General features: G+C 57.0%; 51 protein-coding genes and 1 tRNA gene (2 of these 52 only partly in view). 27 read left to right on the top strand and 25 right to left on the bottom strand.

What is annotated here, in order from left to right; translation table 11 throughout:
* The 5 genes from ACYVGU_RS01285 to ACYVGU_RS01305 all read right to left on the bottom strand — a co-directional run.
* Positions 1-149, bottom strand: the 5' portion of a protein-coding gene (locus ACYVGU_RS01285) for a hypothetical protein (protein WP_460612872.1). The gene continues 52 nt to the left of window position 1, outside the view; the window shows 149 of its 201 coding nt (coding positions 1-149); the start codon lies at positions 147-149; its stop codon lies off the left edge, out of view.
* Positions 150-183: 34 nt separating this feature from the next.
* On the bottom strand, positions 184-957 hold the full coding sequence (locus tag ACYVGU_RS01290; protein WP_460620577.1) for an endonuclease III domain-containing protein: 774 nt from the start codon (positions 955-957) through the stop codon (positions 184-186).
* Between the two features lie 55 nt (positions 958-1,012).
* A complete protein-coding gene (locus ACYVGU_RS01295) occupies positions 1,013-1,969 on the bottom strand; it encodes a hypothetical protein (RefSeq protein ID WP_460620578.1) in 957 nt (318 codons plus the stop codon).
* Positions 1,970-2,319: 350 nt separating this feature from the next.
* Positions 2,320-2,730 carry a response regulator gene (locus tag ACYVGU_RS01300; protein WP_460612869.1) on the bottom strand — a complete coding sequence of 137 codons (411 nt, stop codon included), beginning with the start codon at positions 2,728-2,730 and terminating at the stop codon, positions 2,320-2,322.
* 76 nt (positions 2,731-2,806) lie between these two features.
* Positions 2,807-4,291 carry a sensor histidine kinase gene (locus ACYVGU_RS01305; RefSeq protein ID WP_460620579.1) on the bottom strand — a complete coding sequence of 495 codons (1,485 nt, stop codon included), beginning with the start codon at positions 4,289-4,291 and terminating at the stop codon, positions 2,807-2,809.
* A 172-nt stretch (positions 4,292-4,463) separates the two neighbouring features.
* On the opposite strand from ACYVGU_RS01305, the gene ACYVGU_RS01310 reads away from it, so the two are divergent.
* The 4 genes from ACYVGU_RS01310 (at position 4,464) to ACYVGU_RS01325 (ending at position 7,782) form a co-directional block, all read left to right on the top strand.
* On the top strand, positions 4,464-5,270 hold the full coding sequence (locus tag ACYVGU_RS01310; RefSeq protein ID WP_460620581.1) for a TrmH family RNA methyltransferase: 807 nt from the start codon (positions 4,464-4,466) through the stop codon (positions 5,268-5,270).
* Between the two features lie 208 nt (positions 5,271-5,478).
* Positions 5,479-6,984, top strand: coding sequence for a hypothetical protein (locus ACYVGU_RS01315; protein ID WP_460620582.1), 1,506 nt, complete (start codon positions 5,479-5,481; stop codon positions 6,982-6,984).
* A gap of 170 nt (positions 6,985-7,154) precedes the next feature.
* Positions 7,155-7,445: an acylphosphatase gene (locus tag ACYVGU_RS01320; protein ID WP_460620583.1), complete on the top strand. Its 291-nt coding sequence runs from the start codon at positions 7,155-7,157 to the stop codon at positions 7,443-7,445.
* A gap of 4 nt (positions 7,446-7,449) precedes the next feature.
* Positions 7,450-7,782, top strand: coding sequence for a DMT family transporter (locus tag ACYVGU_RS01325; protein ID WP_460612864.1), 333 nt, complete (start codon positions 7,450-7,452; stop codon positions 7,780-7,782).
* Between the two features lie 11 nt (positions 7,783-7,793).
* Here ACYVGU_RS01325 and ACYVGU_RS01330 read toward each other — a convergent pair whose 3' ends face one another.
* Positions 7,794-8,537: a YqjF family protein gene (locus ACYVGU_RS01330; RefSeq protein ID WP_460620584.1), complete on the bottom strand. Its 744-nt coding sequence runs from the start codon at positions 8,535-8,537 to the stop codon at positions 7,794-7,796.
* Between the two features lie 92 nt (positions 8,538-8,629).
* Positions 8,630-10,438, bottom strand: a complete 1,809-nt coding sequence (typA, locus tag ACYVGU_RS01335) for a GTP-binding protein TypA/BipA (protein WP_460612862.1) — start codon at positions 10,436-10,438, stop codon at positions 8,630-8,632.
* 254 nt (positions 10,439-10,692) lie between these two features.
* Between typA and msrB the strand changes: the two genes are divergently transcribed.
* From msrB to ACYVGU_RS01350, 3 genes are all read left to right on the top strand, one after another.
* A complete protein-coding gene (gene msrB, locus ACYVGU_RS01340; protein ID WP_460620585.1) occupies positions 10,693-11,235 on the top strand; it encodes a peptide-methionine (R)-S-oxide reductase in 543 nt (180 codons plus the stop codon).
* 108 nt (positions 11,236-11,343) lie between these two features.
* Positions 11,344-12,138 (top strand): DUF3050 domain-containing protein, encoded by a 795-nt coding sequence (locus ACYVGU_RS01345; RefSeq protein WP_460620587.1) that lies wholly within the window; start codon positions 11,344-11,346, stop codon positions 12,136-12,138.
* A gap of 76 nt (positions 12,139-12,214) precedes the next feature.
* Positions 12,215-12,565 (top strand): hypothetical protein, encoded by a 351-nt coding sequence (locus ACYVGU_RS01350; protein WP_460620588.1) that lies wholly within the window; start codon positions 12,215-12,217, stop codon positions 12,563-12,565.
* Between the two features lie 90 nt (positions 12,566-12,655).
* On the opposite strand, the gene ACYVGU_RS01355 is transcribed toward ACYVGU_RS01350, so the two are convergent.
* Positions 12,656-13,276, bottom strand: coding sequence for a hypothetical protein (locus ACYVGU_RS01355; protein WP_460620589.1), 621 nt, complete (start codon positions 13,274-13,276; stop codon positions 12,656-12,658).
* A gap of 289 nt (positions 13,277-13,565) precedes the next feature.
* On the opposite strand from ACYVGU_RS01355, the gene metG reads away from it, so the two are divergent.
* A complete protein-coding gene (gene metG / locus ACYVGU_RS01360) occupies positions 13,566-15,611 on the top strand; it encodes a methionine--tRNA ligase (RefSeq protein WP_460620590.1) in 2,046 nt (681 codons plus the stop codon).
* Between the two features lie 131 nt (positions 15,612-15,742).
* Here metG and pth read toward each other — a convergent pair whose 3' ends face one another.
* The 4 genes from pth to ACYVGU_RS01380 all read right to left on the bottom strand — a co-directional run bounded on the left by pth (position 15,743) and on the right by ACYVGU_RS01380 (position 18,400).
* The gene (pth, locus tag ACYVGU_RS01365) at positions 15,743-16,306 is read right to left on the bottom strand and encodes an aminoacyl-tRNA hydrolase (protein ID WP_460612856.1); all 564 of its coding nucleotides are present in this window, start codon (positions 16,304-16,306) and stop codon (positions 15,743-15,745) included.
* A 195-nt stretch (positions 16,307-16,501) separates the two neighbouring features.
* Positions 16,502-17,074, bottom strand: a complete 573-nt coding sequence (locus ACYVGU_RS01370; protein ID WP_460612855.1) for a 50S ribosomal protein L25/general stress protein Ctc — start codon at positions 17,072-17,074, stop codon at positions 16,502-16,504.
* A gap of 232 nt (positions 17,075-17,306) precedes the next feature.
* Positions 17,307-18,236: a ribose-phosphate pyrophosphokinase gene (locus ACYVGU_RS01375; protein WP_460612854.1), complete on the bottom strand. Its 930-nt coding sequence runs from the start codon at positions 18,234-18,236 to the stop codon at positions 17,307-17,309.
* Between the two features lie 91 nt (positions 18,237-18,327).
* Positions 18,328-18,400: transfer RNA gene (locus ACYVGU_RS01380), tRNA-Gln, on the bottom strand.
* A 267-nt stretch (positions 18,401-18,667) separates the two neighbouring features.
* On the opposite strand from ACYVGU_RS01380, the gene atpD reads away from it, so the two are divergent.
* The 3 genes from atpD to ACYVGU_RS01395 all read left to right on the top strand — a co-directional run bounded on the left by atpD (position 18,668) and on the right by ACYVGU_RS01395 (position 21,747).
* On the top strand, positions 18,668-20,173 hold the full coding sequence (gene atpD, locus ACYVGU_RS01385) for a F0F1 ATP synthase subunit beta (RefSeq protein WP_460612853.1): 1,506 nt from the start codon (positions 18,668-18,670) through the stop codon (positions 20,171-20,173).
* Between the two features lie 92 nt (positions 20,174-20,265).
* Positions 20,266-20,505, top strand: coding sequence for a FoF1 ATP synthase subunit delta/epsilon (atpC, locus tag ACYVGU_RS01390; RefSeq protein ID WP_460612852.1), 240 nt, complete (start codon positions 20,266-20,268; stop codon positions 20,503-20,505).
* 120 nt (positions 20,506-20,625) lie between these two features.
* Positions 20,626-21,747 carry a trans-sulfuration enzyme family protein gene (locus ACYVGU_RS01395; protein ID WP_460620591.1) on the top strand — a complete coding sequence of 374 codons (1,122 nt, stop codon included), beginning with the start codon at positions 20,626-20,628 and terminating at the stop codon, positions 21,745-21,747.
* 190 nt (positions 21,748-21,937) lie between these two features.
* Here the strand turns inward: ACYVGU_RS01395 and ACYVGU_RS01400 are convergent, their stop codons facing one another.
* The 3 genes from ACYVGU_RS01400 to ACYVGU_RS01410 all read right to left on the bottom strand — a co-directional run bounded on the left by ACYVGU_RS01400 (position 21,938) and on the right by ACYVGU_RS01410 (position 24,513).
* Positions 21,938-23,080, bottom strand: coding sequence for a DegT/DnrJ/EryC1/StrS family aminotransferase (locus tag ACYVGU_RS01400; RefSeq protein WP_460620593.1), 1,143 nt, complete (start codon positions 23,078-23,080; stop codon positions 21,938-21,940).
* Positions 23,081-23,170: 90 nt separating this feature from the next.
* Positions 23,171-23,863: an acetyltransferase gene (locus ACYVGU_RS01405; RefSeq protein ID WP_460620594.1), complete on the bottom strand. Its 693-nt coding sequence runs from the start codon at positions 23,861-23,863 to the stop codon at positions 23,171-23,173.
* Positions 23,860-24,513, bottom strand: coding sequence for a sugar transferase (locus ACYVGU_RS01410; protein ID WP_460620596.1), 654 nt, complete (start codon positions 24,511-24,513; stop codon positions 23,860-23,862). Before ACYVGU_RS01410 ends, ACYVGU_RS01405 begins: the two co-directional genes overlap by 4 nt.
* A gap of 82 nt (positions 24,514-24,595) precedes the next feature.
* On the opposite strand from ACYVGU_RS01410, the gene ispE reads away from it, so the two are divergent.
* Positions 24,596-25,408 carry a 4-(cytidine 5'-diphospho)-2-C-methyl-D-erythritol kinase gene (gene ispE, locus ACYVGU_RS01415; RefSeq protein WP_460620597.1) on the top strand — a complete coding sequence of 271 codons (813 nt, stop codon included), beginning with the start codon at positions 24,596-24,598 and terminating at the stop codon, positions 25,406-25,408.
* Positions 25,409-25,458: 50 nt separating this feature from the next.
* On the opposite strand, the gene ACYVGU_RS01420 is transcribed toward ispE, so the two are convergent.
* The 3 genes from ACYVGU_RS01420 to tgt all read right to left on the bottom strand — a co-directional run bounded on the left by ACYVGU_RS01420 (position 25,459) and on the right by tgt (position 29,371).
* Positions 25,459-26,394: a DMT family transporter gene (locus ACYVGU_RS01420; protein ID WP_460612846.1), complete on the bottom strand. Its 936-nt coding sequence runs from the start codon at positions 26,392-26,394 to the stop codon at positions 25,459-25,461.
* Positions 26,395-26,452: 58 nt separating this feature from the next.
* Positions 26,453-27,529, bottom strand: a complete 1,077-nt coding sequence (locus tag ACYVGU_RS01425) for an LptF/LptG family permease (RefSeq protein ID WP_460620598.1) — start codon at positions 27,527-27,529, stop codon at positions 26,453-26,455.
* A 711-nt stretch (positions 27,530-28,240) separates the two neighbouring features.
* Positions 28,241-29,371: a tRNA guanosine(34) transglycosylase Tgt gene (gene tgt / locus ACYVGU_RS01430; protein WP_460612844.1), complete on the bottom strand. Its 1,131-nt coding sequence runs from the start codon at positions 29,369-29,371 to the stop codon at positions 28,241-28,243.
* 168 nt (positions 29,372-29,539) lie between these two features.
* Here tgt and ACYVGU_RS01435 point away from each other — a divergent pair, with 168 nt between their 5' ends.
* The 3 genes from ACYVGU_RS01435 to rsmG all read left to right on the top strand — a co-directional run bounded on the left by ACYVGU_RS01435 (position 29,540) and on the right by rsmG (position 31,989).
* A complete protein-coding gene (locus ACYVGU_RS01435) occupies positions 29,540-30,661 on the top strand; it encodes a glycosyltransferase family protein (protein WP_460620599.1) in 1,122 nt (373 codons plus the stop codon).
* The gene (locus ACYVGU_RS01440) at positions 30,652-31,269 is read left to right on the top strand and encodes an RNA polymerase sigma factor (RefSeq protein WP_460612842.1); all 618 of its coding nucleotides are present in this window, start codon (positions 30,652-30,654) and stop codon (positions 31,267-31,269) included. Before ACYVGU_RS01435 ends, ACYVGU_RS01440 begins: the two co-directional genes overlap by 10 nt.
* Positions 31,270-31,365: 96 nt before the next feature.
* Positions 31,366-31,989, top strand: coding sequence for a 16S rRNA (guanine(527)-N(7))-methyltransferase RsmG (gene rsmG, locus ACYVGU_RS01445; RefSeq protein WP_460620600.1), 624 nt, complete (start codon positions 31,366-31,368; stop codon positions 31,987-31,989).
* 90 nt (positions 31,990-32,079) lie between these two features.
* Here the strand turns inward: rsmG and ACYVGU_RS01450 are convergent, their stop codons facing one another.
* A complete protein-coding gene (locus ACYVGU_RS01450) occupies positions 32,080-33,069 on the bottom strand; it encodes a YheT family hydrolase (protein WP_460612840.1) in 990 nt (329 codons plus the stop codon).
* A 409-nt stretch (positions 33,070-33,478) separates the two neighbouring features.
* Here ACYVGU_RS01450 and ACYVGU_RS01455 point away from each other — a divergent pair, with 409 nt between their 5' ends.
* Both ACYVGU_RS01455 and rpsT read left to right on the top strand, forming a co-directional pair.
* Positions 33,479-34,135, top strand: a complete 657-nt coding sequence (locus ACYVGU_RS01455; protein WP_460612839.1) for a DUF4142 domain-containing protein — start codon at positions 33,479-33,481, stop codon at positions 34,133-34,135.
* A 348-nt stretch (positions 34,136-34,483) separates the two neighbouring features.
* On the top strand, positions 34,484-34,741 hold the full coding sequence (gene rpsT / locus ACYVGU_RS01460) for a 30S ribosomal protein S20 (protein ID WP_460612838.1): 258 nt from the start codon (positions 34,484-34,486) through the stop codon (positions 34,739-34,741).
* A gap of 264 nt (positions 34,742-35,005) precedes the next feature.
* On the opposite strand, the gene pyk is transcribed toward rpsT, so the two are convergent.
* Positions 35,006-36,445, bottom strand: a complete 1,440-nt coding sequence (gene pyk / locus ACYVGU_RS01465) for a pyruvate kinase (protein ID WP_460612837.1) — start codon at positions 36,443-36,445, stop codon at positions 35,006-35,008.
* A gap of 156 nt (positions 36,446-36,601) precedes the next feature.
* Positions 36,602-37,030, bottom strand: coding sequence for an IPExxxVDY family protein (locus tag ACYVGU_RS01470; RefSeq protein ID WP_460620601.1), 429 nt, complete (start codon positions 37,028-37,030; stop codon positions 36,602-36,604).
* A 162-nt stretch (positions 37,031-37,192) separates the two neighbouring features.
* On the opposite strand from ACYVGU_RS01470, the gene ACYVGU_RS01475 reads away from it, so the two are divergent.
* The 7 genes from ACYVGU_RS01475 (at position 37,193) to lgt (ending at position 43,891) form a co-directional block, all read left to right on the top strand.
* Positions 37,193-37,429: an acyl carrier protein gene (locus ACYVGU_RS01475; RefSeq protein WP_019948606.1), complete on the top strand. Its 237-nt coding sequence runs from the start codon at positions 37,193-37,195 to the stop codon at positions 37,427-37,429.
* A 104-nt stretch (positions 37,430-37,533) separates the two neighbouring features.
* Positions 37,534-38,787, top strand: coding sequence for a beta-ketoacyl-ACP synthase II (fabF, locus tag ACYVGU_RS01480; RefSeq protein ID WP_460620602.1), 1,254 nt, complete (start codon positions 37,534-37,536; stop codon positions 38,785-38,787).
* Positions 38,787-39,536: a ribonuclease III family protein gene (gene rnc / locus ACYVGU_RS01485; RefSeq protein WP_460612834.1), complete on the top strand. Its 750-nt coding sequence runs from the start codon at positions 38,787-38,789 to the stop codon at positions 39,534-39,536. The genes fabF and rnc overlap by 1 nt, the downstream gene beginning before the upstream one ends.
* 194 nt (positions 39,537-39,730) lie before the next feature.
* Positions 39,731-41,665 carry a glutamine-dependent NAD(+) synthetase gene (gene nadE / locus ACYVGU_RS01490; RefSeq protein ID WP_460620603.1) on the top strand — a complete coding sequence of 645 codons (1,935 nt, stop codon included), beginning with the start codon at positions 39,731-39,733 and terminating at the stop codon, positions 41,663-41,665.
* A gap of 201 nt (positions 41,666-41,866) precedes the next feature.
* Positions 41,867-42,487, top strand: coding sequence for an RNA polymerase sigma factor (locus ACYVGU_RS01495; RefSeq protein ID WP_460620604.1), 621 nt, complete (start codon positions 41,867-41,869; stop codon positions 42,485-42,487).
* Positions 42,488-42,491: 4 nt separating this feature from the next.
* Positions 42,492-42,776, top strand: a complete 285-nt coding sequence (locus ACYVGU_RS01500; protein WP_460620605.1) for a hypothetical protein — start codon at positions 42,492-42,494, stop codon at positions 42,774-42,776.
* 122 nt (positions 42,777-42,898) lie between these two features.
* Positions 42,899-43,891 (top strand): prolipoprotein diacylglyceryl transferase, encoded by a 993-nt coding sequence (gene lgt / locus ACYVGU_RS01505; protein WP_460620607.1) that lies wholly within the window; start codon positions 42,899-42,901, stop codon positions 43,889-43,891.
* 89 nt (positions 43,892-43,980) lie between these two features.
* Here lgt and fbaA read toward each other — a convergent pair whose 3' ends face one another.
* From fbaA to yidD, 3 genes are all read right to left on the bottom strand, one after another.
* Complete coding sequence (fbaA, locus tag ACYVGU_RS01510; RefSeq protein WP_460613135.1) at positions 43,981-45,069, bottom strand: class II fructose-bisphosphate aldolase; 1,089 nt, start codon at positions 45,067-45,069, stop codon at positions 43,981-43,983.
* 167 nt (positions 45,070-45,236) lie between these two features.
* Positions 45,237-46,145, bottom strand: coding sequence for a hypothetical protein (locus tag ACYVGU_RS01515; RefSeq protein WP_460620608.1), 909 nt, complete (start codon positions 46,143-46,145; stop codon positions 45,237-45,239).
* 129 nt (positions 46,146-46,274) lie between these two features.
* Positions 46,275-46,496: a membrane protein insertion efficiency factor YidD gene (gene yidD, locus ACYVGU_RS01520; RefSeq protein WP_460620609.1), complete on the bottom strand. Its 222-nt coding sequence runs from the start codon at positions 46,494-46,496 to the stop codon at positions 46,275-46,277.
* A gap of 135 nt (positions 46,497-46,631) precedes the next feature.
* Between yidD and ACYVGU_RS01525 the strand changes: the two genes are divergently transcribed.
* The 3 genes from ACYVGU_RS01525 to ACYVGU_RS01535 all read left to right on the top strand — a co-directional run bounded on the left by ACYVGU_RS01525 (position 46,632) and on the right by ACYVGU_RS01535 (position 52,254).
* A complete protein-coding gene (locus ACYVGU_RS01525; RefSeq protein ID WP_460620610.1) occupies positions 46,632-48,938 on the top strand; it encodes a S46 family peptidase in 2,307 nt (768 codons plus the stop codon).
* 308 nt (positions 48,939-49,246) lie between these two features.
* The gene (locus tag ACYVGU_RS01530) at positions 49,247-50,149 is read left to right on the top strand and encodes a PorV/PorQ family protein (protein ID WP_460620611.1); all 903 of its coding nucleotides are present in this window, start codon (positions 49,247-49,249) and stop codon (positions 50,147-50,149) included.
* Complete coding sequence (locus tag ACYVGU_RS01535) at positions 50,146-52,254, top strand: ComEA family DNA-binding protein (RefSeq protein ID WP_460620612.1); 2,109 nt, start codon at positions 50,146-50,148, stop codon at positions 52,252-52,254. Before ACYVGU_RS01530 ends, ACYVGU_RS01535 begins: the two co-directional genes overlap by 4 nt.
* Positions 52,255-52,351: 97 nt before the next feature.
* Here ACYVGU_RS01535 and ACYVGU_RS01540 read toward each other — a convergent pair whose 3' ends face one another.
* Positions 52,352-55,705 carry the 3' portion of a reprolysin-like metallopeptidase gene (locus tag ACYVGU_RS01540; RefSeq protein WP_460620613.1) on the bottom strand. Its footprint extends 234 nt past the window's final position, so only the last 3,354 of its 3,588 coding nucleotides appear in the window; its start codon lies beyond the right edge, outside the window; the stop codon is at positions 52,352-52,354.

A 55,705-nucleotide genomic window follows, 5' to 3' on the forward strand; every position in this document is an offset into this window, starting at 1 on the left:
GGAACAATTAGCGTCCAGGATAGCAAAAAACCCACAATGCCGCCTACTACCCAAATCAGAATGGCCTTTATGATCTGGCCTTTAACGAGCTGTCCGAGGCCTGGAATAAACACTGAAAGCAGAGCAGGTAATCCGTAGGTTGTTTTCATGAGAAAGAGAGATGAGACGGGAAGTTGCAGAAACTTATCGGTTCAGGCGAGCCTGGCCAAACGGGCAGCGTTCCAGCACCACGCACCGGCCGCAGGCGGGCGTATGAAAGTAGCAGCATTTCTGCCCATGAAACATCAGCGCCTCGTGGTGGTCGTATACCTGCTGCGCGTCCCAGCCCTCGGGTAACAGCGCTTCCAGTAAGGCATGAGAAGCCTCCGTCCCCACTTTCGGGCCAATGAGGCCCAGGCGCTGGGCCACGCGGTGATGGTGGCTATCGACGGGCATGGCCGGGCGCCGCAGGGTGCTAAAAAGCAGTACGGCCGCGCTGGTTTTGGGCCCTACCCCCGGCAGCTGCTCCAACCACGCCCGGGCCTCCGGAATGGGCAACGTGGCCAGAAACTCCAGGTCGCAGGGGCCGCCACAGCGCTGGCTTACCTCGCGCAGCACGTGTTGCAGGCGCGGGGCTTTCTGCTCGGGCCAAGTGCAGGGGCTGATGGCTTCTTCTACCTCGGCCGTGGGGGCTTCGCGCACGGCATCCCAGCTCGGAAACCGGGCCCGTAGTTGCTGGTAGGCGCGGTGGGAGTCTTGGTTGCGGGTCCGGTGCGACAACATGGAGCTAATAAGCTCGCTCAGCGGATCTTTGGTGCTGAAGAACGGAAACGGCGCGCCATACTCAGCGCACAACCGCTCATGAGCCCACAGGGCCAGGTCGCGGCGTTCAGCAAGGGTAGTATCAGGTGCAGGCAAGGATGAAGATTTCACTTGGTAGCCTACGCAACTGTTGGCCGTTGAGGTTAGCTGGGGCATAAAAAAGCCCTCCCACAAAGTGGAAAGGCTTCTTATTACCAAGAAAACGGTTGCGCTATTGTCCGCGGTTGTAGAGCAGAATAGCCTGTTTGATGTTGTTCTGCTGCTTGCCGCCAATAACCAGCGGCACAATGGCCAGCGGAATGGCCGCATACATCAGCGGCGAGAGGGAAAAGCTATTGCTGCCGTTAAAGCTGGAAAGTACGCCCGCCAGCATCAGACCGCCCGCCCCAATGTAGCTGAGCGTGGTGTAGGTTTGGTAGCGGCGGGCGCTGGCCAGCAACTGCTGCGAGCCCGCGTTATCAGTAGTTGCCAACTGCAGGTTCCGGATGCTCAGGTCTTCAATAGGGCCGTTGTCTTTGCTGAAGTACTCCTGACGCACGGTGCGGTAGCCCCCGAAGCCGCCCATACCACCGTAGGGGTGGCCGCCGTAGCGGCCCATGCCGTAGGGGCTCATGCCATAGGGGTTATTGGAGTACTGCTGGCTTGTGATGGAGTATAGGCTGATGCGGCCCACCCGGTCGCGGCGCAGGGTGGTTTCGCGCTTGGAGCGGCCTGGCAGGGTAGTGCGCACATAAAACCCGGTTTCATCCTCATAGTAGCGCACATCGTTCAGCTCGAAGCGCTGCTGCCCATCAACCAGCACAAACGTGCGGCCCAATAGCGGCTGCTTTAACTCTACATCATACCCTTTAATCACCTGGCCCGATTTCAGGCCCACAGCATAGCGGCTGGTATTGGCGGGCGGCAACTGAGTCTGGCGCTGTTGGGTGCGGGCCGAGTCGGGCACGGCCGGCGGAGAGGCCAGCGTACGGGGCTGCGGGGCACGGCGGGCAGTATCGGCCGGGGCGGCAGGCGTAGCGGCTGCGGGAGCAGAAGCTGGCGCTGGCGCCGGAACGGTAGCCGGCTGCGGAGCGCCGGGCAGCGTGTTTAGCTCACGCGGCGTTTGCTGCGCCAAGGCCGGAAAGGTCAGCGCGCAGAGTGCAAGTAGGGAGAGAGAACGGAGCGACATACGAGCAAATAAAGCAGAAAGCGGAGAATATCAGACGCCAAGCCCCCAGACAGTGCAAATTGTGGGCAGCAGGCCCCTCGAAACAGCAGATTTCCGCCGAAGGTGCCCGGGCTGCCCAGCAAACGAAAATCCTCATTTCCAGTGTATGTGCTACTTTCCGGCAGGTGCGGTTTTTTGCCTTGAGCACCCTAGGGCCTGAAAGGTTGCATCCTTCCAGGAGCCAGCTGGGCTAGTATGGGGCAGAGGTTTGCGGCTGCGAATGGGGTAGTACTTCTGCCTGCGTGCGGCAATATCGGCCTCAGAGCCGCGCTGCCCATGGTTGGGGCATAAGCAGGGCCTAGTGTTGCCTATTACCGCAGCAGCTTTTCCAGCAGACTGATGCTGTCAACCATGTCGGTGCTGGTTTCAAAATCCAGGGGCTTGATAATGTAGCCGCTCACGCCCAGGTTTTGGGCGCTGAGGCGGTCGACGTCCATGCCAGAGGTAGTGATAATGAAAACCGGGATGGTGCTTAGCTCCGGATGCGTGCGGATTTCTGCCAGAAACTCGTGCCCGTTCATTTTAGGCATGTTCAAATCAAGCAGAATTACCTCTGGCAGCGGCTGAATCTGTTCCACGCCGTTGGTGCCAAGTAGCATATCCAGGGCCTCTAAGCCGTTGAAGGCAGTGTACAGGTGATGCGGAACGCTGAATTTCTCGAAGGCTTTTTGGGCCGTCATGGTATCAAAGAAGTCGTCTTCAACAAGCAGAACTGAGCGCATGAGGGAAGGAGAATGGAGTGGTTGAAATAAGCGAGACGCTGCCGCGCAGGTATCGGCGGCGGGCTAGGCTGGAGGGTTACTTGGGCCAGGTGAATATAAAGGCGGCACCCTGCCCTTCGGCCGAATCAATATGAATCGTGCCCTTCTTCTCTTCTAGAATCTTTTTTACGATGCTGAGCCCGATGCCGGTGCTTTCGGCGGTATTCCGGTCGCGGAGGGTCTGAAACATCAGGAATACTTTCTGGTGAAACTGCGGGGCAATGCCCGGGCCGTCGTCCTGCACCCGAAACTCATAGCATTCATCTACATCGCGGCAGCTAACAGTAATAAGGCCATCGGGCCGGTTGTGGTATTTGGCGGCGTTGCTCATCAGGTTCGTGAGCACCTGCTGCAGGCTAAGGCGGTCGGTGACAAAAGTAGGCAGGGGAGTAGGGGTTTCGACGCGAAACGTAGGCGGCACCACCAGGTCGGCTACTTCCTGCACCAACTCCTGCACGTTTACTTCTTCCAGCACCTGCTCCGCGCGGCCGGCGCGGGCATACGCCAGCAGCCCGTTAATGAGGTCTTCGAGCCGATGCAGGCGCCCCTTCATCATGTCCAGGTATTGGCGCATCTGCTCGCTGAGTTCCTGCGGCAGCTCGTCCTCAATCCATTTCATAACGGTTACTACCCCGCGCAACGGCGCTTTCAGGTCGTGGGAGGCTACATAAGCAAACTGATCAAGCTCCCGGTTCCGGTTTTCCAGCGCCGTAAAGCTATTGTCCAGGGCCTGGGTCATGTGGTTGAGCGCCGTGGCCAAGTTGCCGAGGCTGTCCTGCTCCAGGTCGGATATTTTAACGGAATAATCGCCCTGCACTACCCGGTTTGCTAGCCCCTCAATCAGCCTAATCCGGTGTGCAACGCCTTCGTTGCTGCGGGTAAGCTGTAGCTGTAGCTCTTCATTGGCTTGCAGCTCTTTGGTAATCTTGCTGAAAAGCCAGAGCACAATGAAAGTGGCCAGCACCGCCGATACCACAATGGCAATGGGGGTGGTTTTTTCAAAAAACTCCTGCCGCTGCCGGCGGCCGCGCAACAGAAGCTCCTCATCCAGGCGCAGGCGCTCCAGTAACTGGCGCAGCTCCATCTGGCGCTTCCGGTCGCCGATTACCAGCTGCCGAACTGCCTTGATACCGGGTTTTTGTTTGGTCCAGCTATCGAGGTACGCTACTTCTTCCTGCATGGCCTGTTCTAGCGTATCGAGGCGCTGCTGCTGGTGTTGGTTATCAAAGGTAAGTCCGCGCAGCAGGTTAAAGTCGGCGTAGGCAACCGGTAGCACCTCGCGGAAGGTTTGTAAGGAAGCTGTGTCGTTGAGCAGCAGATAGCCGCGTACATGACTTTGGGCGTCGCGCATGTGGCCCCGCAAGCTGGCAGTGCCAGCCAATACCTGGTAGGTATGCTCTACCTGCTGGGTGTAGTAGGAAAGCTGCTGGATGCTGTACCACGATGTAAGGGACGTTGCCAGGAGTACTCCGAGGGCAATGACAAAGCCCAGGATAATTTTGGTGTTAAGCGTGAAACCCATGAAGCGCGGCAAAAAGTACAAGCGGCAAATGCGGGCCTAAGGTACAAGCTGCCGCCGGACTGTGCCCTACCAGACTACGCGGCCCGAGCAGGTTGGCTGCGTATCTTCGTGGCGCCAGATACCACTACGTGCTACCAAAGCGTTGCTTTGGAAATGCCCTTATTTCGCCTTCATGCCCGATTTCATTACCAGCCCGCAAAATCCGCGTATTAAAAATTTGCTTCGTTTGCAGCAGAAGTCATCGGAGCGGCGGGCGCAGGGCCTCACCATTATTGAGGGTTTTCGGGAGCTGACCATTGCGCATGGTGCTGGGGTAGTGATAACCGCCCTGTTTGTGTGCCCGGAGCTGGCTGGCCCGGAGCGCCAGCAGGAGCTGCACCGGTTGTTTGGCGCCAGTGGTCCCGAGTGGTTTGAGGTATCAAAAGCCGTATTTGACAAGGTTGCCTACCGCGAGGGGTCTGATGGCCTGCTTGCCCTAGCAAAGCCGCCCCTGCTTACGCTGGAGGCTCTGCCGCTGCCGGCCGCGCCGCTGCTGCTGGTGCTGGAAGCCGTGGAAAAGCCGGGCAACCTGGGCGCCATTCTGCGCACCGCTGATGCGGCCCAGGCCACGGCCGTTATCGTCTGCGACCCACGCACGGATCTGTTCAATCCCAACGCCATCCGAAGCAGTATTGGCTGCTCCTTCACGGTGCCTACCATTGCCACCACCCGCCCTGAGCTGCTGGCGTGGTGCCGGCGCCACGGCATCCGGACGTACGCGGCTGCCCTCACGGACCACGCCGTGCCCTACACCACCTGCGACTTCCGGGGTCCCACTGCCCTCGTAATGGGCACCGAGGCTGATGGCCTGACTCCGGAGCTTATGCAGGCCTGCGACCAGACCATTATCATCCCGATGCGCGGTGCCATCGACTCCTTAAACGTGAGCACGGCCACCGCCATTCTCACCTTTGAAGCTGTGCGCCAGCGCGGAGCTTAGCCAGATGTCCTATCTTGAGGCTGCAATAGTTGAGCTTTAATGGATTCTGGAAGGCAAATGCATCGTTTGAGGTGGTTGGAGCAAGTGGCCTGTATCAGCCAACAGCCACGGGCGTTGCTATGCAATAGAGGCTTGTCAGGGGCATGCAGTGTTCGGATGCCTGCGGTGGTTCCGGGCCAGATGGTGGGTAAGGTATAAGCATGTGGCAATGAATCGGCTTATCCTTTTTTTCTCCTCACACGCCCAGGCGTACCGGTTTGTCTTTTTTCTGGCCCTAGTGCTGCTGCTTGCTAGCACGTATCAGCGCGTTATCAACCTCGATGAATCCTGGATTGGCGAGCAGGCGTACTGGGCCGCCAAAGAGGGCGTGGTGCGTTCTGAGCTGTTTCGAGGTTTCATCCAGGCCGAGACCCGGCAGCTGGTGTATCATAAGCTATTTGTGTGGCAGGGTGCTGGTATGGTGCGGCTGTTGGGCTGGTCGGTGCTGAGTTTGCGCTTGCTGAGTGTGCTGTACCTCATGTTGTTTGGGGTGCTTAGCCACCGCTATCTGCAAACCCTAGGCCTGCGCAACCCCCGAACCGCCACCCTCCTGTTTTTCTCACTGCTGCTGATTAACGCGCTGGTGGTCGAGTTCAGCTTTATGTTTCGGCCCGAGCTGATGCTCATGAGCCTGGGGTTTGCCTCGTGGGTGTGCCTAGAGCAAGCGCGGCCGCCCGAACGACGGTTGCTGTACTGCATTGGTGCGGGCGCCCTAGCCGGGTTAGCGGCCCTTACCCACCTCAACGGGCTTATTTTTGTGGTGGCCGGCGGCGGAGTGCTGCTGTGGCGGCGCAACCTAGCGGCGCTGGTTGGGTTTGGACTGCCAGTGCTCGTTTGTGTGGGGCTGTACTTTCTGGAAGTAGTTGTTACCGACTCTTGGGCGGCCTTCTGCCAACAGCTACAGCCCGCCATGAAGCAGGAAGGCACTACCCTGTGGGGCTACGTAGAGCGCCTGCTACAGGAGCACAAGCGCTTGTTTCACTCCTCCAAAGAAGCCTCGCTTTCCGTTTTTGCGCTGCTGGCGGGCTACGTGCTTTTCCGGCTGCGGGCCACGTTTCCGGCGGGCTGGCTAACGGAAGTGGTGGGCTACACGGTGCTGCTGATAGCGGCGCTGGCTTGCATTGGCCAGAATCGCAACTCGTTTTACACGGTGCTCTACATTCCGTTCCTTGTGCTGCTTATTACACTGGCCTTCGACCGACTCTCGGTGGTGGAAGGAAATCGGCCGCTGAGTGCCGTAATGGGCGGTTTGTACGGGTTGTACGTGGTGCTGAACTGTGGAAATATCTTCTACCTGATTAATCTGCATCAGGATACCGTGCGGCAGAACCGGTTGTTGGCGCAACATCTGGCTCCCTATCAGGGCAAGCGGGTGGTGGCGCCTTTGTCTTTTGTGTTCAATGAAATTGGCCGCTTCCAGATTCAGGGCACGTTCTGCTATCATCTGCTGGCTACCAATGGCTTCGCCGGCACCAGTGCTCAATCGCCGCTGTGGTTTTTCAACCGCGCCGCTGAGTTCCAACGACAGCTGCTGCTGCTAGACGACGAGTCGTTGAAGGTGCTGCAGCTGCCGCGGCCAGCCGTGGCGGGGCAGCAGTTTGGGCAGTACCGTTTCAGCCACCAGTTTCAGCGCTTCTACATCTACGAAGTTTTGCCGCCGGCTCTTCCCCGCTGATTGCGGCGGTTTGCGCCATACGCGACCCTAGTAAATTGCCTGGGAAGCTGGCCTGTTAGGTGTGGTAGTGCCGTTAGGTACTAGGCCTTGCTCTTCGGTAAACCCAGCGGCGGGCGTCACGTTTCGATGTACTAGTGTATTTTGGCCAGACTCTTCCCTAGGCTCCCGCAATGAACCAAGCTACTGAACACCGCACCATTCGAGTTTACGGGCAGGTGCAAGGCGTTTTTTATCGTCAGAGCGCGTCGCAGCAAGCCTCCAGCCTCGGGCTGGCCGGCTACGTTCAAAACAATCCGGATGGCACTGTAACCTTGAAAGCCGAAGGACCTGCCGCCGCCCTTAATGCGCTGGAAACCTGGTGCCGGCAAGGTCCCCCCGCGGCGCGGGTAGAGAGGCTGGAAGTAACCACCGGCGAACTACAAGGCTACCGCGGCTTTGAGGTGCGTCGGCACACTGCATAAGCTCATGAAATACTGGATGTTTCTACTGCTGGCTATTCTGGCCGAAACGGCCGCTACCACGGCGTTGCGGGCCTCAGAGCAGTTTACCAAACTGCTACCCAGCGTGGTAGTGGTGGTCGGCTATGGGCTGTCATTCTATTTCCTGAGCCTGACGCTGAAAAGCATTCCGATGGGCATTGCATACGCCGTATGGTCGGGTATTGGTATTATCCTGATTACCCTGGCCGGCATCGTGCTCTACAAACAAACCCCCGACACACCCGCGCTTATCGGGATGTTGCTGATTCTGGCGGGTGTAGTCATTATCAATATTTTCTCGAAAACACCGGCATCCTAAGGTTACTGGCCCTACACACGCCGCAGTTCCCGCACCCACACATCCAGCGAGTCGGCGGCATGAAGCAGGGGTGGGCCTACGGGCGTGGGCAACCCGTGGCTTTCGATTAGGGTCGAGTGCCATTCGCTTACAGTCGCTTCGCGCAGGGGCCAGGGCTCGTGCAGCAGATGCCCACGCCATAAGCTGGAGCCATGGCTGCCGGGGCGAACCTCTGGGCCAGCGGTGTACAAGTGGTAGCGCTCCGTCAGAAAATAAGCCAAGGAGCCGCGCTTTGCCTGTGGCAGGGGGGCGCCTAAGGTCCAGGTAGCGGCAAAGGTGGCTGGCGCCGCGCCCCGGTAGGTGCGCTCAGCCGTTGCCCGCAGCGTATCACCAGCGCGGTCCAACGACATGCGTGTATGCAGGTAGGGGAGGTGGAAGAGGGTTCGGGCTGCCCACACCCCTAGGGGCTGTGTAGCATCCAAGGAAAGAAACCACACGCCCGGCACCCCATCTAGGCGGGCATAGGTGCGTACATTCAGTTCATGCAGGGCGCTCAGGCCCGGCACCGCCGGCAACCCCAAAGGCCGAATGTGGCTCATGGTAAACGGCACCACCCCCAGCCACGCTTGGCCCTCATACAAATCCAGCTCTAACCGCTCCGGCAGATACGGCCGCAGCAATTCGGGCGCCACTGCCCAGTGTGCAAACAGCAAGTTGCTCCAGCGCTGGCGCATAAGGGGCAGTCGGGGAAAGCGAGCAGAAACTGCATTGGGCATAGAAACAGTGAGTAGCGGGTGTTGGGTTTGGCAGTAAAACAAAAAGGGGGCAGCCATTGGCTGTCCCCTTTTTGTTTTTAGTTGGCTGGCAACTAGTCTACTTTCTTGGCGTAACGCAGACGCTCGTTTTCGTCGAGCAGGATCTTACGCATCCGCACTGATTTAGGCGTCACTTCCAGGTACTCATCCTTCTGGATGTATTCCATGGCTTCTTCCAGCGAGAACTGGCGCTTCGGCACAATCTTCACGTTGTCATCCGTACCCGAAGCACGCATGTTCGTGAGTTTCTTGCCTTTCTGGATGTTAATGGTCAAATCGTTGGGGCGGGTGTGCTCACCGATAACCTGACCAGCGTACACTTCCTCACCGGGCTCAACGAAGAACTCGCCGCGGTCCTGCATCTTATCAATGGTGTACGCAGTGCCAGCACCGGTATCCATCGAAATCAGCGAACCAGAAATACGGCCTGGAATCACGCCCTTGTACGGCTCGTACGAAGCAAAGCGGTGGTTCATGATGGCCTCACCAGCAGTGGCGGTCAGCACGTTGTTACGCAACCCAATCAGACCACGCGCCGGAATGTTGAACTCCAGGTGCTGCAGGTCGCCTTTCGGCTCCATGATGGTCAATTCGCCTTTGCGCATCGTTACCAGCTCGATAACCTTGCCGGCAGTTTCTTCCGGTACGTCAACTACTAGGTGCTCAATAGGCTCCAAGCGGTTGCCGTTTTCGTCTTCGCGGAACAGCACCTGCGGCTGGCCTACTTGCAACTCAAACCCTTCGCGACGCATGGTCTCGATGAGAACTGACAAGTGAAGAATACCGCGGCCGTACACCAGGAATGTGTCTTCCTTATCGGTTTCCTTTACGCGCAGGGCTAGGTTTTTCTCAGTCTCTTTGAACAAACGGTCACGCAAGTGACGCGAAGTCACGAACTTACCTTCCTTACCGAAGAACGGCGAGTTGTTGATGGTGAACAGCATGTTCATCGTCGGCTCGTCGATGCTGATGATAGCCAGACCTTCGGGGTTCTCGGCATCAGCCAGCGTATCACCGATTTCGAAACCTTCGATGCCGGTTACGGCGCAGATTTCGCCGGAGCTAACTTCCGAAACCTTGGTACGACCCAAGCCTTCGAACACCTGCAGTTCTTTGATTTTTACTTTCTTGATGGTGCCATCACGCTTCACTAGGCTCATGTTAGCGCCTTCTTTCAGCGTGCCGCGGTGTACGCGACCAATAGCGATACGGCCAACGAACGACGAGTAGTCGAGCGAAGTAACCTGCATCTGGGGCGTACCATCCAAGGTAGGAGCCGCCGGAATAGAAGCTACCACGGCGTCGAGCAGCGGAATGATGCTGTCGGTTTTAACTTTCCAGTCGGTGCTCATCCAACCCTGCTTCGACGAGCCATACAGCGTCACGAAGTCCAGCTGATCTTCAGTGGCACCTAGGTTGAACATGAGGTCGAACACCTGCTCGTGCACCTCGTCGGGGCGGCAGTTTTCTTTGTCTACCTTGTTCACCACCACGATGGGCTTCAGGCCCAGGTCAATGGCTTTGCCCAGTACGAAGCGGGTCTGGGGCATGGCACCTTCGAAGGCATCGACGAGCAGCAATACGCCGTCGGCCATCTTCAGTACACGCTCCACCTCGCCGCCGAAGTCGGCGTGACCAGGGGTGTCAATGATATTGATTTTTACGTCCTTATAACGTACTGATACGTTTTTAGAGACGATAGTAATGCCTCGCTCACGCTCCAGGTCATTGTTATCCAAGATGAGGTCGTCGAACTGCTGGTGTTCGTCGAACAGCTTGGAGGCGTGAATGATCTTGTCCACGAGCGTGGTCTTGCCGTGGTCAACGTGGGCGATGATGGCGATATTCCGAATGTTCTGCATACAAAGGTTTTTCCGGGCGCAAAGGTACGGAATGTTTAGCGCAAAAACTTGTCGGTAATTAATTGTTAATGAGAGAGGAAGAAACTACCGACGATATGCAAGACAACTCGTTGGGTTGCTGACGTTCCCGAAAAGATGAGTTTCTGATTTTCCGCTAGGCAAGACCGAACCGTAGACCTCCTCCGTATGTTAGCCCAGCACGCGCTACTGCAGTGGTTGGCGCGTTTTTCTCCCTGATCCAACTTCTTGCCTGTATGCGTTCTTCCTTCCTGATTCTGGTGTTATCAGTACTGACACTTAACTCGGCGTGCTCCCAGAAAAAAAACGGGGCTCCGGAGAAAGCCCAAGCGGCGGCGGCCAGCGCCTACCCCAAACCCAAAGTGGTAACTGGCAAGCCAGATGAGTTTCCCATCCGCAAAACCGATGCGCAGTGGAAGGCACAACTGACGCCCGCGCAGTACTTTATTTTGCGCCAGCAGGGTACAGAGAGGCCTTTCGTAAACAAATACGCCAACAACCACGCGAAAGGAAATTACTACTGCGCCGCCGACCACAACCTGCTCTTCTCTTCCGAAACCAAATTTGAATCGGGAACGGGCTGGCCCAGCTTCTGGGCGCCTGCTACCGACAGCAGCCTAAAAGTAACCGCCGACAACTCCTTGGGCATGAGCCGCGACGAACTGGTGTGCGCTAAGTGTGGCGGCCATTTGGGCCACGTTTTCAATGATGGCCCAGCACCCACCGGGCAGCGCTACTGCATGGATTCTGACGGAATGATCTTCGAGAAGGCGAAATAATAGCTGCACTGTAATTTTGCGCACGGCCCCCTGGCAATCCAAGTCAGGGGGCTGCTTCGTTTATTACTGTTCAGTTTTCCTGGGCACTGGGCCCACTTCTCTTTTTCTATGTCAGCTCAAGTGTATTCTGATTCAATTGCCGACCTGCAGGAGTCATTGGCGCCCGCCCGCCAGCAGCTAGTGGCGCACAGCGTGTACCACGCCTTACACTCGCTGGACGATTTGCGCGTGTTCATGCAGCACCATGTATTTGCCGTGTGGGATTTTATGTCGCTTTTGAAGGCCCTGCAGCGGGAGCTTACCTGCGTAGCGGTGCCATGGGTGCCGCGCGGCAACCCTGCCACCCGACGCCTCATCAATGATATTGTGCTGGAGGAGGAAACCGACGTAGATCCGGAAGGCAACCCTGCCAGCCACTTTGAGTTGTATCTGCGCTCGATGCGCGAGTGCGGCGCCGATACCGCGCCCATTGAGCGCCTGCTGGCCGCCCTAGCTGGGGGCGCTACCGTCGTGGAGGCATTGCAACAAGCCCAAGCGCCGGCTTCAGTGCAGGCATTCGTGCTGGATACGTTTCGCATTATTGATTCCGGCAAAGCGCATGCGGTAGCAGCAGCCTTCACCTTTGGCCGCGAAGATGTAATTCCGGACATGTTCCGCCATCTGGTGCACGACCTGCGCCAGCGCTTCCCCGGTCAGCTTGATACGTTCACGTACTACCTCGACCGGCACATTCAGCTTGATGAGGAAGTGCACACGCCGCTGGCCCAGCAAATGGTACGGGAGCTATGTGGCCACGACGCCCAGCGCTGGCAGGAAAGCCGCGAAGTGGCGGCGCACTGCATGCAGGCTCGAGTGGCGCTCTGGGACGGAATTCAGGCCGACTTGCTGAAAGCACAGGGCTAGTGCCAACCTCGCTGCCGCCAGTCCGTTAGCACAGAAGCTGGCCTGTTGTAAGGCCGGTGATTCTGTATGTTCACCTATGAAAGTCTCTGGCTATATCCGTTTCTGCTTACCCGCCCTAGCTCTGCTGGGGGCTTGTACTACCTCGCAGGAAACCACCTCTGAAGAAAACGCGGTGCAGCGCCCACCAACCCGGGTGCTCACCGATGCCGACCGCCAGGCTGCCTACAACAGCAATGCCGGCTACCGCGGAGCCGTTCCCGATGCCACGCCCGGCCGGGTTGCCGTGGGCGAGCAGGCTAGTGGCATCAACTCCCGCAAGCGCCCCGAGAGCCTTAATACCAACGACAACAACACCACCACGCCTGAAACGCGCCTCCAGCGCCTTAACGGCGCCCCGGCCGATACGCTGCGCCTGCCGCCTCAATAAAGCGGCTAGTCTCCCGCAAATGATAAAGTCAAGGGCCCACTGCTAGCTAGCAGTGGGCCCTTGACTTTATTGAGAAAAGCATTCTAGTGTTTACTGGCCGGCTTCATTAGCAGCGGCTTCGGTGCCGTTGGGTGAGGGAGCTGGCTTTGGGGCCGCTGAGCGGGAACGGCTGGGGCGTGCTGAGGTGCTAGCGGACGGTGCGGCTTTAGGCGCGGCCGGGCGGGCTGCGGCGCGACTGGCCGGAGCGGAGGCTTTGGCAGCTGCGCCCGAGCGGTTGCGGGCACGAGAGGGGCTAGCAGCTGGGGCGCCGGTAGAGGCAGACTGCTCAGAAAATCCATCAATGCTGTCGGAGGCGCCGGGAGTGCCGTTTTCCTGGTGCCGCACAATGGTATGCAGGGCCTGCTCAAACAGCTGTTCCATATCCACGTCCAGCCGCTGGGTGGCGTCTTTCACCACTTCCTTCAGCTTGGCTTTGGTTTCCTGCCGAATGCGCTTTACTACCTCGTTGATGCGGCTGTCCAGCTGCTTTTGCAGTTGCTTGGCGGCAGTTTTAAGCGCCTTCTTCTGGCTCGATTTTTTAGTGGCGCGGGTATCTGCCACAACGACGGTAGCCGACTTAGCAGCTTTAGCTGCCTTGCGTTGGGCTTTTTCAGCGGGGTCTTTGTCCTTCTTCGCCTTTTTCACTGGCTTTTCTTGCGCGGAGTTTTTCATATCGTTGGTATTAGGGAGTGCGTATTGATGTAAATACGAGGAAACGCTACAGTAAGTAGCTTAAATATAGAAGAAGTTGTATGTGGAGTGGTTCCAAGCTACAACTTTACGAGGCAATAAGCAGGGAAGGAGCAGGTGCTTGCCTCCCGGTTCCTGAGTTATACTGACTGCGTAGGGTTCCCTATCGGCGGAAGGAGCCAGCGGCGGCATCTTCCCTTTTTACTCGTTCCTTTGTATTTCAACTTATTCGCTCCGCCGGATAGTTTATCTGTTTCTCCGATTTAGACCTATGTCTGCTACTCCCCAACGCTACACCGTTACGGCGGCGCTGCCCTATGCCAATGGCCCCGTACACATTGGCCACTTGGCCGGCGTGTACATTCCGGCCGATATTTACGCCCGCTACCTGCGCGCTCAGCAGCGCGACGTCAAGTTCATTTGTGGCTCCGATGAACACGGCGTTCCGATTACTATTCGGGCCCAGAAAGAAGGCGTAACGCCCCAGCAGGTAGTAGATAAGTACCACGCCATCATCCGCGACTCGTTCCGCGACTTTGGCATCTCCTTCGATATCTATTCCCGTACCTCGTCTAAAACCCACGCTGAGGTAGCCAGCGGCTTTTTCAAGAAGCTTTACGAAGAAGGCAAGTTCATTGAGCAGACCTCGCAGCAGTACTATGATGAGAAGGCCGACCAGTTTCTGGCCGACCGCTACATTGTAGGAACCTGCCCCAACTGCGGCAACGACAACGCCTACGGCGACCAGTGCGAGAAGTGCGGCACCTCCTTGAGCCCAACCGAACTTATCAACCCTAGGTCGATGCTCTCGGGCAACCAACCTGTGTTGCGCGAAACCAAGCATTGGTACCTGCCTCTGGATCAGTACGAGCCCTGGCTGCGCGAGTGGATTGTGGAAGGCCACAAGCAGGACTGGAAAACCAACGTGTACGGCCAGTGCAAATCCTGGATCGACCAGGGCCTGCACCCCCGCGCCGTCACCCGCGACCTGGACTGGGGCGTGCCCGTGCCGGTGCCCGGAGCTGAAGGCAAAGTGCTGTACGTGTGGTTTGACGCCCCCATCGGCTACATCTCGGCCACGAAAGACCTGCTGCCCGATACCTGGGAAACCTACTGGAAAGACAGCGGCACCAAGCTGGTCCACTTCATTGGCAAGGATAACATCGTGTTCCACTGCATCATCTTCCCGGCGATGCTCAAGGCCCACGGCGACTACATCTTGCCCGATAATGTGCCTGCCAATGAGTTCCTGAACCTGGAAGGCGACAAAATCAGCACCTCGCGCAACTGGGCCGTGTGGCTGCACGAGTACCTGCAGGATTTCCCCGGCCAGGCCGATGTATTGCGCTACGTGCTCTGCGCCAACGCCCCCGAAAACAAAGACAACGACTTCACCTGGAAGGATTTTCAGGCCCGCAACAACAATGAACTGGTAGCCAACCTCGGCAACTTCGTGAACCGTGCTACGGTGCTCACGCACAAGTTCTTTGGGGGCAAGGTACCCGCAGCTGTGGGCTTTACCACCGAGGACGAGGACGTGTTGCGTCAGCTCAGTGAGTTTCCGCAGCGCGTGGGCGAGCTGATTGACAACTACCGCTTCCGCGACGCCCTGAACGAGCTGATGAACCTGACGCGCCTGGGCAACAAGTACCTGGCCGATACGGAGCCCTGGAAGCTCATCAAAACTGATGAAGCACGCACCGGCACGGTGTTGCACGTGGCGCTGCAGTTGGCGGCTAGCCTCGTAACGCTGCTGGAGCCCTTCCTGCCTACCGCGGCTACTAGGCTCGGCAACATGCTCAACACCCAAAAAGGCACGTGGCAACAAGCCGGCCGCCCCGATTTGCTGGCCGCTGGTCATCAGTTGGCCGAAGCGGCGTTGCTCTTCACCAAAATTGAAGACGCCACCGTGGAAGCACAGGTGCAAAAGCTGCTCGATACCAAGAAAGCCAACGAACTAGCTGCGGCAGTATCAGCCCCAGCCAAGGAAGACATTAGCTTCGAACAGTTCCAGACGATGGACCTGCGCATTGGCACCATTGTAGCCGCTGAAAAAGTAGCCAAAACCAAAAAACTGCTCAAACTAAGCGTTGACCTGGGCTTCGATGAGCCCCGCACCATTGTATCGGGCATTGCCGAGCACTTCCTGCCCGAAGCGCTAGTAGGCCAGCAGGTGCAGGTATTGCTCAATCTGGCTCCTCGTGAAATCAAAGGCATCCAGAGCCAGGGCATGCTGCTGATGGCCGAAAACGCCGACGGCACTTTGTCGCTGATGCAGCCGAGCAGCCACGTGCGCCCCGGCTCCGGTGTAGCATAATTGCGCGTAATACGCAGTTTCGTACCAGAGACTAGGCCTCTTACAAACACTAACCCCTCTCTTCTGCTCAGTGCAAGAGGAGAGGGGTTTGTGTTTGTAAGAGGCCTAGTAAATAGAGGGAAAGTTTAGCCTTACTTCACGTTCACCACATTCATAGCGCGCTCCAGGCCCACAGTGCCAAACAGCAATACTGCTTCGGCTGCTTTTTCCAGGCGTGCTTCCAGGTCGATTTTTTCGTCGGCAGAGAAGGGACTGAGCACGTAGTCGACTTGCCGGCCTTTGCTGAAGCTGGAGTCGATGCCGAAGCGCAAGCGGGCGTACTCATCGGTGCCAAGGGTTTCCTGAATGTGCTTCAGACCGTTCTGCCCGCCCGCCGAGCCCTTGCCTTTCAGGCGCAGCTTGCCATAAGGCAGAGCCAGGTCGTCGGTTACCACTACCATCTGCTCCTTCGGGATTTTGAGCGCGCTTAGCCAATGAGCGGCGGCCTTGCCGCTCAGGTTCATGTAGGTAGTAGGCTTTGCCAGTACAAACGTGTGGCCCTTGTGCTTGATTTCGGTGGTGAAGGCATGACGACCCAGCTCAAAGCGGGCTTCGTGCTTTTTTGCTAGGTAGTCGCCTACCATAAATCCTACGTTGTGCCGCGTATCGGCGTACTCCGGCCCAATGTTGCCCAGGCACAGAACAAGGAACTTCATAAAACAGCAGGTTAGAACAAATTTGTGGGTTGCGCGGATAATGGCAGCTAGTGAACTGCGCTACTCTTGCTTCTAAAGCAGCTAGCCGCTAACACAACAAAAGAGCCGCCCTGCAAGCAGAACGGCTCTTTTAGTGGACAGATTGACTCGGGTACGAAATTCGTGTACTCCGAACAGTCCGCCGTAATCCGTGACTTATTTCTCAGCCTGCAGCGTGCCTTTCAGTGCGCGCGGGATGGTTACGGTAGCAATAGGAGCCATCATGTTGGTGAGGATGGTGTAGCCTTTTGGCTCCACCTTGTTCACCTTGATGGATTTGCCCAGAGCCAAGTCTGAAATATCAACTTCCACGTAGTCGGGCAGGTTTTCGGGCGAAGCCTTCACCTTGATCTTACGCAGTTTGCTTACCAGCTTACCACCAGCCAGTACGCCCGGCGATACACCGATGTACTTCACTGGAATGTCCATTTTCACTTCTTTGCCTTCTTCCAGCTCCAGGAAATCGACGTGCAGCAGCATTTCGTTTACGGGGTGAAACTGCGCGTCCTGCACGATAGCACGACGGATGTCGCCTTCGATGTTCAGGTCAACGATGTGCACCTCGGGGGTGTACAGCAACTCGCGGAACAAAATGGCCGGAACGGAGAAGTGAACCTGGTCAGTACCGCCGTACAGTACGCATGGTACGTACGAATCGAGGCGGAGTGCTTTGGCATCCTTCTTACCGAGATTCGCTCTTTTAAACCCTACAATCTCGAGGCTTTTCATAAACGTGTTCTTTTGAAGAGAAAATCGTTTACCCACAGCAGGTAAACGGGCCGCAAAGATAGGCGGATTGTTTGGGAATAGAAAGCTATACATAAACCTAGCTAGTCATGCTAAGCCTAGGGAGCCTCCTACCAAGAGCCCACGCACCTCACTGACGTACTTGCGTAGATAAAGGCTGTCATGCTAAGCAGAGCCAAAGCATGACGGCCTGTATTTGGCTATTACTGGTTGTCTATATAAACAGCGAACTGATGGACTCGTGGGTTACCACGTTGCGGATGGCTTGCGCGAACAGCTCGGCCAGTGAAATGACCCTGATCTTGGGGTTTTCCTCCTTCAGCGGAATCGTGTCGGTGATAACCAGTTCTTCCAACACCGAGTTGCGAATGCGCTCGTGGGCGGGGCCGCTGAGTACGCCGTGGGTAATAACGGCCCGCACGGATTTGGCACCGCGCTCCATGAGCAGCTCGGCGGCTTTGCAAATAGTACCGGCCGTATCCACGATGTCGTCTACCAGCACCACGTTCATGCCCGTCACATCGCCGATTACCTGCATCGAGGCAATTTCATTGGCCCGGAGACGCATTTTATCGCAGACCACAATTTCAGCCCCGAATTTCTTGGCGAAAGCCCGCGTGCGCACTACCCCTCCCACGTCGGGCGAAGCGAAAATCAGGTTATCTAGCCCCAGCGACTTGATATAAGGTACCGATACCGTAGCGCCATCCAGGTGGTCAACGGGGATATCGAAGAAGCCTTGGATCTGGCCGGCGTGTAGGTCGCAGGTCATCAGGCGGTCGGCACCTACGCTTTGCACAATGTTGGCCACCACTTTGGCGCCAATGCTTACGCGTGGTTTGTCCTTACGGTCTTGGCGGGCATAGCCATAGTAGGGCATTACCACCGTCACAGAGGCCGCCGAGGCGCGCTTGGCGGCATCCACCATCAGTGCCAGCTCCATCAGGTTTTCGGCGGGCGGGTTGGTGCTCTGAATCAGGAACACCGCGCAGCCCCGGATGCTTTCATTAAAGCTGGGCCCTAGTTCCGTATCGGCGAAGCGCTGGAGGCTAAGGTCGCCGAGCGGGATGCCGTAGGCGGCAGCAATTTGCTGGCCCAGTTCGCGGGAGGCATTGCCCGCGAAGATTTTTACCTGCTGTGACATGGGGTGGTGGATGAGAAGGAAAATAAAAAAGCGAAAGGCGCCGACTCTTCCGATGCAGGAAGAATCAGCGCCTTTCGCGTTGTGTTGTCGGTTGTCCGACCAGGGCTCGAACCTGGACTTTCTTGAATCAAAATCAAGCGTGTTGCCAGTTACACCATCGGACAATTTCCAAAGCGGTAACCGGTGTAGGTGTGCCGTTTGGTTGTGCAAATGTACAGCAGCTTTTATTGAAGGCAAATTTCCCGCAAACTTTTTTTTGCGCTACTAGGCCTGTGTAGGCCTCAAACCAACCTTTTTTAGTTGATTTTCAGCCATTCAGAGGTTGAAAAAAAAGTTGAGGGAGCGGGGACAACAGCTCCCTTGGCAATGCCGGGATTAAGCCGTACTTTTGCGACCTGAAACGTTGCACCCATCCCCTTATATAAAACGCAATGGCGAATACCGGCAAAATCACCCAGGTTATCGGTCCCGTGGTGGACGTGAGCTTCGCGGGTGAAGGTTCTAAGCTTCCCAACATTCTCGACGCGCTCGAAGTCATCAAAGACAACGGACAGGTAGTTATCCTGGAGTGCCAACAACACCTGGGCGAAGACCGGGTACGTACCATCGCCATGGACTCGACTGAGGGCCTAACCCGCGGTGCTGCTGTTCGTGACCTGGGCTCCCCCATTACCATGCCCACCGGCGAAGGTGTGCGCGGCCGCTTGTTCAACGTGATTGGCCATGCCATTGATGGTATTGCTCAGCCCTTGAGCGACGGTGGTCTGTCGATTCACCGCAATGCGCCGGCCTTCGAAGACCTCGCTACCTCTTCGGAAGTGTTGTTTACGGGTATCAAAGTAATTGACCTGCTCGAGCCCTACGTAAAGGGTGGTAAAATTGGTCTGTTCGGTGGTGCCGGTGTAGGCAAAACCGTACTTATCATGGAGCTGGTAAACAACATCGCCAAGGCCTACGGTGGTCTGTCGGTGTTTGCTGGTGTGGGTGAGCGTACCCGCGAAGGCAATGACTTGCTGCGCGAATTCCTGGAGTCAGACGTAATTAAGTACGGCGACGGCTTCAAGCACTCGATGGAAGAAGGTGGCTGGGACCTCACGAAAGTAGATTCCGAAGCTCTGAAAGATTCGAAAGCAACCCTCGTGTTCGGTCAGATGAACGAGCCTCCCGGAGCCCGTGCCCGCGTAGCTCTGTCGGGCCTCACGGTAGCCGAAAGCTTCCGCGATGGTGATGGCACCGGTGCTGGCCGCGACATCCTGTTCTTCATCGACAACATTTTCCGCTTTACCCAGGCTGGTTCGGAAGTATCGGCTCTGTTGGGCCGGATGCCTTCGGCCGTAGGTTACCAGCCCACGCTGGCTACTGAAATGGGTGCTATGCAGGAGCGTATTACCTCTACTAAGCGTGGTTCTATCACGTCGGTACAGGCGGTATATGTACCTGCCGATGACTTGACTGACCCGGCTCCGGCTACCACGTTTGCTCACTTGGATGCTACCACCGTACTGTCGCGTAAGATTGCCGAGCTTGGCATTTATCCCGCAGTAGACCCGCTGGACTCCACGTCGCGCATCCTGGACCCCTCCATCATTGGCGAGGAGCACTACGGTACGGCCCAGCGCGTGAAAGAAATTCTGCAGCGCTACAAAGAACTGCAGGACATCATCGCCATCTTGGGTATGGACGAACTCTCCGAGGAAGACAAGCTGACCGTAACGCGCGCCCGTCGGGTACAGCGTTTCCTGTCGCAGCCTTTCCACGTAGCAGAGCAGTTCACCGGCCTGAAAGGCGTTCTGGTTGATATCAAAGACACCATCAAAGGCTTCAACGAAATCATCGACGGCAAGTACGACCACCTGCCCGAAGCAGCTTTCAACCTAGTAGGTACCATTGAGGATGCCGTGGTGAAAGGCGAGAAGCTGATGGCGGAAGCCAAGTAATTATCGGTTACCAGTTGCCCGTTGTCAGGTATAGGTTCTTTACAGAGCCGCTAGCTGCAACGGGCAACTGATACCTGGCAACTGAAAAAACTATGCATCTGGAAATCATCACGCCGGACCGGAAGGTGTTTGAAGGTGAGGTTACGTCGGCCCGGTTTCCGGGTGCTGATGGCCTCTTTGAAGTTCTGAACAACCACGCACCCCTCATTTCGGCGCTACGGCCCGGTGAAATTGTGCTGAACGGTGGCGCTTCTTCTTTCCGCATTGAAGGCGGGGTAGTAGAAGTGTTGCGCAACAACGTGATTGTGCTGGCAGAAGGCGCTTCGGCGTAACGCTAGCCTAGTCTTTTAGAAAAAGCCTTTCCTTTGCTGGAAAGGCTTTTTTGCTTTTCACTATTTCCAGCCTGAACTCCTTCTTTACACCTGCGGCCCACCCAGCCTCTACTACCGCACATGGAAATCCACCCCAAAATCACTCCCATTTACCAAACGTCGGTTTTCAAGTTTGAAGACCTGACGGAGCTAGCCCAATACTTTGAGGAGCCGGGCAGCCGCTACCTGTACTCGCGCAATGGAAATCCCAATTCCGATGAGTTAGCGGCAGCAGTAAACACCTGGGAGGGAGGCGCTGGAGCCATAGCTACGGGGTCCGGAATGGCCGCCATTTTTGCGGCTCTGATTACGTGTTGCCAAGCCGGCGACCATGTGCTATGCGCGGCGGATATTTACGGGGGCTCATCGTCGTTGCTGAATCAGGAGCTGAGCCGCATGGGCATTAGCGTGACGTATGTGCCGTTTGAGCAGCTCTACGACCTAGATCAGTTTGTGCAGCCAACTACGCGCGCCATGCTAGCCGAGACGTTCAGCAACCCGTTGCTGCGCGTAGCCGATCTGCGCCGCCTGTCCACCGAATGCCACCAGCATGGCCTGAAGCTGATAGTGGACAATACGTTTGCTACGCCCGTCCTGACGCGCCCGCTGGAATTGGGTGCTGATCTGGTCATGCACAGCGTAACCAAATACATTGCCGGCCACTCTGACGTGACGGCGGGGGTAGTGGTAGCCGCCGATCCGGAGCTAGCGGCTCGATTAAAGCAGATCAGCACCCTGTATGGCCTGACACTAAGTCCCATGGAAAGCTGGCTGGCGGTGCGAGGGCTCAAAACTATGCGCCTGCGAGTTCGGGAGCACAGTCACAATGCTCTGGCCATAGCTGAGTTTCTTCAGCAACAGCCCGGCGTGCGCGCGGTATATTATCCGGGCCTACCAGACCATCCGCAGCACCCGTTAGCACAGGAGCAAGGTGGCGGACTTTTCGGCGGCATGCTCTCTATTCTGCTGGCCGATAAGGAAGAGGTAGTAAACCGCTTCATGCAACGAAGCACGCGTTTTCCGTTCGCGCCTTCCCTTGCCGGCGTCGACTCGTCCTTGTCTTATCCGCTGGGTACCTCGCACCGCTACCTTACTCCGGAGCAGCAACTGGAGGTGGGTATCAGTACCGGGCTGGTGCGTATTTCCGTTGGCATTGAGCCAGTGGAAGAATTGCTGGCCGATTTGGAACAGGCGCTGCGGTAGAGGATTTGTGCTTCTCCATCCCGAGGATTCAATAGCAACATGGCAGTTCATCAAGCAAATATTTGCGTGGTGAACTGCCATGTTGCTGTTTATCAGTCTGTAGCGTTTATACTAGCAAATGGATGTTTTGTGCGTTGTATACTGTGAAATGAACTTTATATACCATTATACAGCTGAAGGGGCCTTTTCACTAGGCCAGAATAGCCTTCAAAGCGGAAGCTACTCGGTGTAAATCGGCATCGGTCATGGCCGAACCGGATGGTAGACACAGGCCTCTGGTAAACAAGCCTTCGCACACGCTGCCGCCTACCATGGGCGTACCTTGGAAAAGTGGCTGCAAGTGCAGTGGCTTCCAGAGGGGGCGACTTTCTACGTTATGCGTTTCGAGGTGCAGACGCACTTGTTCAGGCGTAATGGGCGTCTCATTGGGGTCAAGCAGGATGGTAGTAAGCCAGCGGTTGGAACGGCCGCCGATTGGCTCCGTGGGGCCGAAGCTTAGGCCTGGCACGTTAGCTACATTCTTCTGGTACCACGCATAAATTTCGCGGCGCTTTTTCACGCGGTCTTCCAGCAGGCCCATCTGGCCCCGGCCAATGCCGGCCAGCAAGTTGCTCAGGCGGTAGTTATAACCTACCTCCGAATGCTGATAATACGGAGCTACATCTTTGGCCTGTGTTGCCCAGAACTTGGCTTTCTGCGCCCACTCAGGGTTGTTGGTAACCAACACGCCACCACCGCTAGTAGTCAAAATCTTGTTGCCGTTAAACGAGAAAACGCCTACCGCACCGAAAGTACCCAGGGGCTGACCGTGGTAGCGGGAACCCAAGGCTTCAGCAGCATCTTCCAGCACTGGCACATCAAATTCCGCTGCTAGGTCCAGAATTTCGCGAAGCCTGGCCGGCATGCCGTAAAGGTGTACCAGAATTAAGGCCTTTGGTCGGCGGCCTTGCTGGCGCATGTTTTCTAGGGCTTCACGTAGTCGTACCGGGCACAGATTCCAGGTTTCGGCCTCGCTATCGATAAAAATAGGGGTAGCACCCAGGTAGAGGATCGGGTTGGCAGTAGCTACAAACGTGAACGAAGGGCATAGCACCTCGTCGCCGGGACCAACGCCTAGCAGCCGCAGGCCTAGATGAATGGCAGCCGTACCTGAAGTAAGGGCTACGCAGTGGCCCGCGCCCGTGAACTCGCAGATGTCGCGCTCAAATCCGTCCAGATTCGGGCCGGCCGGCGCTACCCAGTTGTCCTCAATGGCTTTGTGCAGGTAGTTGAGCTCGTGACGGCCGAGGTGGGGTGGGGAAAGATATAATCGGTCGTAATCCTGACTACGCATATAAAAGGGCTAAAACAGGAGCCTACAAGAAATTCTTGGGGCTCACTAGGGCAAAAGAACGGCTAAAAGTCGGATACCGCTTTGCAAGGGCTAAGCATGCTGTTTAATTACTTGCGCGGGCACTCCCACGGCCGTGCAGTTTGCGGGCACATCGCGCACGGCCACCGCGCCGGCTCCCACAATAGAGCGGGTGCCCACTCGCACCTGATTGATGACAGTGGCATTAGTGCCCAAATACACGCCCGTTTCCAGGTAAGCCTCGCCGCCTACATTAGCGTGGGGCATTAGGGAGCAGAAGTCTTCCAGCACAGCATCATGGCCAATGGTACAGCCCAGGTTCAGGAGCACATGCTGGCCTAGGCTGATGTCGCAGGTCAGGATGCAGCCCTGGCTGATGATGTTACCGGCTCCTATTGTCACTTGTTGGTAGGGCTGCCAGGCTACACTAGGGTGTATTAAGGTCGCAAACGTAAGCTGCTCGGAGGTTAGTCGTGCTACCACGGCTGCCCGGCTGTGGCTGCTGCCCACGGCTACCACTACATGTAGCGGGCTCTTGGAAGCAACTAAGTCAGCGGTAGTACCGAGGTAGGGCAGACCATGGATGGTGGAAGTACTAGGGGCGCGGTCATCATAAAACCCCACCACATCCCAGGTCGGATGGGTTGCGTTGATCTGACGGGCTAGTACCAGCACCTCACGGCCCAGCCCACCGGCTCCCACAATGGCCAGCTTGGGCAATGAAACAGGGCTAGTACCTTGGGGTGGGGTAGGAGTAGTATTCATGCGGAAGGAGACGAATCAGAAGCGGGGGGAGTGCCCGTAAACGCAGTAGCCGTGGCTTGGCCGGGCGCCGAAATACCGTGAGCCCCTAGCACTCGGCCCACGGTGCGGACCAGAATGCGCAGGTCAAGGGCAAACGAAAGATGGTCTACGTACCACACATCATACGCGAATTTCTCTTCCCAACTGATGGCGTTGCGGCCATTTACTTGCGCCCAGCCCGTAATGCCGGGCCGAACGGCGTGGCGGCGAGCTTGCTCCGGAGAATATAGCGGTAGGTATTGCTCTAACAGCGGCCGAGGGCCCACTAGGCTTATGTCGCCGCGCAGCACGTTCCAGAGCTGGGGTAGCTCATCGAGGGAGGTTGCGCGCACCCAGCGACCTAGGCGCGGGAGCCGTGCTTCATCGGGCAGCAAGTTGCCACGGACATCGCGCGCTGAGGTCATGGTTTGGAGCTTGTATAAGGTGAACAGACGCCCCTGCAACCCCGGGCGGCGCTGCCGGAAAAGCCAGGCGCCCTTGTTCTGCACAGCCAGCGCCACGGCCAGCGGTAGCAACACGGGCACCGCTACCAGCAACAGCGGCGCGGCCAGCACCACATCAAACAGGCGCTTGCCAAAGCGGGTGTACCATGAAGTTGCAGCACCAGACATAGCCTCAAAAATAGCCGGAAATATGCGGCGGGCTTGACTTCGGCAGGCTTCGTTTTAGCTTGCGCTACAATCTGCGCCTTCTATGCTCGTTTTCCCTAACGCCAAGCTCAACCTCGGTCTGTATATCACTAGCCAACGGCCCGACGGTTTTCGCAACCTTGAATCGGTGTTTGTGCCATTGCCTTGGACTGATGCGCTGGAAGTGCTGCCCGCGGCCGAAACCTCGCTAGCCCTGACTGGAATCCCGATTCCCGGAGCCGTAGACACCAATCTTTGCCTGCGAGCTTACGAGTTGCTGAAAGCTGATTTTGAATTGCCGCCTGTGCAAATGCACCTGCATAAGGTAGTGCCCATTGGTGCTGGCCTAGGCGGCGGCTCCGGCGACGCGGCTTTCGCGCTGCGGGCCCTCAACAGCCTATTTGCCCTCGGGCTTTCGGCTGATGTACTGGAGAGCTACGCGCGCCGGTTAGGGTCTGATTGCGCGTTCTTCATCCAAAACAAGCCCGTATTTGCCTATGAGAAAGGTGACGTGTTTGAGGATATTAGCCTCAGCCTGAATGGTATGGCCTGCAAGGTTGTGTATCCGAATCTGCACATCAGTACGGCCGAGGCATACGCGCGCATCACTCCCCGGACGCCGCGTCATGACCTGCGCACAGCTCTTACTCACTCCGTAGAAACCTGGCGCGACACCATCAGTAATGATTTTGAAGAGGCCCTAACTCCGCATTACCCTGTGCTCGGCAACATCAAGCAGGCGCTTTACGACGCGGGCGCCGTGTACGCTAGTCTTTCGGGCTCGGGTTCGGCGGTGTATGGTATATTCCCTGGACTAGAAATGCCGCCAAAACTGGATTTTCCGGCTGAATACCAAGTTTGGGACGGTCAGTTGTAACACGGTGGTTGGTAAAGTGCTAGGTCGTAAAGCCGCACCAACCGTTGTGCTTAGCCCATCAGCACATCGGCGGCTTCTTTGCGCCGCACGCGACGCTGGTTCCACTGGTCCAGCACCGGATGAATCAGTACACTCAGCAGAATCACGAGGGTGCCCAGGTAAAATTCCGTAGACAACTTCTCTTGCCCGAAGCCCGGAATCCGCAGCGTGTACATCAAAACCGCCAGCAGAATGCCATATACGGGCTCCAGGTTGATGGTCAGGTTCACGACGAAGGCTGAAATCCGCTTCATCAGCTCCACGGAGGTAGAAAAGGCATACACGGTACACACGCCCGCCAGCACCAAGAGCCACAGCCAATCGAAGCCGGAAAGGGCCAGCTGCAACCCTTGGCCTTCAGTGAAATAGCGGCTATACAGGGGCATGAAGAGCGCAATGCTCAGGCAGGCGCCCGTCATTTCATAAAACGTGAGGCGCAGCGGAGGGTGGCGCTTTACCAGCGTTACGTTCAGCACACTGAACAGCGCCGACAGGCCCGCTGATAAAATGGCAACCAACAGGCCCGCCATTTGGTCCAGCTCGGCCCGGGATACCAAGTACAGGCCTACCATCGTCAGGAGCCCCAGCCCTACCTCATAAAACCGCACCCGCCGCCACAGCACCAGCGGCTCCAGCAACGAGGTCCAGAGCGCCAGCGTGGCCATTCCGGCCAAGCATACGCTTACGGAAGAAAGGCGGGCTGCCAGAAAGAACGTAATCCAGTGGGCGGCTACTAGCACCCCTACACCGAGTAACCGGGCAACATCAGCAACCGGCACTTTCCAAGCCTGCTTGCGGGCTAGCAATAACACCGCAAGGCCGGTGGCAGCTAACAATGTCCGCCAGAAAACCAGCTCTACAGGTGGCACCGAAATAAGCTTGCCTAATATGGCCGTAAAGCCCCACAGCAACACAATAAAATGCAGGCGAAGGTAGTCTTTGAGCATGAGGGGAACTGGTGAGAAACGGCGCTGGCCGTAAGAAGAAGGCCGTACTAGACCCTCGTTATTGCGGAACTACCCGGTACAAAATCAGGCCGATGCCGGTAAACACAATACTAGGTACCCAGGCGGCCAAAAGCGGCGGCAAGGAGCCCACAGCGGCAAGGTTGCGGCTCAGAATCACGAAGATGATGAACACAAAGGCCAGCACGAAGCCTAAGGCAATTTGGCCGCCTACGCCGGCCCGGCTTTTGCGCGCACTCATAATCACCCCAATCACCGTCAGGATAAACATGGCGTAGGGGTAGGCGTAGCGCTCGTATTTCTCGCTCAGGTATAGCTGCGTGTCGTCGGAGCCGCGGGCTATCTTCTGGTCGATATAGTCGTTAAGCTCGGGTAGCGTTAGGGTTTCTGCTAGGCGGTAGGTGCTGGCGAAGTCCTTAGGGTACAGGTTCAGCGTCGTGTCGCGGGCGGGCAGGCTTTTCAGGGTTTCCTTTTCGCCGTTGAAGGTGCGTACCAATTGGGGCGTGAGGTGCCATGCTCGTTTGGTCGAGTCCCAGGTAATGGCCTCGGCCGTCATGCGGCGCTTGAGCAGCGTGCCCTCAATGGTTTCGAGCGCAAACTTGTAGCCCACGTTGTTCACGTTGTCGTAGCTCTCCATGAACGCATAGCTCTTCGGCCCGATTTTGATGTGCACGTTGCGCGCATCATAGCGGTACGGGTTCTTGATGTAGGCCTTTTCGAACTGCACGCGGGTTTTGTTGGCAATCGGAATCAGCCAGCCCGTCATGGCCATCGTCAGAATGCCCAGAATCACGCTGCCCATCACGTAGGGCAACAGAAACCGCTTGAAGCTGATGCCCGACGCCAGCATGGCTACTACCTCCGTGCGCGAGGCCAACTGGGCCGTCACGAACACCACCGCTATAAATACCGTGATGGGGGAGAGGAGGTTGGCGAAGTACGGAAACAGATTGAGGTAGTACTCCGTCATAATCTGCCAGCCCCCGAGCTTATGCTGCAGGAAGTCGTCATTCTTCTCCGTGAAATCAATAACGCAGATAACCGATACCAGCAGCACCACCGCGAAGAAAAACGCAGTGAGAAACTTCTTAAGAATGTATTTATCGAGGAGCTTCATGAAAGCAGTTTACGGCTGTTGTAACGAGTACTGCGAACGTAACGTGCGCTGTCGCCGGAGCCACATATACCTAACCTCTAATACAGCCAGTAAAGTACCCAGCTTTATACAAGCCGCTTGCGACGCTGGGAACATAGGCATACCGCTCAAGGTCAAAGGTGGATAAATCGTCCAGCCCTCTATAGGAGAATATGGCACTGGCCAACCATAGTAAGGCCACCAATATTCAGGCTCAGAAGGAATTGACAAGCCTGAGTAGTTGAGCTCCTGTAGTAGAGGGTAACATACAATGTGAATGATGCTCCCCATCAAATAAGTAATCAGCAGTATGCTAAGCAACTGTCCAGCTAATTGCTTATTCGACATTACAGGTTTAAGTAGCGGCCGCTTTCCTAAACTGCGAGCCAATAAACTTCCTGCTAACAATACCAGAATTGCTACGCCAAACCCAATCCAAAGTGGAGCAAGTCGAAGTACTAGCTGAAGAATATCTAGTTGATGCTCTGGTATTCGAGCGGCTGGCGGGTAGTTTGTTTGAAGTGTTAGGCCAACAGAATCAGTGTCAGAATCCGACAGGTAAAACCAGCCAAATACCATATTGAGGTCGGCTGCTATGGTCAGGAGGAAATAACTGATTGGCAGTACAATCAGCAGAATCCACAGAAGGATACGAAGCAGACGATTTACGGCGGGCGACATGTTTCTCAATGACTACAGTCGGGTCATTACCTGCTTCACCATCTTATCTTTCCACTCGCGGAAGGTGCCGGCCAGGATTTGCTCGCGGGCCTGCTTCACGAGCCACAGATAGAAGGTAAGGTTATGGATGGAGGCAATTTGGGGCCCTAGCATTTCCTTGCTGTGGAACAAGTGGCGCACGTAGCTGCGCGAGTAGAACGTGCTAACGTATCCGCCCAGTTCTTCGTCAATCGGCGTGAAGTCGTCGGCCCACTTCTTGTTGGCAATGTTCATAATGCCCTGCGTGGTGAACAGCATGCCGTTGCGGGCATTGCGGGTCGGCATCACGCAGTCGAACATATCTACGCCCAGCGCAATATTTTCCAGGATGTTGGCCGGGGTACCCACGCCCATGAGGTAGCGCGGCTTGTCTTTGGGCAGAATGTCGCAGACCAATTCGGTCATTTCGTACATCAGCTCGGCCGGCTCGCCCACGCTCAGGCCGCCGATGGCGTTGCCCTCGCGGCCCTGCTCAGCAATAAACTCCGCCGACTTCACGCGCAGATCCTTAAATGTACTACCCTGCACAATCGGGAAAAGCGTTTGGGAGTAGCCGTAGTGGCCTTCAGTGCTGTCGAAACGCTGGATGCAGCGCTTGAGCCAGCGGTGCGTCATGTCGAGGGAGCGGGCCGCGTAGTCGTACTCGCAGGGCCAAGGCGTGCATTCATCAAAGGCCATGATAATGTCGGCCCCGATGGTGCGCTGAATGTCCATCACACCCTCAGGCGAGAACAAGTGCTGCGAGCCATCAATATGGGAGCGGAACTTCACACCCTCTTCCTTGATTTTGCGCGTGCCCGACAAGGAGTACACCTGATACCCGCCTGAGTCGGTGAGGATAGGTCGGTCCCAGCCATTGAACTTGTGCAGACCGCCGGCTTTGCTGAGCACTTCCAGGCCTGGGCGTAGGTAGAGGTGGTAGGTATTGCCGAGAATAATCTGGGCCTTGATATCGTCTTTCAGGTCGCGCTGCTGCACGGCTTTTACGGTGCCGGCCGTGCCCACAGGCATGAAAATAGGCGTTTCAATAGCGCCGTGGTCGGTGTGTACTACGCCGGCGCGGGCTTTGGAATGCGGGTCGTTGGCTATTAAGTCGAAGGTCATTCTGGGAAGTCGATTGCCAGGCGCCGGTTGCGGATTTACGGGCAGCTCGTGTTTCGTTGAAAGCACAAACTGGCACCTGTTCCATCACTACGGGCACCTGATACAGGTGCAAAGGTACTCGCCCCACCCCGAATGCCTACTTTTGCTTTCTGATTCACTCCTGACGTTTTGCCTTTCCATCTGTCCCCGGCCCTGTGTCTGCTGCTCGCCTGCGTGCTGGTGCAAATTGCCTACGCCGCCTACTACTTTCTGCCCTTCGCCTTGCGCCCCCCGGAGCCTACTGATGGGCCGGATGCGGAGCCGGTATCGGTGTTGGTATGCGCCCACAACGAGCTAGAAAACCTGCGGCGGCTGCTACCCCTGCTGTTGCAGCAAGACTACCCCGCCGGCTTTGAGGTAGTACTCATTGATGACCGCTCCGACGATGACACGTTTCTGTATGTGCAGCAGCTTACACAGTACTACCCCCATGTGCGCCTCGTAACCGTCAATAAGACGCCTGACGGATTGTCACCAAAAAAATATGCGCTCACGTTAGGAATAAAATCGGCGAGAAATTCCCACCTTCTCTTCACCGATGCCGACTGCATTCCGGCCACCAACCAGTGGCTCAGATACATGCAACGAGGCTTCAGCCAACCCGCCGACCTAGTACTCGGATACTCGGCCTATGCCGAGGAACCGGGATTTTTGAATAAGCTGATCCGTTTTGAAACCTTCCTGACGGGGGCACAGTATTTGTCCTTCGCGTGGCGCGGCCAGCCTTATATGGGGGTGGGGCGCAACTTGGCCTACACTCAGGAGGTCTTTTACCTAACCAAAGGGTTTGCCTCCCATATCCGCAGCCTTTCCGGCGACGACGACCTGCTGGTGCAGGATGCCGTCGCCCATGGCGCTCGGGTAGCAGTGGTAGCCCAACCCGGAGCTCATACCTACAGCGAACCAGCGCACACCTGGGGACAGTGGTGGCGCCAAAAACGTCGGCATTTGTCGGCGGGCAGCCGCTACCGCTTGGCTGATCGGCTCCGGATTGGGACCTTTATAGGGGCCAATGTGGTTTCTTATGGCATGGCAATCGGCCTGCTGTTTTCCCGCCCCGATTGGGTACCTTTGGCTGTGGTGTGGAGTGTGCGCACCACAATTATGCTGGCCGTGTACCACCGAGCCGGCCGCCGCCTTGATGAACGGCTGCCGTTAGCGTGGCTCCCGATCCTCGACGCTGTCTATTTTTTTTATTATCTCGCTCTGGGAATGTCGCTGTTCCTCTACCGCACCCTCCGATGGAAGTAAACAATCAGGAAAAACAGTTCTCCGCCAAAGCCAAGCATGACTTCAAGCTGATTCGCGCCGCTGTTGAGCAGGGCGATGAAAAAGCGTACGCCGAGCTGATGCAGATCTATAAAAAGCCGGTGTACCACGTGGTGCTCAAGATGGTCCGTAACCCCGACGATGCCGAGGATCTGACCATTGAGGCTTTTGCCAAGGCCTTCCGCAACCTGCACAAGTTCAACCCCGAGTTTGCCTTCAGCACCTGGTTGTTCCGCATTGCCACCAATAACTGCATCGACTTTATTCGCAAGAATAAGATCAAGACGATGTCGATTGACTCGGCCATCAAGATTGACAACGGCGACGAAATCACCATTGACTTCCGCGACCAGAACCTGAACCCGCAGGAGACGGCCATCAAGAATCAGAAAATTGAAATCATGCAGCACGTGGTATCTCGGCTGCCCGAAAAATACCAGCGTCTCGTTACCCTGCGCTACTTCGATGAGCTGAGCTACGAAGAAATTGCCCAGGAGCTGAAAGCCCCGCTTGGCACTGTGAAAGCCCAGCTGCACCGTGCCCGCGAGCTGCTCTATGACATGGTGAAAAACAAGAAAGAAATCATCTAGTGAAAAAGCCCCGCCGCAAGTCGGGGCTTTTTTTATGCCTAGGCGCTAGGGGGCGGCAGTGCTACAACCGTCGGTGGCCTTACCTTTGCCGGCATCATGGACATCATCAGCCACTACTTCCCGCACCTCACTGACCACCAGCGCCACCAGTTTCAGCAGCTCGAAACTGAGTTCCGGAGCTGGAATGAACGCCTTAACTTGGTGGCCCGCACCGACGTGGACAACCTCGCGGAGCGGCATTTTCTGCACTCACTGGGTATTGCCAAGGTAGTAGAGTTTCCGGCGGGCGCTTCGGTGCTGGATGTGGGCACGGGCGGCGGCCTACCCGGCTTGCCGCTGGCCATTTTGTTTCCGGAGGTGAAGTTTCATCTCGTAGACAGCATTGGTAAGAAAATACATGCCGTGCAGGAAATGGCCCACGCCCTGCACCTGACCAACGTAACGGCCGAGCAAATCAGGGCCGAGCAGCTGCGCACCAAATACGACTTCATTGTGAGCCGCGCCGTCGCGCGCTTAGCTACCTTCCACACCTGGATTGCTCACCGCTACAAGCCTAGCACCTCGCCTCTCAACGGCCTCTATTACCTGAAAGGCGGCGACCTAACGGAAGAAATCGAAGAATCGGGCCTGAAAGCTACCGTGCACGAACTCAAGGATATCTTTCAGGAAGAGTTTTTCGAAACCAAGAAGGTAGTGTTCGTGCCAGTTACTTCGGCTTAATGCTAAGTAATGCCTAGTAACACCAACGCCTCCGGCTAAGCTTGCAGAAGCCCAACCGGAGGCGTTGGTGTTACTAGGTGTCTATAGCAGCTAAGCCGGCGTTTCGGCGGTCAGGAAATCTACGGCGCGGCGCTCAGAGTAGTAGTCGCCATCGGGTGAGCCTTCTGCAAACCCTACGTGGCCGCCATCAGAAGGTGTTTCGAGGTACACAAACTTACTGGCCGCGGCTACCTCGCGCGGAAAGCAGGAGGGAGGCAAGAAGGGGTCGTTTTCGGCGTTGACGATGAGCGTGGGCACCTGAATGCCGCTGAGGTAGCGGCCGGAGCTAGCGTGCTCATAGTATTCATCGGCCGACTTGAAACCGTGCATGGGAGCCGTGTAGCGGTCATCGAACTGCGGGAAATCCTGTAGCTCATCGAGGCCAGTCAGGTCCACTTGGTCGGGTAGGAGGGCTGCTTTTTCGCGCATTTTGGCCCGCAACGTTTTCATGAAGCGGTTCAGGTAGATGCGGTTTTCTAGCCTAGCAATTTGTTGAGAGCTGGATTTCAGATCCGTCGGAACCGAGAAAACGGCGGCACGCTGCACTTCGCGCGGAATGCGGGCGGGGTTTTCACCCAGGTATTTCAGCGTGACGTTGCCACCCGCTGAGAAACCCGTCAGGAACACCCTCCGGTAACGGGCCTTGCCTAGGGCATAGCGCACCACAAAGTCCAGGTCGTCGGTGTCGCCGAGGTGGTAGGAGCGGAGCAACCGGTTCATCTCACCGCTGCAGCTGCGGTAGTTCCAGGCCAGAGCATCCATGCCAGCGTGGTTAAGGGCCCGCACCATGCCGCGCACATACGGCCGGCCGGCGTCGCCCTCCAATCCATGCGACACAATGCCCAGCGCATCAGTTGGCTGCCCATTAACCGGCAGCCTCGACCAATCCAGGTCCAGAAAATCCCCATCGTCGGTTTCTACCCGCTCCCGCTGGTAGCGTACCTCTGGCACCGCGCGCCAGAGGCTAGGGACGATGGTTTGCAAATGACCATTAAATAGATAAAATGGCGGCCGGTAGGGAGAGGTAGTAACGAGAGGCATGGTGGCGCAAGCTAAAGGTGAAGGCTCGTTGGGCAAAATACTATACGGAGAAAGAAGTAGGCATGCATACAATTGCGGCGTAGCATATCGTTTCATTGTAGCTTGGCCGCAAAGGCTATGAACTTACTAGGCTACCAAATTGGGCAAGCCGCTGATAGCTGTAAGCTCTTGGATTCTAAAGGCTGAACTGTAGGGAGACGGGGAAGGTTCTCTTCTAAAAATGCATAAAATTATTGACTTGTTTTCATGGTATGATCGTATAAATGTGTCCTGATCAACACATTCTTTCTGTATGAAAACAACAAAAGCAATTCCACAATTCTTGGTAGCTAGCACCTTGCTGTTTGGCGCCGCCTGTAGCACCAGCAACACCGGAACGGGTACGAGTGCTACTACCTCCGGGAGTACTATGGAAACCGGTTCCGCCATGGATGCCACCAGTGGCTCCTCGGTTAGCGGCGCGGGATCTACCGGCACGAATGCCGGCGCCACTTCTACTAGCAGCACTGGCATCAGCAGCCCCGGTACCAGCGGCACAATGGCCATTAGCGGCTCCGGTGGCAGCAATGCTACCGATGCTACTGGCAGCGCTGCCGGCGCCGATATAAATGCCACCTACATGGCTTCCTTCGCCACCATGCAGGACCCCGTATTTTTGATGAATGCGGCCAGCAGCAACATGCTGGAGATTCAGATGGGTAAGATGGCTGTGCAAAAATCGACTAATGCCGATGTAAAGCGCTATGGCCAGATGATGGTGGACCACCATACCAAAGCTACCCAGGAGCTCCAAACGGTAGCCTCGCCACTAGGGGTAACGCTGCCGCAAACCATGCTACCTGTGCACCAAGCCATGGCCGACCGACTCATGAATAAGACGGGCAAAGACTTTGATGAAGCTTACATGGATGCCATGGAAACAGCGCATAAGATGGACATTGCCATGTTTGAGGTGAAAAGTAGCGGAGCCCAAATGCCCGCCGTGAAATCCTTTGCCACCAAAACGCTGCCTATGTTACGCTCGCACCATACCATGGCCGACGAACTAGAAAAGAAGGTAGATTAACCTAGCATGCAGTTTCGACCTATCCGGCTGCCCACTACGGCAACCAACCTGAGGTGCTAAGTGAAGCGCAGCCTCCCGCACTAGCCCTAGTTCGTGTGCTCATTGCACGGGCTAGGGCTAGTGTTTAAAGGAGAAACTACCCTAGTGCGACTAGGCTACCTAAGTTGCCAAACCGCCAGGGTGCACGTAGCGTGCGGATTTAGGACATAACTACAGGCTAGCCCGCTAGGAGGTAGCAGCTATTCCTGTAGTCAATAATGAAATGGGTGTTTGCTATTTCAAAGCAAAGCTTTACCTTTGCACTCCTCAATTGAACTGAATTCGAGCAGAAGAACCTTTTCATATCCCATGGCAAATCATAAGTCGGCCCTCAAGCGCATCCGTTCCAACGAAGCTAAGCGCGTGCTGAACCGTTACCAGGCTAAATCTACCCGCACCGCTATTAAGAAGCTGCGTGGTACCACTGATGCTACTGCTGCACAAGAGCTGCTGCAGAAAGTATCTTCGATGCTGGACCGCTTGGCCAAGAAGAACATCATTCACAAGAACAAAGCCGCTAACAACAAGTCGAAGCTGGCTAAGTTCGTGAAGTCGCTGGCTGCGTAAGCAGACAATCGGCGCTCTGCTCTATATACACAAGGCCCTGGGCGCAAGCTCAGGGCCTTGGTGCGTTTAATCTCATGTAAGTGGTGCATTACTACAACTGCATAGCCACCCAAAACCTAGTGTAGGTTCTGCCAAGGAAGGGTTGACTGACAAACCGGGGCTAGTAACTGTGCATCTGGTGCTGAAGCGTGCTGCTGTAGCAGCAATAAAAAAGCCCAGACAACAGGTGTTGCCCGGGCTTCTCAGCTAACTAGACCTAGTAACCTAGGCCACGCTTACTTTCACCATGTTGGTTTTGCCTTTCTCATTGATCGGCATAGAGGCCGTGTTGATAAACACGTCGCCTTTCTGCAGGTGGCCGGTGGTAGTCAGAGCATACTTGATGTCTGAAACCGTGCTGTCGGTGCTTACCATGCGGTCGTAGTAGAAGCCACGCACGCCCCAAATCAGGCTCAGGGTAGTAAGCAAGGGGCGGTTATCCGTGAAGATAAAGATGTTGGCTTTGGGGCGGTACTTAGCAATCTGGAAGGCCGTGTAGCCGCGGTGTGTCATGCCGGTAATGGCTTTGGCTCCGGTATTCTTGGCCAAGTGGCAGGCTGCCGACAGTACGCTGTCTACCATGAAGGTAGGAGAGCTAGGGTCGATGGGGAACCAGTGGTGGTAGAGGCTAGGCATGCGGCTCTCCACGCTCAGAATAGTCGCTACCATCGAGCGGATAACCTCCGCCGGGTAAGCTCCTACGGCCGTTTCAGCGGAAAGCATCACGGCATCAGCGCCATCAACCACAGCATTGGCAACGTCGCTGGTTTCAGCACGAGTTGGGCGCGGCGCCGTAATCATGCTTTCCATCATCTGGGTGGCAACAATTACGGGCTTGCCCACCTTGTTGCACTTCTCCACGATGAGCTTCTGCGCCATCGGCACCTCTTCCATCTTCACCTCTACGCCCAGGTCACCGCGGGCTACCATTACAGCGTCGGTCAGGGCGATGATTTCGTCGAGGTTTTTGAGGCCTTCCGGCGTTTCGATTTTGGCAATTACCTGCGCGCTCTTGCCGCTCTCGGCAATCAGGCTCTTGATAAAGCGGATGTCCTCAGCGCGGCGGGCAAAGGAAAGCGCAATCCAGTCTACGTCGTTTTCCAGACCGAATTTCAAGTCCTCAATGTCTTTTTCCGTCATCGACGGAGCCGATACCTCGGAGTCAGGCAGGTTGATGCCCTTGCGAGGTTTTACCGTGCCGCCATAGATTACTTCTACATCAACCTCTTTGTCGCGGTCAGTGGCCAGTACGCGCAGCTCAATCTTGCCATCATCGATGAGAATCATGTCGCCGGGCTTTACGTCGCGGGCCAGGCCCAGGTAGATCGTGCTCAGGCGCGTGGCCGTGGTAGTTTCCTTCTCACCGCACACCAGCTTGATCTTGTCGCCGGCTTTAATTTCTACGGAGCCGCCTTCTACCTCACCCAACCGGATTTTGGGCCCCTGTAAATCCTGGAGCAGGCCCACGTTCATGCGCATGTCCTTATTAAGGCGGCGCACCGTGTTGATTACCGACAGGTGGTCTTCGTGGCTGCCGTGCGAGAAGTTAAGCCGGAATACGTCCACGCCTTCCCGCATCAGCATGCCTAGCTTCTCGTAGGTATTAGAGGCGGGGCCAACGGTGGCAATGATCTTGGTTTTATTAAAATGCGGACGAGTTTCCATGTGTATTTTTTGCGTTCTGGAATTTCTGAAAAGGGCAAACATGCAGCATCCTGAGCCGGACCAAGGGCCTGCTGCTTAGGGCATAATCGGTTTACACCAACTGGTTGCCTAGTACAGAGGCCTACGTTACGCTCAGGATGGCGGAGGTATTCAGGCTCAAAAGAGCAGATTTTCTTTGAATTTAAGGTCATTTGGGTCAAACTGGCTGACCAGTTGCACCTCAGGCAGCGCTGACAGCTGCACGATCAACTCTTCGGGCGAAAGTAATCCGGAGCCGCTGCTTACCTGTAGTAGGTAATCGTACTCTTTAATATCGGGGGCTAGAAAGGGCTTTTTCAGCGGCGACGGATCAAGGGAACGGTTGCGTAGCAGGCGTAGCGTGTAGTGCTCCGTAGCGTGCATATAGTTGCTGATGACTAGGCGGCCCTTCGCCAACAAGTCATACACAATGTCCTGTTGCTTAACCAGGCGCAGGTGCAACGCCCGGTTCAGTACCCAGGCCAGCGTGTGCTCCCGCGTTGAGGAAACAAGCCCGAACAGGTCGAACTCGCAGTCGTATTCCACATCCAGCGTAAGGGTTTTCATGGGCAGCGGCAAAGGAAAGGAAACGCAAAAATAAGCACCGCAGTACCCCCACGGAACTCCCCTGGCCATAATCTTGTACCCGGAAGATTAGGGGGATGAAGTTTGACAATGTTAGCGAAGATGGTGTTATTTGTGCCGAGTTTTCCTTAAACCCCCACGGAAATGTCTGAAATTGCAGAAAAAGTAAAAGCCATCATCATTGATAAACTCGGCGTAGAAGCTTCGGAAGTTACTCCAGAGGCTAGCTTCACCAACGATCTGGGCGCTGACTCGCTGGATACCGTAGAGCTCATCATGGAGTTCGAAAAAGAATTCAACGTGTCTATCCCCGATGATCAGGCCGAGAATATCGGTACCGTGGGCCAGGCTATCAGCTACCTCGAAGAGCACGCCAAGTAATTCGCGGCACGCTTTTCTACCCTTAAAGTGCTTACCGGCCGGCCTGCCGCCGGCCGTTTTGCTTTTCTACTGATTTCCTTTCTTTCGCTTCTCTGAGCCAGCCTATGTCTCTTCGGAGAGTTGTCGTGACCGGCCTGGGTGCCATAACCCCGCTGGGTAACACTGCCCCCGCATATTGGGAGGGCCTGCAAGCCGGCGTGAGCGGGGCCGCCCCCATCACCCGATTCGATGCCAGCAAGTTCAAGACTCGCTTCGCCTGCGAAGTGAAGAACTACAATCCGGATACGTACTTCCCCACCAAGGAAGGCCGGAAGATGGACATCTTCACCCAGTTTGCCCTGATTGCTGCCGATGAGGCCATTAAGGATGCCAAACTGGACGAAGAAGGCATTGATAAAGACCGGGTAGGGGTTATTTGGGGCTCCGGTATCGGTGGTCTCACGTCCCTGCAAGCCGAGTGCATTGCCTTCGCCAACGGCGACGGTACCCCGCGTTTCAATCCTTTCTTCATCCCGAAGATGATTGCTGACAGCGCGTCGGGCAACATCTCTATCCGGCACAAGTTTCGCGGTCCGAACTTCGTAACCACCTCGGCCTGCGCTTCTTCTTCTGACTCCATCATCTCGGCCTTCAACTACATCCGCCTGAACATGGCTGATGTGGTAGTGACGGGTGGTTCGGAGGCGGCTATCACCGAATCGGGGGTAGGCGGCTTCAACGCCCTCAAGGCCATGAGCGAGCGGAACGACTCCCCGGAGCTAGCCTCACGCCCCTATGACAAGGAGCGCGATGGTTTTGTACTGGGCGAAGGAGCTGCTTCGCTGATTCTGGAGGAGTATGAGCACGCCAAAGCCCGCGGCGCCAAAATCTACGCCGAGCTGATTGGCGGGGGGATGTCGGCCGATGCCTACCATATTACGGCTCCGGACCCTGAGGGCAACGGCGTAGTACTGGTAATGCAGAACGCGCTGCGTGATGCAGGTATTAAGCCGGCTGATGTTGATTACATCAACACCCACGGCACCAGCACTCCACTAGGTGATGGAGCCGAGGTAAAAGCCATCCAGAAAGTGTTTGGCGAAGATGCCTACAACCTGAACATCAGCTCTACCAAGAGCATGACGGGGCACTTGCTAGGCGGTGCGGGCGCTATTGAAGCGGTAGCCTGCATTATGGCTATGCAGCACAATGTGGTGCCACCTACCATCAACCACTTCACCGACGACCCGGAACTGGACCCTAAGCTGAACTTCACGTTCAACAAGGCGCAGCCCCGCGAGGTGAATGTGGCCATGAGCAACACCTTCGGATTTGGCGGCCACAACACGTCCGTCATCTTCCGCAAACTCCGCGACTAATGCCCAGGCCCGGTCAGCCCCTGCCGTTGTTCGGCTTTTTCCGCCGACTGCTGGGTCGTGACCGGGCCTTCCGGCAAGCTATTGCCACCCTCACGGGCCATACGCCCGATAACGTGCGGTTGTATCAGCTGGCCTTTACGCATTCCTCGGTGGTGCGCCAGCAAGGCGACCAAGCGCGCCACCAAAGCAACGAGCGCCTAGAGTTTCTGGGCGATGCCGTGCTAGGCACGGTGGTAGCCGAATACCTGTTTCGGAAGTTCCCGTACGAGCAGGAAGGCTTCCTGACCGAGATGCGCAGCCGCATTGTAAATCGGGAAAGCCTAAACGCTATTGCCCTTAAAATTGGACTCGATAAACTGGTGCAGCTAGATGCGGCCCAGGGCCGGGCAGCCAGGTCGCGCTCCGTGAATGGCAATGCCCTAGAAGCCTTAGTGGGCGCAGTTTATTTAGATCAGGGTTACAAAACAGCCCGTAAGTTTGTGCTCAGCCGCCTCATCAAGCCCTACGTGGATGTGAAGGCCATGACGCAGACTACCACCAACTTTAAAAGCAAGCTAATTGAGTGGGCCCAGCGCAACGGTAAAAACCTGCGCTACGACCTCACCGGCGAAGCGCGACCCGGCGGCGTGATGGAGTTTTCGGCTACGGTGCTGCTAGATGAAAATTCGGTGGCAACCGGCATGGGCCTATCCAAAAAGCAAGCCGAGCAACTAGCCGCCGAGCGGGCTTTGGAAGTACTAGGTGTGTAACCTAGCTAAACTAGGCGCTGGGTGCTTTGTCGTCGAAAAGTACTGGGTCTCTTGAGGTAATAAAGCTCCTATAGCCCTTGCTGGCACTAGGAGCTTTTGTTTTTCCGGGGTACATAGAATAGGCCAAATCAGATAGAGGCAACCTGAACAGCCGAAATGGAGTTGTTTTGCAGAACAAACTTCCTTCCTGACTTATGCGAATAGCCGGCGCCGCCCTCAACCAGATACCTTTCGACTGGACTCATAACCTCCGAACCATCCGCGAAGCCATTGAGCAGGCGAAAGCGGCTGGCGTAGAGCTGTTGTGTTTGCCCGAGCTATGCCTCACCGGCTATGGCTGCGAAGATTTGTTCTTAAGTGACTGGCTGCCAGAATCGGCGCTGGCGCACCTGCAGCAAATCCGGCCCTGGACGGAAGGCATTTGTGTGGTAGTGGGCTTACCCGTGCGCCTAAACCACCGGACGTATAATACCGCCGCCGTGCTGCGTGATGGGCAGATTCTGGGTTTTGCTGCCAAGCAGTTTCTGGCCAATGATGGCGTGCACTACGAGCCTCGCTTCTTCCACCCTTGGCCGGCCGGCGAAACTACCACGGTGCAATGGGAAGGAGAGGAGTGGACCCTTGGTGACATGATTTTTGAGCACAAAGGCGTCAAGTTCGGCTTTGAAATATGTGAGGATGCGTGGCGACCCGACGACGTGCGGCCCGCCTGCCGCCTACGCGGCCGGGTGGATATGATTGTAAACCCTTCGGCCAGCCATTTTGCCATGAGCAAAACGGACTTGCGCTATAAGCTGGTGCTGAATGCCTCACGCAATTTTAACTGCACCTACCTCTACGCCAATTTACTAGGCAACGAAGCCGGCCGGATCGTGTACGACGGCGAGATTCTGGTGGCGCGCAATGGGCACTTGCTGCTGCGCAATCAGCTCATGAGCTTCAAGGAAGTAGATATGGAGTGCGTGGATGTGGATTTCACCACCGAGCAAGTGCGCGCTGAGGAAATTCAGCCGTTGCCCGTTCCGGATGAGTACCGGGAGCTAAATCAGGCGCTGAGCTTGGCCTTGTTTGACTACCTGCGTAAAGCGCGCAGCCGTGGCTTTGTGCTGAGCCTAAGCGGAGGCGCCGACTCTGTGATGTGCGCCGTAGCCGTGGCCGAGCTGGTGCGCCTAGGCACCACTGAAATCGGAACCGCGGAGTTTATGCGCCGCTCCGGCTGCTTTACCACTGAGGAAATCGAGCGACTAGCTGGCCCGGCGGCTCCAACCCCCGATCAGAACACGCCCGGCCCCAAGGATGCCTCCTACACGGAGCCTAGCCCCGATCAGGCCGCCATCAACAAAGAGCTAACCCGTCGCTTGCTCACGTGCGCCTATCAAGGCACCGTTAATTCTTCCGACGATACGTTTAACTCAGCCAAAGAGCTAGCCGATTCCATTGGGGCCGTGTTCTACAACTGGACCATTGACGACGAAGTAACCGGTTACGTGGGCAAAATTGAGCATGCGCTAGGCCGGGAGCTGACCTGGAAAACCGATGACCTAGCTCTACAGAACATTCAGGCCCGGGTGCGCGCCCCTAGCATCTGGCTGCTGGCCAACGTGCAGAATTGCTTGCTCATGACGACTTCGAACCGCTCGGAGGCTAGTGTGGGCTACTGCACCATGGATGGCGACACGGCCGGCTCCATCTCGCCCATTGCCGGCGTAGATAAGGACTTCGTGAAAAAGTGGCTGCGTTGGGCTGAAACGGAGCTAAACTACCCGGCACTACGACATGTGAATAGTTTGCAACCCACTGCCGAGCTGCGCCCCCTGGAAGACAAGCAAACCGACGAGCGCGACCTGATGCCGTACGTGCTGCTCAACCGCATCGAGCGCCTAGCTTTCTACGACCGGTTAAGCCCTAAACAGGTGCTAGCAACGTTGGTGCAAGAAACCCCTGATGCCGATGCCGAGCAGCTGAAGACCTACGTGAAGCGTTTCTATAGCCTTTGGAGCCGCAATCAATGGAAACGCGAGCGGTATGCGCCAGCTTTCCACCTCGACGATTACAACGTAGATCCGCGCTCCTGGCTGCGCTTCCCTATTTTGAGCGGCGGCTACACGGAGGAGTTGAATCAGTTATAGGTGCCAGGTAGCTGAGGCTGCGGTAGAAGGCAGGATGTTTTTTATATTTCTATTTAAGTACTAGGTAGTTAAAAGAAATATGGCCGCATTGGCGCAAGTTTTACGCGCCAATGCGGCCTAAGCAGATGTACCCTCAGTCGTCACCGGAAAAACCGGGTGCTGTCAAGGTATCGTTTCTTCCGTTCACTTCTCGCTTCGCTGGTGTATACCCTTCCGCTGCCTGTCGCTCACCGCGTTGTTTCTCCTGAGCACTGCTCCGCTGGTTCTATCGATGCTGAGTTGGTAGCTCACCTGCAACAGGGAAGCGAAGAGGCGTTTCGCACGCTGGTAGAACGGTATCAACATCGTATTTACCGCACCGTGCTGGCTCTGCTACGGTCGCCGGAAGATGCCGAAGACGTAGCCCAGGAAGTGTTCGTGGAAGTCTACCGAACCATCGGCCGGTTTCGGGGTGAGGCGGCCCTGAGTACGTGGCTGTATCGGTTGGCCACTTCGCGGGCTCTGAAACATCAGCAACGGGCTCGGGCGCAGAAGCGCTTTGCCTATTTAACCAGTCTGCTAGGCTTCGATAACCAAGTGTTGCATGAGCCGGCTGACCATGCGCACCCGCAGGCGCAACTAGAGGGGCAGCAGCAAGTAGAGGTGTTACGCGCCCACATTGCCCGCCTGCCCGCCCAGCAACAGGTAGCCTTCACGCTACGCCACGAGCAGGAACTGAGCTACGAGGAAATAGCAGCGGTTCTTAACACTACGGTGCCAGCCGTAGAGTCGCTGCTGTTTCGCGCCCGCAAAACGCTCCGCAATCATCTTAACCTTCTCTAGCGCCATGCCTGATTCTGCCACTCGCCTCACTCCCGATGAAGAATGGGAAAACCTGCTGCACCAATGGCGTACTCAGCAGCATTCCCAACCGCGGCCTTTCTTCTACAGTCGGGTGCGCGCCCGGCTTACTGGCGAGGCAGCAGTGGCGCCTCAGCTGCTGCCTACTTGGCTGCGCTGGCCCAGCTACGCCGTTATGCTGGGGTTTATACTGCTGCTGAGCGGCGACGGCACTGTGGTGCGCTCCGGTGAGCCAGCCGGCCAGGGGCAAACCTATCCTGGCGGCCGATAAGCCTGTTTACCCGCTCACTGCTGGGCCTACTTGCCATATTCCGCGCTTGCCTTGGCGTAACACTATAGGCACAGCTGAAACCCTTTCCGTACTTTCGGACCTCTAATCCTTTCTTTCTGCTTATGAGTTTCCTGAGCGCCATTCTGTGGAGCCCCAATCCTATCCTCGCGGAAATCGGGCCGCTAACCCTGCGTTGGTATGGCCTGCTGTTTATGTCGGGCTTTGTGGTAGGCACCTTTATTCTGGGCCACGTCTACAAATCCGAGAAGGTGTCGCCACGCTGGGTGGATGTCATTACCATTTATGTGCTGCTGGGTACCGTGCTGGGTGCCCGTCTTGGCCACGTGTTTTTCTATGATTGGGCTTCGTACAAAGACCAGCCATGGGAAATCCTGAAGATCTGGCATGGCGGCCTGGCCAGCCACGGCGCTACTATCGGTATCATCTTCGCGGTGTGGTTGTTCAGCCGCAACAATAAGTTTGATTGGCTTTGGACGCTCGACCGGATTGTGCTGGTAGTAGCGGTGGGCGGCGCCCTCATTCGGATAGGTAACCTGATGAACTCCGAAATTGTAGGCCGCCCGACCGATGTTCCCTGGGCCTTCGTGTTCCCACGCGACGTAGAGCACCTGCAGAAAGCCACCGCCGACCAAGCCGTTCCGGCCGGTTCTGTAGCCGTACAGCGGGCGCGCCAGGCCGATGGCGAAGTAACCTTCGAAACGCAACCAGCCGGCGCTACTGTGGCCTCCGGCACGGAGGTAGCCGTACCGCGCCACCCCACCCAAATTTACGAGTCGCTGTTCTGCGTAGTGTTGTTCGCGCTGCTCTACAGCATGTGGAACCGCACCAAGGAGCGCACGCCGCGCGGTCAGCTGTTTGGCTTGTTTGTGGTGCTGCTGTTCTCGTTCCGCTTTATGGTAGAGTTCCTCAAGGAAGACCAGGTAGCGTTTGAGCAGGACATGAGCCTGAACATGGGCCAATGGCTAAGCGTACCGCTGATTTTCATTGGCCTGTGGGTAGTATGGCGCGCCGGCAAAGACCCGCAAAACCCCTACGGCTACGCCCCCCGCGACCTGGAAGAGGAAGAAGCCAAAGCCGCTATCCAGACTCGCTAGGGTAGAACTGGCCCCCAACCCCATCAGCATACAAAAAGCCCCTTGCTCATGTGAGCAAGGGGCTTTTGCTTAAGTGGCTACCTAGTAAACTAGGGGCGACGATTCACCGCGTTCAGGTCTTCGAAAGCCGACTTCAGGCGCGTAACAAAGGTTTTTTCGCCTTCCCGCAGCCATACGCGCGGGTCGTAGTATTTCTTATTCGGCGAGTCTTCGCCGGTGGGGTTACCAATCTGGCTTTGCAGGAAGCCTTCGTTCTTCTGATAGTAGTTCTTGATACCATCCCAGAACGCCCACTGCAGGTCTGTGTCGATGTTCATCTTGATGGCACCGTAGCTGATAGCCTCGCGGATTTCCTCCTGCGACGAGCCCGAGCCACCGTGGAACACAAAGTTGATGGGGCGCTCGTCCTGCAGGTTGTACTTCTCCTTCACAAACTCCTGCGAGTTTTTCAGGATGACTGGCTGCAGCTTCACGTTGCCGGGCTTGTACACACCATGCACGTTGCCGAAAGCAGCGGCAATGGTAAAGCGCGGGCTAATTTTGCTCAGCTCCTCGTAGGCGTAGGCCACTTCTGAAGGCTGGGTGTACAGCTTGCTAGAGTCCACGTCGGAGTTGTCCACGCCATCTTCCTCGCCGCCGGTTACGCCTAGCTCAATTTCCAGGGTCATGCCCATTTTGGCCATGCGCTCCAGGTACTCCTTGCACACCTCAATGTTCTCCTCAATCGGCTCTTCCGAGAGGTCGAGCATGTGGGAGCTGAACAGGGGCTGGCCGTACTGCGCGAAGTGCTTTTCGCCGGCTTCCAGCAAGCCATCAATCCAGGGTAGCAGCTTTTTAGCCGCGTGGTCGGTGTGCAGAATCACAGGAACACCGTAGGCTTCGGCCATCAGGTGCACGTGCTGCGCACCCGAGATGCCGCCGGCAATGCTGGCCTGCTGCTTATCGTTGGGCAGGCCTTTGCCCGCGAAGAACTGGGCGCCACCATTGGAAAACTGAATAATAACCGGCGAGTTTAGGTCTCGGGCGGCTTCCAGCACAGCGTTTACCGTGTCGGTGCCCGTTACGTTCACGGCGGGCAGCGCGTAGCCATTGGCTTTGGCGTGTTCGAAGAGCTGCTGCACTTCGTCGCCGTGCAGCACGCCGGCGCGCAGGCCGGTGAGGGTGGTTTGTTCAGCCATTGGTTGGATGATGGTGACGCAGGCTAGGGAAAGGCCGCGCCGGGTTTTGGTATCTAAAGCCAAACTTAAGGAAAGAATAGGGCCTATCCACAGCCTAACCTCCAACAGAAGAAAACCTTCTGCTGCAAGCCGCCCTGGATAGGCCCCGAAACGTGAGCATGCTGGCCCTAAAACGCGTATTTATACAAAGCCCCCTGTTCGCTGCTAATATAAAGAGTGCTATCATCTGTGAACACGGCACCTTCGGTCTGGCCAGCACCTTTCAGCGAAATCCGCTGGGGTGTTGCCTTCAGCAGTTCTTCAAAGCTGCCGCCTTCCAGCACAAACATTTCCTGGCGGGCCAAAAGCACCAACCGTTTACCGTTCGGGCTAAGGGCAGCATCCGTTACTTCACCCGGAATGGCTAGCTTGGTAACGGCTTTTGCGGTGTAGGAGCCCGGCTGATCGGGCACAGAATACACTTTGCTGGTCTGGCCCTGGCCCCGGTCTTTGGTGAATAGATAGATGTTGCCTGCGTGCCAGAGGGTAGCCTCACAGTCGAAGTTCTGGTCGGCTTTAGCCGGCGGAAAATCCTGCTGATCGGGGTACTTTAGCTTGATTTCCTGGACTTGCTTCGGGTTACTAGGGTTGAGGCGGTAGATAACCAGGTCGCGGCGGTTGTTATTGTTGTTGCCCACGTCGCCGATATAGAGGTTGCCCTGCGGGTCGCGCGCAATACTTTCCCAGTCGTCGCCTTCCACCGGAACGGGCAGCTCGCTGAGCGTGCGGCCCTGGGCATTAATCTTAAAGAGAATGGGGCGCGCGCCTTCGTCGCCGTGCGTGTAAAAGGTGTTGGGAGCGCCGGCTAGGGCCAGACCCGAGCTTTCGGGCACTCCATCCATATTGCCCAAGCGGGTAAGGTTGGCGATATCTGCCACGCCTTTTCCTTTCTTACCCTTCTTCTTGCCCGATTTTCCACCTGACTTCTCGCTTACTTCGCCCCCCATCGGCTCGTCGGCCGCGTTTTTGGTTTGAGCTTCGGAACAGCTGCTGAGCAGAAAGGCCGCCACAGCGGCGGCAGAAAATAAAGTGCGCATAAAGAGGTGGAGCAAACTGAAAAAAATGCTGCTGCAGCTACGCGCTACAACAGCAACACAACCGCTTATACGAGGAAAGAGTGAAAGGGTGAGGTTTGACCTTCTGCCGGGCCTAGGCGGGGTGGGCTCTTAGGGCACCGGGTCGTGGCCGTGCCCGCCCCAAGGGTGGCAGCGGCTGATGCGCCGCAACGCCAGCCGCCCCCCGCGCCACGGGCCGTACTTGGTTACTGCCTCCACAGCGTAGGCCGAGCAGGTGGGCGTATAGCGGCAAGTAGCCGGTTTCAGGGGCGAAATCAGGTAGCGGTACACCCACAGCAGGCCCAGTAAAAGCTGACGGACTAGGTACGACATATCTGCAAAGAACCACAAACCCCACCGAATGATTGCGGCAGATGGTTAGCGCGACGTTGCCCTTCGCAGCATTTCGTAAATTCGGCCGCCGGCCTGGCCGGTATCATTCCTTTCCCTTACTCTACTATCCCACCCATGCGTACTAATCATTGGGCGAAAGCCCTGCTCCTGACGCTGCTGCTGCCCCTGGCGGCCCACGCCGATGAAGGCATGTGGCTGCCCCTCTTCGTGAAGCGTCTCAACCAGGCCAACATGCAGAAGAAAGGCCTCAAGCTCACGGCGGAAGAAATCTACGATGTGAACAATGCCTCGCTGAAAGATGCGGTGGTGCAGCTTGGCGGCTTTTGCACCGGCGAGTTTGTGAGCAGCCAGGGCTTGCTCCTGACTAACCATCACTGCGGCTACGACGCCATCCAGAGCCACAGTACGCCCCAGAACAACATCCTGCAAAACGGTTTCTATGCCGCTACTAGGGCCGAGGAAAAGCAAAACCCCGGCTTGTTCGTGGATATTCTGGTGCGCATGGAAGACGTAACCGGCAAAGTGCTGGAAGGCCTCACGGCGGCTACTCCTGAGCAGGAGCGCATGGCTACCGTGCAGAAGCGCCAGCGCGAGCTAGCCGAAGCCGCCAAGGAAAACGGCCAGTACGTAGCCTATGTGCGCGACATGTTCGGCGGCAACGAGTACTACCTCTTCATTTATCAGCGTTTTGGCGATGTACGCCTAGTAGGCGCGCCGCCGGAAGCCGTGGGCAAGTTCGGCGGCGACACCGACAACTGGATGTGGCCACGCCACACCGGCGACTTCTCCATGTTCCGTGTGTATGCTGATAAGAACAACAAGCCCACTGCCGGCCCCCAGGAAGGCAACGTGCCCTACGTGCCCAAAAAGCACCTGCCCGTAAGCCTGCAAGGGGTAAATGAAGGCGATTTTGCGATGGTGTTCGGCTTTCCGGGCCGCACGCAGCGCTTTCTGCCCGCCGCCGGCCTGCAGCTCACCCTCGACCAGACTAACCCGGCCCGCATCAAGCTTCGCGATACCCGCCTGAAGCTGTGGAAGGAAGACATGGACCAGAACGCCGCACTGCGGCTGAAGTACGCCTCGAAATACGCCAACATTGCCAACTACTGGAAGTACTTTATCGGCCAGAATGAGGGCATGAAGCGCCTGAAAACCGTAGATGCCAAGAAAGCCGAAGAAGCGGCCCTGGCCCAGTGGATTGCCCAGGACCCCGCACGCCAGCAGCAGTACGGCGAGGCCCTGAACACCATCAACCAGGCATATGCGGGCATGCGGGAATATAACTTGAGCACGCAGTACGTGAACGAAGGCGCTTTCGGAACCGAAATTATTACGCTGGCGGCCCGAATGATGCCGCTGGCCAGCACCCTGAAAGCTACGCCCACTGATAAAGTAGCCATCAGCAAAGCCGTGGCCGAGGTGAAGGAGCCTGTAGCGGAGTACTTCAAGGACTATAATGCCGCTACCGATAAGAAGGTGTTTGCTGCTCTCATGAACCTGTACATGCAGGATGTGCCCAAAGCTCAGCAGCCTGATGTGTTCCAGACGGTGCAGAAGCAGTACGGCGGCTCCATGCAGAAGTACGCCGATTATGTGTTTGCCAACTCCTTCCTGACCTCGGAAGCCAAGGTGAATGCCTTCCTGGCCAACCCGACCCTAGCAAAATTGGAAGCCGATCCGGCCTACAAAACCTACCAGTCGGTGTACACCAACTATGTGCAGAACATTGTGCCCAAGCTGCAAGGCTTGCAGGCCGGACTGGGCCGGGCTAACCGCCAGTACGTAGCCGCCTTGCGCGAGAAAAACAGCACCAAGGTTTACTCACCCGATGCTAACTCCACTATACGCCTGAGCTACGGCTCGGTACGCCCCTACAAAGGCCGCGACGCCGTGGCTTACGACTACAAAACCACGGCGCAGGGCATCTTGGAGAAAGAAGATGCCAGCAACCCCGAGTTTGTGGTGCCTCAGAAAGAGTTGGAACTGCTGAAAATGAAAGATTATGGCCGTTTCGCGGATAAGCAAGGCAACCTGCCCGTGGCCTTCATCACTGACAACGACATTACGGGCGGCAACTCCGGCTCGCCCGTTATCAATGGCCGCGGCGAGCTGATCGGCCTGGCCTTCGATGGCAACTGGGAAGCCATGACCGGCGACCTGGCCTACGACCCCGAGCTGAAGCGCTGCATCAACGCCGATATTCGCTATGTGCTTTGGTGCATTGAGAAGCTGGGCGGTGCCAAGCACTTAGTAGATGAAATGACGGTAGTAAACAACGGCCCCAACCCCGGCGTTGGTGCTGCTACGGCCACTTCCGCCGCACCTGACATGAGCGACGTGGAAAAGATGAAGGTGAAAACCGACAAAGGCGGCAAAACCAAGATCAAACGCAAAAAGGAAAAGGACGCGGCTGTGCTGTAAGCGCTAGGCCCATTCAACCTCAAAGCCTCGGTACCACATGGTGCCGGGGCTTTTTTGTGTTTCTATAGCAAGCTTGAGGCAGCTGCTACTGAAAGTAAAACTCATAGAGGCAGAGGCCGCGCCACTACCTCAACCGTGCGGCGGTTTAGCTGAACAGTAGGGGTAGCAACGGCCCCAACCTGAGGTAAAGCTCCACATAACAAGCCCTGGGTAGCTGCGTAGTTTTTCTCCGGAAAGGTGGCTGGCGTGCTAGTAAGCTGCTTTTCTATCGTCCTGCTTGGTTGATGTTCGGCTGTTTACGTCAGTGTATGAGGAAGTTATATCTACCGTTCTTAGTGCTTAGTGGAATATGGTGTGGTGCGCAGGCCCAAGGCAATGGGCCAGGGGTGTGGGGTGCCCGGGCGGCCGGGCTGGGGCAAATAGGAACCGTACTGGAAGAGGATGGGTGGGCCGGCGCCGGCAATGCTGCTGCCCTAGGTAGCCTGAGGTTCCTAACCGTTGGGGTAGGGGCCGAAAACCGGTACCTGCTTCCGGCCCTGAACACTGTAGCGTTGGTGGCGGCCATGCCCCTAGGTCCTCGAAATGCCGCAACTGCTCCGGTAGCCGGAATTCCGGAGGCCATAGCGGCCGCTACTGCTCCGCGCTACGGCGTGCTGGGCTTTACGGCGCAACGCTTTGGCAGCAAACTGTACTCCGAACAGCGCCTGGGGCTGGGCTACGGCTACCGGCTGGGCACTGTGCGGGTTGGGGCGCGAGTAGAGGTGCTGCAAACCAGCTTCGAGGGGCTAGGCAGCCGACGCGTGGTAGCCGCCTCGCTGGGCGGGCAGGCCGATATCATTCCGCGCAAGCTCACCTTTGGCGCTACCCTCTATAACCTCAACCAAGCCCGTCTGGCGTCTTACCAGGATGAGCGAGTGCCCACCGTGCTGCGGGCCGGACTGGCGTGGCGAGCCTCTGAGAAAGTACTGCTGCTGGCCGAAACGGAGAAAGACGTGGAGCAGGACGCCGACTTTAAAGCTGGCCTGGAGTATGTGCCGGTGCCCGTGCTGTGGTTGCGCGCTGGCCTGTCGTCGCTGACGGGGCAGCTGACGGGCGGGGCTGGTTTTCAGGCCGGGCAGTTTCGGATTGACTACGCTGCCGGCTGGCACGAAGCGCTAGGGCTCAGCCAGCAAGTAAGTGTAGCGTGGCAGCATGAACTCAAGCAGCCATGAGGTTCCGGCTTGCCAAGGGGCTAGTGGCCTTCCTGCTGCTAACCCATACCGCCGGAGCCCAGGACTTCCAGCGCCCCGCCGTCCCCGACCTCGACCGCCTTACCCAGGAACTTTTCGCCGAAATCGAGAACGATGAAACGCCGTACGAGGACCTTTATGAAACACTGCTGCAGTGCTACCAGACGCCGCTTAACCTCAACACGGCCACCCGCGAAGAGCTGCGAGGCTTGCTGCTTTTCTCCGAAACCCAGATAACGAATCTGCTAGAGCACCGCCAGCGCACCGGCGCCTTCCTGAGCCTGTATGAGCTGCAAAGCGTGGATGGTCTGGACCTACGAACCATCTACCGGGCAGCTCCTTTTATTACGGTCGTGAACACGAATATGCAGGCCAGCCGGGGGCCACTCTGGCAGCGCGTGCTTCATGAGGATAACAATGCCCTATTTCTGCGCTACGAGCGCACGCTGCAAAGCCGAAAAGGATACGACAGCCCCGACACCGTGCGCGGAGGCCGGCCCGCAACCCGCTACCTCGGCTCCCCCGATAAACTGTTGGTGCGCTACCGCGTGAGCCATAGCAAAGACTTTAGCCTAGGATTTACGGCCGAAAAAGATGCCGGCGAGCAGCTCGCCTGGGACCCCACTACCCGTCGGTACGGCGCCGATTTTTACTCAGCGCACCTAGTAGTGCAGGAGCGGGGCCGCCTGAAAACGCTGGCTCTCGGCGACTACCAACTTCAGTTCGGGCAAGGGTTGCTGCTTTCGTCGGGGCTTTCGGTGGGGAAGGGGGCCGAAACGATTACAACCCTGCGCCGAAGTTCTGTAGGCGTGCGGCCCTACTCCTCGGTGCTGGAGAATACGTTTTTTCGCGGAGCAGCTGCTACGGTAGCGCTTTCGTCCACGGTACGCGCCACGGCGTTCGTCTCGCGCAAGCGCATTGATGCCTCTGTGCAGCAGGCCCAAGATTCGTTGGCTGACTTCAGCGAATTCTCCTCCGGGCTGCTGCTCACGGGCTTTCATCGCACGCCCACCGAGCTAGCGAACCGGCAGGTACTACGCGAAACCGTGGGCGGCGGCAACCTCAGCTACGCCAGCCGCAGCGGCGACCTGCAAGCCGGCCTTACCGCCATCGGGACGCATTTTGATAAGCCCCTGCAGCGCCGCGACGAGCCATACAATGCCTATGAGTTGCGGGGCCAGCGTACCCTAGCGCTCGGGGCTAACTACAGCTATGTATGGCGCAACCTGCTGCTGTTCGGCGAAACGGCCCGCAGCAGCAGTGGCGGCCTGGGCACTGTAAACGGACTGCTGGCCAGCCTAGCTCCTACGGTAGATGCTGCCGTACTTTACCGCCACTACGCGCCTGATTTCCATACCCTCTATGGTAACGCCCTCAGCGAAAACTCGCGCAACATCAATGAAAGCGGCTTATACCTGGGGCTGAAGTTGCGGCCGGTGGCGCGGTGGGAAGTCTCGGCATACTACGACCGGTTTCGGTTTCCGTGGCTGCGCTACCAAGCGGGGGCGCCCAGTACGGGCCACGACTGGCTGGTTCAGGTGGCGTTTACCCCTAGTAAAACCAACCTGCTTTACCTGCAGTTGCGCCAGCGCACCAAAGCCTATGATGCCGACACGCTACGGCCAGCGCCGCTGCTGGTGCCCACGCGCCGCCAAAGTTTGCTGCTCTTCTATGATTCCAGCCCCTTACCCATCCTCAGTCTGCGCACCCGCCTGCAGGGCACTGAGTATCGTGAAGACGAAGGCCCGGCCCGCCACGGCTACGTATTGGCCCAAGATATAACCTTGCATCCGGCGCGTCGGCTGCGCCTATCGGCCCGCTACGCCCTCTTCGATACCGATGATTACGATACGCGCCAGTATGTTTTTGAGCAGGATGTACTCTACGCTTTTTCCATTCCGGTTCTCTCGGGCCAGGGTACCCGCACCTATGTTCTGGCGCAGGTTGATGTCAACCGCCACCTCACCCTGTGGCTGCGCTACGCCGATACGCACTACCGCCATCAAAACACCGTCGGCTCTGGGCTAGATGAAATTCAGGGCGCGCGGCGGTCCGAGATAAAAGCCCAGCTCCGTTACCGGTTTTAGGCACCGCCCGAGGCAAAAACACTAGGTCCTGAAAACCAGCAAAGCGGCTCCGGATACTACCGGAGCCGCTTTGCTGGTTTGGTAAAAAGACTAGGGCTTATTGCTTCAGCAACTGTACCACGGCCGCGCCCTCGGGTAAGTCGAGATGCAGGTGGTAAAGCCCCGTGCTGAGGTGGCGCAAGTCCAGAGAATACTGCAACGTGGCGGTACCCTTCGTGAGGGTTTGCGCCGCTACCTGCCGGCCTAACGCATCAGTTACCCGCAGTGCTACCGGGCCGCGCTGGGCATTGGCCAGGCTAATGGTATACAGGCCAGTACTAGGGTTCGGATATACGTCAAGCCCATCTACCACTAGGGCACTGATAACGCCCGTAATTGTGGAAATGGTCTGGCAGCTTTCGTTGGAATACGCCGAGTTGCCGGTGGCATTTACGGCGCGCACGCGGTAGCAATACGTGCCGTTGGTGCTTACCTGATCAGTATAGGCCGTGATGTTGGCCGGTACGGTAGCAATACGGGCAAAGGCGCCCCCATTGCGGGCCCGCTCCACCTCGAAGCCCGTTTCATTGCCAGACTTATCCAGCCACAGCATATCAATGCTGGCTACGTTGTTGGTAAGGGTAGGCGTGAGGGTGGCCAGGGAGGTGGGGGCTGCCGGCAGCTCGCCTACCGTGCACAGCTCCAGGGTCCAACCCGTAAGGGTACCTCCGTTGCCGGCGGTGTTGTCCGTTACGCTCAGTGTCCAGTCGCCGGTGGCTGGCTCGTTCAGCAGGTCAGAAAAGGAGTTGGCGGGACGCACGGTTGCCCCACTGGCAAGGGGGCAGGCTATGGCTGCGGCTGCGGCTTCATCAAAAGTCAGGCTGAGATTAGCCGTGCCCGGGCAAGCGCGCGAGAACAAAACTACCCGCCGGCCAGCGGGGCTGGTCAGGGCTATTTCCAGCTCGCCCAAGTTGGGGTGCGTAATGGCCACGTTCCGGACCCGGATGGCCGACACCCGTTCTGCATTATCTATCCGGATAGACGAGTTAGCCGTAGAGGCGGCCGCCGTGGAAATGGTACGCGGAACCTGCGTGGCCGCTACGCTCAGGCAATTCTGGGTGCCCGTGGTAAAGGCTACCACCGCCGAGTACGGAGCGGTAGTGCAGGGGCTCAGGGCGCGTACGCGCACATAGTACGTGGTAGTGGGTTGCAGCGCCGTCGGATAGGTAAAGCTGGTGCCCGTGATACCCGTTTGGGTCAGCACTACATTCGTGAAGGCAGCATTGGTAGCTACCTGCACCTCATAGGCGGTGGCATTCGGAACGGCTCCCCACGTAAAGCGTGGCCGCAGGGTAGTAGTGCCACCCGCGGCAGGAGCTGTAATGGTGGCGGCTTGGGTAGCGGCCGGTAGCACCGTCAGGGGGATATCCAGCACCCTGACAACGCCGCCGCTGGTGCCCGTCAGCCGAATGATATACGTACCTGCCGCTGCAGTGCTGGTAGCGCTGAAGGTTGCCGTGGTGCTTGCCCCGGCTTGCACCGTGGCGCTGGCAAAACTCACGGTTACGCCGGCGGGCAGGTTGGTAGCGGCTAGGTCAACGGCGCCGCTGAAGTCCTGTAGTTTCCCCACTGCAATAGTGCGGGTGCTGGATGTTCCCGGGCAAAAAGAAAGTGGCACCACCCCGCAGCCTGCACCCTGCAAAAAGAAGGTGGGAGTAGTGGATGTCTGAACCGTGAAGTTCTGATTTGAGATGTCGAAGAAAATGCCGCCACTTGCCTGAACCCTGATGCGGGCCGTGCCGGTAGCCGTTACGCTAGCAGGTAGCGTCACGGTTTCGCAGCCGTCGTTGGGGGTGTTGGCCAGCAGCGTGGTAGGGTAGGTAAGGCCGCCGTTGGTTGAGAGCAGGATATCGACGTTGGCCGCGCTGATGGGCGCTTGGTTTGTGTTGGCCACGTTCCAGGTTACCTGCTGCGGAGCCCCCACCAACCACGTGGTGCCGGTGTTAGGCGCCGTAACTACAAAGGGCCCGGCTGTCCCAATCACGGCCACGCTCATGGAGTCGTAGTTGGTGCCGCCACCACCGGTGCGGTTGTCGCGGGCGACCAACCGGAAAATCAAGCGGCGCCCATAGCTAGGCAGCAGTTCGCCCCGGGTTTGGGTATTGTTGATGATATCTGAAAGGCGAGGAAAAGTGCGCGTTGGGGTCGAAATCGGAATAAATGCCCGGAAAATGGGCGCGTCGCCGGAAGGGGCGTTGGGTACGCCGGCTGGCCCCAGGTTAAATTCCTCCCACGAGTACGTCAGCGCATCCCCATCAGCATCAGTAGCCGAGCCCGTCAGCGTGAACGGCGTGCCCACCGGAACGGCGTAGTTGCGGCCCGCATTCACCACGGGTGGGGTGTTGCCGGTGGAGGTTTTTACCCCGCAATTGCCAGCGCCGTTGATGTGCGCTACAATCTGGTCGATGCTGTACGAGTGAAAATACGGGTCGGAGGTTGGCTGAATATCATCGGCGCCGCAAATGCCCGCGTAAGCCATAATCGTGCTGCCGGAGCCGGGCTCATACGCCGCCGTGTTCGAGCGGTTGCCGCCCCCGCAGTTTCCGGTCTGGCTATTGAAGGTGTGGTCGGCGCCAAACTGGTGGCCCATTTCGTGCGCTACGTAGTCTACATCGAAGGCATCGTTAATAGGCGAGGGAGAGCCGGTAACGCCGCGCGCCTTCCCCGATACGCACACCGAGGGCTTCTGGGCAATGCCGCCGCCGCCGGTGCTGAACACGTGACCGATATCGTAGTTGTTGTTGCCAATGCGCTCATCTACCGTGGTTTGGTTTTGGTTGAGCATGGCCGAGCCGCTGTTGTTGGTATACGGGTCGGTATCGGGGTCAAGAAAAATCAGCGTGTCGTTGTTGCCCACCAGCACCAGCCGTACGGCCAGCTCACGCTCATAAATGCCATTGATGCGGTTGATGGACGCTACCATGCCCGCCATTGCGCCTGCCACGGTACCGCCATGAAATGCCGTGTATTCGGCGGTGCAGGCCAGCGCCAACCGAAACGTGTGCAGCGTACCGCCATTGGCTACAGCCTGCCGGGCCGCCTTTGCCAGCGGGGCAGCCACGCCGATTTCCTCTGCCGCGGATGTTTCGCACACAAACGGAAACGCACCCCGGTTCATGGCGCGCCGCTCAAAAACCAGGTGCACGTTCTGGCCGCGTACGGCCGGATCAATGAAAACCGTTTTGTCGGGCGCCATAATCATGGCATGAAACCCATCAGGGCTGATATCGAGGCGGGCAGTTGCCACCGGGTCATCAATGCCCTGGGCCGCGTAGGTATGAATGCTAGGAAATTTGGCGGCCAGCTCCGGCGCCATCACCGGCGTCTGCACCACCCGAAACCGTTGCGAAGTGCCATCGGGCAGGGGCAGGGAAATAACCGTAGGGGAGTTGCGGGCCGCCACCGTGCGCTC

It is taken from the genome of Hymenobacter tenuis (assembly GCF_054780495.1).

What these genes read in the sequence shown, in the direction of transcription:
- ACYVGU_RS01290 (WP_460620577.1), bottom strand. Translation starts at nt 957, where the DNA reads ATGCCCCAGCTAACCTCAACGGCCAACAGTTGCGTAGGCTACCAAGTG.
- ACYVGU_RS01295 (WP_460620578.1), bottom strand. Translation starts at nt 1,969, where the DNA reads ATGTCGCTCCGTTCTCTCTCCCTACTTGCACTCTGCGCGCTGACCTTT.
- ACYVGU_RS01300 (WP_460612869.1), bottom strand. Translation starts at nt 2,730, where the DNA reads ATGCGCTCAGTTCTGCTTGTTGAAGACGACTTCTTTGATACCATGACG.
- ACYVGU_RS01305 (WP_460620579.1), bottom strand. Translation starts at nt 4,291, where the DNA reads ATGGGTTTCACGCTTAACACCAAAATTATCCTGGGCTTTGTCATTGCC.
- ACYVGU_RS01310 (WP_460620581.1), top strand. Translation starts at nt 4,464, where the DNA reads ATGCCCGATTTCATTACCAGCCCGCAAAATCCGCGTATTAAAAATTTG.
- ACYVGU_RS01315 (WP_460620582.1), top strand. Translation starts at nt 5,479, where the DNA reads ATGAATCGGCTTATCCTTTTTTTCTCCTCACACGCCCAGGCGTACCGG.
- ACYVGU_RS01320 (WP_460620583.1), top strand. Translation starts at nt 7,155, where the DNA reads ATGAACCAAGCTACTGAACACCGCACCATTCGAGTTTACGGGCAGGTG.
- ACYVGU_RS01325 (WP_460612864.1), top strand. Translation starts at nt 7,450, where the DNA reads ATGAAATACTGGATGTTTCTACTGCTGGCTATTCTGGCCGAAACGGCC.
- ACYVGU_RS01330 (WP_460620584.1), bottom strand. Translation starts at nt 8,537, where the DNA reads ATGCCCAATGCAGTTTCTGCTCGCTTTCCCCGACTGCCCCTTATGCGC.
- typA (WP_460612862.1), bottom strand. Translation starts at nt 10,438, where the DNA reads ATGCAGAACATTCGGAATATCGCCATCATCGCCCACGTTGACCACGGC.
- msrB (WP_460620585.1), top strand. Translation starts at nt 10,693, where the DNA reads ATGCGTTCTTCCTTCCTGATTCTGGTGTTATCAGTACTGACACTTAAC.
- ACYVGU_RS01345 (WP_460620587.1), top strand. Translation starts at nt 11,344, where the DNA reads ATGTCAGCTCAAGTGTATTCTGATTCAATTGCCGACCTGCAGGAGTCA.
- ACYVGU_RS01350 (WP_460620588.1), top strand. Translation starts at nt 12,215, where the DNA reads ATGAAAGTCTCTGGCTATATCCGTTTCTGCTTACCCGCCCTAGCTCTG.
- ACYVGU_RS01355 (WP_460620589.1), bottom strand. Translation starts at nt 13,276, where the DNA reads ATGAAAAACTCCGCGCAAGAAAAGCCAGTGAAAAAGGCGAAGAAGGAC.
- metG (WP_460620590.1), top strand. Translation starts at nt 13,566, where the DNA reads ATGTCTGCTACTCCCCAACGCTACACCGTTACGGCGGCGCTGCCCTAT.
- pth (WP_460612856.1), bottom strand. Translation starts at nt 16,306, where the DNA reads ATGAAGTTCCTTGTTCTGTGCCTGGGCAACATTGGGCCGGAGTACGCC.
- ACYVGU_RS01370 (WP_460612855.1), bottom strand. Translation starts at nt 17,074, where the DNA reads ATGAAAAGCCTCGAGATTGTAGGGTTTAAAAGAGCGAATCTCGGTAAG.
- ACYVGU_RS01375 (WP_460612854.1), bottom strand. Translation starts at nt 18,236, where the DNA reads ATGTCACAGCAGGTAAAAATCTTCGCGGGCAATGCCTCCCGCGAACTG.
- atpD (WP_460612853.1), top strand. Translation starts at nt 18,668, where the DNA reads ATGGCGAATACCGGCAAAATCACCCAGGTTATCGGTCCCGTGGTGGAC.
- atpC (WP_460612852.1), top strand. Translation starts at nt 20,266, where the DNA reads ATGCATCTGGAAATCATCACGCCGGACCGGAAGGTGTTTGAAGGTGAG.
- ACYVGU_RS01395 (WP_460620591.1), top strand. Translation starts at nt 20,626, where the DNA reads ATGGAAATCCACCCCAAAATCACTCCCATTTACCAAACGTCGGTTTTC.
- ACYVGU_RS01400 (WP_460620593.1), bottom strand. Translation starts at nt 23,080, where the DNA reads ATGCGTAGTCAGGATTACGACCGATTATATCTTTCCCCACCCCACCTC.
- ACYVGU_RS01405 (WP_460620594.1), bottom strand. Translation starts at nt 23,863, where the DNA reads ATGAATACTACTCCTACCCCACCCCAAGGTACTAGCCCTGTTTCATTG.
- ACYVGU_RS01410 (WP_460620596.1), bottom strand. Translation starts at nt 24,513, where the DNA reads ATGTCTGGTGCTGCAACTTCATGGTACACCCGCTTTGGCAAGCGCCTG.
- ispE (WP_460620597.1), top strand. Translation starts at nt 24,596, where the DNA reads ATGCTCGTTTTCCCTAACGCCAAGCTCAACCTCGGTCTGTATATCACT.
- ACYVGU_RS01420 (WP_460612846.1), bottom strand. Translation starts at nt 26,394, where the DNA reads ATGCTCAAAGACTACCTTCGCCTGCATTTTATTGTGTTGCTGTGGGGC.
- ACYVGU_RS01425 (WP_460620598.1), bottom strand. Translation starts at nt 27,529, where the DNA reads ATGAAGCTCCTCGATAAATACATTCTTAAGAAGTTTCTCACTGCGTTT.
- tgt (WP_460612844.1), bottom strand. Translation starts at nt 29,371, where the DNA reads ATGACCTTCGACTTAATAGCCAACGACCCGCATTCCAAAGCCCGCGCC.
- ACYVGU_RS01440 (WP_460612842.1), top strand. Translation starts at nt 30,652, where the DNA reads ATGGAAGTAAACAATCAGGAAAAACAGTTCTCCGCCAAAGCCAAGCAT.
- rsmG (WP_460620600.1), top strand. Translation starts at nt 31,366, where the DNA reads ATGGACATCATCAGCCACTACTTCCCGCACCTCACTGACCACCAGCGC.
- ACYVGU_RS01450 (WP_460612840.1), bottom strand. Translation starts at nt 33,069, where the DNA reads ATGCCTCTCGTTACTACCTCTCCCTACCGGCCGCCATTTTATCTATTT.
- ACYVGU_RS01455 (WP_460612839.1), top strand. Translation starts at nt 33,479, where the DNA reads ATGGAAACCGGTTCCGCCATGGATGCCACCAGTGGCTCCTCGGTTAGC.
- rpsT (WP_460612838.1), top strand. Translation starts at nt 34,484, where the DNA reads ATGGCAAATCATAAGTCGGCCCTCAAGCGCATCCGTTCCAACGAAGCT.
- pyk (WP_460612837.1), bottom strand. Translation starts at nt 36,445, where the DNA reads ATGGAAACTCGTCCGCATTTTAATAAAACCAAGATCATTGCCACCGTT.
- ACYVGU_RS01470 (WP_460620601.1), bottom strand. Translation starts at nt 37,030, where the DNA reads ATGAAAACCCTTACGCTGGATGTGGAATACGACTGCGAGTTCGACCTG.
- ACYVGU_RS01475 (WP_019948606.1), top strand. Translation starts at nt 37,193, where the DNA reads ATGTCTGAAATTGCAGAAAAAGTAAAAGCCATCATCATTGATAAACTC.
- fabF (WP_460620602.1), top strand. Translation starts at nt 37,534, where the DNA reads ATGTCTCTTCGGAGAGTTGTCGTGACCGGCCTGGGTGCCATAACCCCG.
- rnc (WP_460612834.1), top strand. Translation starts at nt 38,787, where the DNA reads ATGCCCAGGCCCGGTCAGCCCCTGCCGTTGTTCGGCTTTTTCCGCCGA.
- nadE (WP_460620603.1), top strand. Translation starts at nt 39,731, where the DNA reads ATGCGAATAGCCGGCGCCGCCCTCAACCAGATACCTTTCGACTGGACT.
- ACYVGU_RS01500 (WP_460620605.1), top strand. Translation starts at nt 42,492, where the DNA reads ATGCCTGATTCTGCCACTCGCCTCACTCCCGATGAAGAATGGGAAAAC.
- lgt (WP_460620607.1), top strand. Translation starts at nt 42,899, where the DNA reads ATGAGTTTCCTGAGCGCCATTCTGTGGAGCCCCAATCCTATCCTCGCG.
- fbaA (WP_460613135.1), bottom strand. Translation starts at nt 45,069, where the DNA reads ATGGCTGAACAAACCACCCTCACCGGCCTGCGCGCCGGCGTGCTGCAC.
- ACYVGU_RS01515 (WP_460620608.1), bottom strand. Translation starts at nt 46,145, where the DNA reads ATGCGCACTTTATTTTCTGCCGCCGCTGTGGCGGCCTTTCTGCTCAGC.
- yidD (WP_460620609.1), bottom strand. Translation starts at nt 46,496, where the DNA reads ATGTCGTACCTAGTCCGTCAGCTTTTACTGGGCCTGCTGTGGGTGTAC.
- ACYVGU_RS01525 (WP_460620610.1), top strand. Translation starts at nt 46,632, where the DNA reads ATGCGTACTAATCATTGGGCGAAAGCCCTGCTCCTGACGCTGCTGCTG.
- ACYVGU_RS01530 (WP_460620611.1), top strand. Translation starts at nt 49,247, where the DNA reads ATGAGGAAGTTATATCTACCGTTCTTAGTGCTTAGTGGAATATGGTGT.
- ACYVGU_RS01535 (WP_460620612.1), top strand. Translation starts at nt 50,146, where the DNA reads ATGAGGTTCCGGCTTGCCAAGGGGCTAGTGGCCTTCCTGCTGCTAACC.